Source organism: Shewanella psychrotolerans, assembly GCF_019457595.1.
Classification (GTDB): domain Bacteria; phylum Pseudomonadota; class Gammaproteobacteria; order Enterobacterales; family Shewanellaceae; genus Shewanella; species Shewanella psychrotolerans.
Genome location: NZ_CP080419.1, coordinates 1 through 57,671, shown reverse-complemented (window position 1 = coordinate 57,671; position 57,671 = coordinate 1). Strand labels below are relative to the sequence as shown.

Annotated in this window: 48 protein-coding genes and 1 riboswitch (1 of these 49 running past the window's edge); of the genes, 27 read left to right on the top strand and 21 right to left on the bottom strand. The window is 44.7% G+C overall.

The window, feature by feature from the left end:
• Both K0I62_RS00240 and K0I62_RS00235 read left to right on the top strand, forming a co-directional pair.
• On the top strand, nucleotides 1-1,192 hold the 3' portion of the coding sequence (locus tag K0I62_RS00240; protein ID WP_220069623.1) for a DUF294 nucleotidyltransferase-like domain-containing protein. Its footprint begins 698 nt before the window's first position; 1,192 of the gene's 1,890 nt are visible here — the last part of the coding sequence; its start codon lies off the left edge, out of view; its stop codon occupies nucleotides 1,190-1,192.
• A gap of 7 nt (nucleotides 1,193-1,199) precedes the next feature.
• Nucleotides 1,200-1,919, top strand: a complete 720-nt coding sequence (locus K0I62_RS00235; RefSeq protein WP_220069622.1) for a 3'-5' exonuclease — start codon at nucleotides 1,200-1,202, stop codon at nucleotides 1,917-1,919.
• 41 nt (nucleotides 1,920-1,960) lie between these two features.
• Here the strand turns inward: K0I62_RS00235 and K0I62_RS00230 are convergent, their stop codons facing one another.
• Nucleotides 1,961-3,532, bottom strand: a complete 1,572-nt coding sequence (locus tag K0I62_RS00230) for a BCCT family transporter (RefSeq protein WP_220069621.1) — start codon at nucleotides 3,530-3,532, stop codon at nucleotides 1,961-1,963.
• 364 nt (nucleotides 3,533-3,896) lie between these two features.
• On the opposite strand from K0I62_RS00230, the gene folX reads away from it, so the two are divergent.
• The 3 genes from folX to folM are packed head-to-tail and all read left to right on the top strand — an operon-like array spanning nucleotide 3,897 to nucleotide 5,673.
• A complete protein-coding gene (gene folX, locus K0I62_RS00225) occupies nucleotides 3,897-4,265 on the top strand; it encodes a dihydroneopterin triphosphate 2'-epimerase (protein WP_220071227.1) in 369 nt (122 codons plus the stop codon).
• A gap of 26 nt (nucleotides 4,266-4,291) precedes the next feature.
• Nucleotides 4,292-4,930, top strand: a complete 639-nt coding sequence (gene folE / locus K0I62_RS00220; protein WP_258405053.1) for a GTP cyclohydrolase I FolE — start codon at nucleotides 4,292-4,294, stop codon at nucleotides 4,928-4,930.
• A 35-nt stretch (nucleotides 4,931-4,965) separates the two neighbouring features.
• Nucleotides 4,966-5,673: a dihydromonapterin reductase gene (gene folM / locus K0I62_RS00215; protein ID WP_220069620.1), complete on the top strand. Its 708-nt coding sequence runs from the start codon at nucleotides 4,966-4,968 to the stop codon at nucleotides 5,671-5,673.
• A 78-nt stretch (nucleotides 5,674-5,751) separates the two neighbouring features.
• On the opposite strand, the gene moeB is transcribed toward folM, so the two are convergent.
• Nucleotides 5,752-6,522 (bottom strand): molybdopterin-synthase adenylyltransferase MoeB, encoded by a 771-nt coding sequence (gene moeB / locus K0I62_RS00210; protein WP_220069619.1) that lies wholly within the window; start codon nucleotides 6,520-6,522, stop codon nucleotides 5,752-5,754.
• 13 nt (nucleotides 6,523-6,535) lie between these two features.
• Nucleotides 6,536-7,780 (bottom strand): molybdopterin molybdotransferase MoeA, encoded by a 1,245-nt coding sequence (moeA, locus tag K0I62_RS00205; protein WP_220069618.1) that lies wholly within the window; start codon nucleotides 7,778-7,780, stop codon nucleotides 6,536-6,538.
• On the opposite strand from moeA, the gene K0I62_RS00200 reads away from it, so the two are divergent.
• Nucleotides 7,759-7,923, top strand: a complete 165-nt coding sequence (locus K0I62_RS00200) for a hypothetical protein (protein WP_220071469.1) — start codon at nucleotides 7,759-7,761, stop codon at nucleotides 7,921-7,923. The two genes, moeA and K0I62_RS00200, sit on opposite strands and share 22 nt — an antisense overlap.
• A 175-nt stretch (nucleotides 7,924-8,098) precedes the next feature.
• The gene (ftnA, locus tag K0I62_RS00195; protein ID WP_220069617.1) at nucleotides 8,099-8,623 is read left to right on the top strand and encodes a non-heme ferritin; all 525 of its coding nucleotides are present in this window, start codon (nucleotides 8,099-8,101) and stop codon (nucleotides 8,621-8,623) included.
• A 39-nt stretch (nucleotides 8,624-8,662) separates the two neighbouring features.
• On the opposite strand, the gene K0I62_RS00190 is transcribed toward ftnA, so the two are convergent.
• The gene (locus K0I62_RS00190; RefSeq protein WP_220069616.1) at nucleotides 8,663-11,893 is read right to left on the bottom strand and encodes an EAL domain-containing protein; all 3,231 of its coding nucleotides are present in this window, start codon (nucleotides 11,891-11,893) and stop codon (nucleotides 8,663-8,665) included.
• A 328-nt stretch (nucleotides 11,894-12,221) separates the two neighbouring features.
• Nucleotides 12,222-12,875, bottom strand: coding sequence for a 3,4-dihydroxy-2-butanone-4-phosphate synthase (ribB, locus tag K0I62_RS00185; protein ID WP_220069615.1), 654 nt, complete (start codon nucleotides 12,873-12,875; stop codon nucleotides 12,222-12,224).
• 163 nt (nucleotides 12,876-13,038) lie between these two features.
• Nucleotides 13,039-13,231, bottom strand: a riboswitch (FMN riboswitch).
• Between the two features lie 143 nt (nucleotides 13,232-13,374).
• On the opposite strand from ribB, the gene K0I62_RS00180 reads away from it, so the two are divergent.
• From K0I62_RS00180 to K0I62_RS00170, 3 genes are all read left to right on the top strand, one after another.
• Nucleotides 13,375-15,450 carry a S9 family peptidase gene (locus K0I62_RS00180; RefSeq protein WP_220069614.1) on the top strand — a complete coding sequence of 692 codons (2,076 nt, stop codon included), beginning with the start codon at nucleotides 13,375-13,377 and terminating at the stop codon, nucleotides 15,448-15,450.
• On the top strand, nucleotides 15,450-15,746 hold the full coding sequence (locus K0I62_RS00175) for a GIY-YIG nuclease family protein (RefSeq protein WP_220069613.1): 297 nt from the start codon (nucleotides 15,450-15,452) through the stop codon (nucleotides 15,744-15,746). Before K0I62_RS00180 ends, K0I62_RS00175 begins: the two co-directional genes overlap by 1 nt.
• Nucleotides 15,747-15,891: 145 nt before the next feature.
• The gene (locus tag K0I62_RS00170; protein ID WP_220069612.1) at nucleotides 15,892-16,728 is read left to right on the top strand and encodes a phosphatase PAP2 family protein; all 837 of its coding nucleotides are present in this window, start codon (nucleotides 15,892-15,894) and stop codon (nucleotides 16,726-16,728) included.
• Nucleotides 16,729-17,444: 716 nt separating this feature from the next.
• On the opposite strand, the gene K0I62_RS00165 is transcribed toward K0I62_RS00170, so the two are convergent.
• Nucleotides 17,445-18,215, bottom strand: a complete 771-nt coding sequence (locus K0I62_RS00165; RefSeq protein WP_220069611.1) for a DUF4097 family beta strand repeat-containing protein — start codon at nucleotides 18,213-18,215, stop codon at nucleotides 17,445-17,447.
• 208 nt (nucleotides 18,216-18,423) lie between these two features.
• On the opposite strand from K0I62_RS00165, the gene K0I62_RS00160 reads away from it, so the two are divergent.
• Nucleotides 18,424-19,218 carry a class I SAM-dependent methyltransferase gene (locus K0I62_RS00160; RefSeq protein WP_220069610.1) on the top strand — a complete coding sequence of 265 codons (795 nt, stop codon included), beginning with the start codon at nucleotides 18,424-18,426 and terminating at the stop codon, nucleotides 19,216-19,218.
• Nucleotides 19,219-19,257: 39 nt separating this feature from the next.
• Here the strand turns inward: K0I62_RS00160 and K0I62_RS00155 are convergent, their stop codons facing one another.
• From K0I62_RS00155 to K0I62_RS00140, 4 genes are all read right to left on the bottom strand, one after another.
• Nucleotides 19,258-21,096: a M14 family metallopeptidase gene (locus tag K0I62_RS00155; RefSeq protein ID WP_220069609.1), complete on the bottom strand. Its 1,839-nt coding sequence runs from the start codon at nucleotides 21,094-21,096 to the stop codon at nucleotides 19,258-19,260.
• Nucleotides 21,097-21,221: 125 nt separating this feature from the next.
• A complete protein-coding gene (locus K0I62_RS00150) occupies nucleotides 21,222-24,374 on the bottom strand; it encodes an efflux RND transporter permease subunit (protein ID WP_220069608.1) in 3,153 nt (1,050 codons plus the stop codon).
• Between the two features lie 9 nt (nucleotides 24,375-24,383).
• On the bottom strand, nucleotides 24,384-25,544 hold the full coding sequence (locus tag K0I62_RS00145) for an efflux RND transporter periplasmic adaptor subunit (RefSeq protein ID WP_220069607.1): 1,161 nt from the start codon (nucleotides 25,542-25,544) through the stop codon (nucleotides 24,384-24,386).
• Nucleotides 25,545-25,977: 433 nt separating this feature from the next.
• Nucleotides 25,978-26,658 (bottom strand): DNA-3-methyladenine glycosylase I, encoded by a 681-nt coding sequence (locus tag K0I62_RS00140; protein ID WP_258405052.1) that lies wholly within the window; start codon nucleotides 26,656-26,658, stop codon nucleotides 25,978-25,980.
• 228 nt (nucleotides 26,659-26,886) lie between these two features.
• Here K0I62_RS00140 and K0I62_RS00135 point away from each other — a divergent pair, with 228 nt between their 5' ends.
• Entirely contained in the window at nucleotides 26,887-27,780 is an 894-nt protein-coding gene (locus K0I62_RS00135; protein ID WP_220069606.1) for a LysR family transcriptional regulator, read from the top strand.
• Between the two features lie 121 nt (nucleotides 27,781-27,901).
• Entirely contained in the window at nucleotides 27,902-28,549 is a 648-nt protein-coding gene (locus tag K0I62_RS00130) for a glutathione S-transferase family protein (protein ID WP_220069605.1), read from the top strand.
• Between the two features lie 26 nt (nucleotides 28,550-28,575).
• Here the strand turns inward: K0I62_RS00130 and K0I62_RS00125 are convergent, their stop codons facing one another.
• The gene (locus K0I62_RS00125) at nucleotides 28,576-29,106 is read right to left on the bottom strand and encodes a thioesterase family protein (protein ID WP_220069604.1); all 531 of its coding nucleotides are present in this window, start codon (nucleotides 29,104-29,106) and stop codon (nucleotides 28,576-28,578) included.
• A gap of 156 nt (nucleotides 29,107-29,262) precedes the next feature.
• A complete protein-coding gene (gene hemG, locus K0I62_RS00120) occupies nucleotides 29,263-29,796 on the bottom strand; it encodes a menaquinone-dependent protoporphyrinogen IX dehydrogenase (RefSeq protein WP_220069603.1) in 534 nt (177 codons plus the stop codon).
• Between the two features lie 272 nt (nucleotides 29,797-30,068).
• Between hemG (K0I62_RS00120) and K0I62_RS00115 the strand changes: the two genes are divergently transcribed.
• The gene (locus K0I62_RS00115; protein ID WP_028763438.1) at nucleotides 30,069-30,374 is read left to right on the top strand and encodes an ArsR/SmtB family transcription factor; all 306 of its coding nucleotides are present in this window, start codon (nucleotides 30,069-30,071) and stop codon (nucleotides 30,372-30,374) included.
• Between the two features lie 23 nt (nucleotides 30,375-30,397).
• Here K0I62_RS00115 and hemG (K0I62_RS00110) read toward each other — a convergent pair whose 3' ends face one another.
• The 4 genes from hemG (K0I62_RS00110) to pepQ all read right to left on the bottom strand — a co-directional run bounded on the left by hemG (K0I62_RS00110) (nucleotide 30,398) and on the right by pepQ (nucleotide 34,471).
• The gene (hemG, locus tag K0I62_RS00110) at nucleotides 30,398-30,925 is read right to left on the bottom strand and encodes a menaquinone-dependent protoporphyrinogen IX dehydrogenase (RefSeq protein ID WP_220069602.1); all 528 of its coding nucleotides are present in this window, start codon (nucleotides 30,923-30,925) and stop codon (nucleotides 30,398-30,400) included.
• On the bottom strand, nucleotides 30,925-32,382 hold the full coding sequence (locus K0I62_RS00105) for a TrkH family potassium uptake protein (RefSeq protein WP_220069601.1): 1,458 nt from the start codon (nucleotides 32,380-32,382) through the stop codon (nucleotides 30,925-30,927). Before K0I62_RS00105 ends, hemG (K0I62_RS00110) begins: the two co-directional genes overlap by 1 nt.
• A 138-nt stretch (nucleotides 32,383-32,520) precedes the next feature.
• Complete coding sequence (locus K0I62_RS00100) at nucleotides 32,521-33,141, bottom strand: YigZ family protein (RefSeq protein ID WP_220069600.1); 621 nt, start codon at nucleotides 33,139-33,141, stop codon at nucleotides 32,521-32,523.
• 10 nt (nucleotides 33,142-33,151) lie between these two features.
• Entirely contained in the window at nucleotides 33,152-34,471 is a 1,320-nt protein-coding gene (gene pepQ / locus K0I62_RS00095) for a Xaa-Pro dipeptidase (RefSeq protein WP_220069599.1), read from the bottom strand.
• A 270-nt stretch (nucleotides 34,472-34,741) separates the two neighbouring features.
• Here pepQ and fadB point away from each other — a divergent pair, with 270 nt between their 5' ends.
• The 8 genes from fadB to K0I62_RS00055 all read left to right on the top strand — a co-directional run bounded on the left by fadB (nucleotide 34,742) and on the right by K0I62_RS00055 (nucleotide 44,716).
• Nucleotides 34,742-36,892 (top strand): fatty acid oxidation complex subunit alpha FadB, encoded by a 2,151-nt coding sequence (gene fadB / locus K0I62_RS00090; protein ID WP_220069598.1) that lies wholly within the window; start codon nucleotides 34,742-34,744, stop codon nucleotides 36,890-36,892.
• A 21-nt stretch (nucleotides 36,893-36,913) separates the two neighbouring features.
• Complete coding sequence (gene fadA, locus K0I62_RS00085; protein ID WP_220069597.1) at nucleotides 36,914-38,077, top strand: acetyl-CoA C-acyltransferase FadA; 1,164 nt, start codon at nucleotides 36,914-36,916, stop codon at nucleotides 38,075-38,077.
• Nucleotides 38,078-38,248: 171 nt separating this feature from the next.
• Complete coding sequence (locus K0I62_RS00080; protein WP_220069596.1) at nucleotides 38,249-38,710, top strand: GNAT family N-acetyltransferase; 462 nt, start codon at nucleotides 38,249-38,251, stop codon at nucleotides 38,708-38,710.
• Between the two features lie 19 nt (nucleotides 38,711-38,729).
• On the top strand, nucleotides 38,730-39,194 hold the full coding sequence (gene ybaK, locus K0I62_RS00075) for a Cys-tRNA(Pro) deacylase (RefSeq protein ID WP_220069595.1): 465 nt from the start codon (nucleotides 38,730-38,732) through the stop codon (nucleotides 39,192-39,194).
• A gap of 100 nt (nucleotides 39,195-39,294) precedes the next feature.
• Nucleotides 39,295-40,413 carry a GGDEF domain-containing protein gene (locus tag K0I62_RS00070; protein WP_220069594.1) on the top strand — a complete coding sequence of 373 codons (1,119 nt, stop codon included), beginning with the start codon at nucleotides 39,295-39,297 and terminating at the stop codon, nucleotides 40,411-40,413.
• 151 nt (nucleotides 40,414-40,564) lie between these two features.
• Nucleotides 40,565-40,810, top strand: coding sequence for a sulfurtransferase TusA (tusA, locus tag K0I62_RS00065; protein WP_220069593.1), 246 nt, complete (start codon nucleotides 40,565-40,567; stop codon nucleotides 40,808-40,810).
• A 68-nt stretch (nucleotides 40,811-40,878) separates the two neighbouring features.
• On the top strand, nucleotides 40,879-41,334 hold the full coding sequence (locus tag K0I62_RS00060; protein ID WP_220071224.1) for an MOSC domain-containing protein: 456 nt from the start codon (nucleotides 40,879-40,881) through the stop codon (nucleotides 41,332-41,334).
• 187 nt (nucleotides 41,335-41,521) lie between these two features.
• On the top strand, nucleotides 41,522-44,716 hold the full coding sequence (locus K0I62_RS00055; protein WP_220069592.1) for an amidohydrolase family protein: 3,195 nt from the start codon (nucleotides 41,522-41,524) through the stop codon (nucleotides 44,714-44,716).
• 227 nt (nucleotides 44,717-44,943) lie between these two features.
• Here the strand turns inward: K0I62_RS00055 and K0I62_RS00050 are convergent, their stop codons facing one another.
• On the bottom strand, nucleotides 44,944-45,513 hold the full coding sequence (locus K0I62_RS00050; protein WP_220069591.1) for a DNA-3-methyladenine glycosylase I: 570 nt from the start codon (nucleotides 45,511-45,513) through the stop codon (nucleotides 44,944-44,946).
• 109 nt (nucleotides 45,514-45,622) lie between these two features.
• On the opposite strand from K0I62_RS00050, the gene glyQ reads away from it, so the two are divergent.
• The 5 genes from glyQ to pxpA all read left to right on the top strand — a co-directional run bounded on the left by glyQ (nucleotide 45,623) and on the right by pxpA (nucleotide 51,137).
• Nucleotides 45,623-46,528, top strand: coding sequence for a glycine--tRNA ligase subunit alpha (gene glyQ, locus K0I62_RS00045; RefSeq protein WP_110458781.1), 906 nt, complete (start codon nucleotides 45,623-45,625; stop codon nucleotides 46,526-46,528).
• Between the two features lie 13 nt (nucleotides 46,529-46,541).
• Nucleotides 46,542-48,611: a glycine--tRNA ligase subunit beta gene (glyS, locus tag K0I62_RS00040; protein ID WP_220069590.1), complete on the top strand. Its 2,070-nt coding sequence runs from the start codon at nucleotides 46,542-46,544 to the stop codon at nucleotides 48,609-48,611.
• A gap of 192 nt (nucleotides 48,612-48,803) precedes the next feature.
• Nucleotides 48,804-49,466 carry a 5-oxoprolinase subunit PxpB gene (gene pxpB, locus K0I62_RS00035; RefSeq protein ID WP_220069589.1) on the top strand — a complete coding sequence of 221 codons (663 nt, stop codon included), beginning with the start codon at nucleotides 48,804-48,806 and terminating at the stop codon, nucleotides 49,464-49,466.
• A complete protein-coding gene (locus K0I62_RS00030) occupies nucleotides 49,463-50,395 on the top strand; it encodes a 5-oxoprolinase subunit C family protein (protein ID WP_220069588.1) in 933 nt (310 codons plus the stop codon). The genes pxpB and K0I62_RS00030 overlap by 4 nt, the downstream gene beginning before the upstream one ends.
• On the top strand, nucleotides 50,385-51,137 hold the full coding sequence (gene pxpA, locus K0I62_RS00025; protein WP_220069587.1) for a 5-oxoprolinase subunit PxpA: 753 nt from the start codon (nucleotides 50,385-50,387) through the stop codon (nucleotides 51,135-51,137). The genes K0I62_RS00030 and pxpA overlap by 11 nt, the downstream gene beginning before the upstream one ends.
• A 444-nt stretch (nucleotides 51,138-51,581) precedes the next feature.
• On the opposite strand, the gene gyrB is transcribed toward pxpA, so the two are convergent.
• From gyrB to dnaA, 4 genes are all read right to left on the bottom strand, one after another.
• The gene (gene gyrB / locus K0I62_RS00020) at nucleotides 51,582-53,999 is read right to left on the bottom strand and encodes a DNA topoisomerase (ATP-hydrolyzing) subunit B (protein ID WP_220069586.1); all 2,418 of its coding nucleotides are present in this window, start codon (nucleotides 53,997-53,999) and stop codon (nucleotides 51,582-51,584) included.
• A 16-nt stretch (nucleotides 54,000-54,015) separates the two neighbouring features.
• A complete protein-coding gene (gene recF / locus K0I62_RS00015; RefSeq protein ID WP_220069585.1) occupies nucleotides 54,016-55,098 on the bottom strand; it encodes a DNA replication/repair protein RecF in 1,083 nt (360 codons plus the stop codon).
• A gap of 69 nt (nucleotides 55,099-55,167) precedes the next feature.
• Entirely contained in the window at nucleotides 55,168-56,268 is a 1,101-nt protein-coding gene (dnaN, locus tag K0I62_RS00010; RefSeq protein WP_220069584.1) for a DNA polymerase III subunit beta, read from the bottom strand.
• Nucleotides 56,269-56,288: 20 nt separating this feature from the next.
• Nucleotides 56,289-57,671, bottom strand: coding sequence for a chromosomal replication initiator protein DnaA (gene dnaA / locus K0I62_RS00005; protein WP_220069583.1), 1,383 nt, complete (start codon nucleotides 57,669-57,671; stop codon nucleotides 56,289-56,291).

Sequence of the window (57,671 nt, the reverse complement as noted above, 5' to 3'; positions counted from 1 at the left end):
TGTGGTCAGCTTAGATCATAACGCCTATGTCCATGAAGTGATGTTAACCATGCTTAGGTACAACGTTCATCATCTGCCGATATTGAAAGGACGCACACCCATTGGGATTATCGAGGCTACGGATATCGTCCGCTACGAATCTCAAAATTCACTGCTCTTAGTGAGTAGCATTTTCCAGCAACTATCTATCGACGATCTCGTGGTATTGTCAGAACAAGTTAAAGACAGTTTTGAGCGTATGGTTAATGAAGATGCTAACTCTCATATGGTGGGCAGTGCTATGTCGGTAATTGGCCGTAGCTTCAAACAGCGTCTACTAGAATTAGCCGAAGAGACATTTGGCCCGCCACCGATCCCATACTGCTTCTTGGCATTAGGCTCAATGGGACGCGATGAACAGCTTATCGTTACCGATCAAGATAATGCCATTATTTTAGGGGATGAATTTGATAAAGAAAAACATGATGAATACTTCGCTAATCTAGCTAAATTTGTTTGTGATGGACTCGACCGATGTGGCTACAGTTATTGTACTGGCGACATTATGGCCACTAACCCTATGTGGCGTATGACTCGCAAAGAGTGGGAGGAATGTTTCGCTGATTGGATAGATGATCCCAACCCTAAAGCCTTACTAAACGCCTCGATTTTCTTCGATCTTGATGGGGTATATGGCAGGTTAAAATGGGCTGAGCAACTCAACGGGTTTATTGTCCGCCGCGCGAGAAAAAACAACCGCTTTTTGGCTTGCTTAGCCAGAAATGCGCTAAATCGAACCCCGCCGCTAGGGTTTTTCAAAGATTTTGTGATGGAAAAAGATGGTCGCCACAACAACTCTATCAACCTTAAGCGTCGCGGTACCGCGCCACTTGCAGATCTCATTCGAGTACACGCATTGTCCGTAGGCTCCCGAGCAAGGAACTCTTTCGAACGACTCGATGATATTATAGATGCCAGCATACTCCCTAAAGGGAGAGCTCAAGATCTGCGAGATGCGATGGAGTTCATCTCCATGGTGCGTATTCGCCATCAGGCCTTCGATGTCAAACTTGGAATCGATCCCGACAACAATATCGAACCGGAAAACCTATCTGACTTCGAGCGACGCAATCTAAAAGATGCGTTTCAAATACTCAGTAACGGCCAGAACTTCCTGAAATTCCGTTATCAAGCCAATAGTCAATTCAAGTGAGTGCATCATGCTAAAAAAACTGCTTTCGCCCCCAACCATTGACTGGCCAGGCAAGTTTAAGCAAAAGCTCAATGTGATTAACAACGATACATTGATCGCATATTATTCAACCCCGTTACCTGAAGGCAATAAGCCTATTGGTGAGATTGAATTTCTATCGATGGACTTTGAGACAACGGGGTTAAACCCAGAAAAAGACGATATTATCAGCGTCGGCACGGTCCCTTTCAATCTACAACGTATCTTTGTTAATCGAGCTAAATATTGGACTGTTAGACCAAGAGAAAAATTGGAAGAAGAGTCAGTGATCATTCATGGTATCACCCATAGTGATATCTTAGATGCCCCAGACCTATCCGTAGTATTCGAACAGATATTGAATGAGATGGCAGGCAAAATCATTGTGGTGCATTGCCAACAGATAGAGCGTCAGTTTTTTGAGCGCGCCTTAATGACCAGAATTAATAAGGGCATAGAATTCCCCGTAGTCGACACTATGGTGCTTGAATCGAAAATTCAACAGAAATTACGCGGGGGAATTTGGCACCGGCTTAAAGGGAAAAAACCGCAGTCGATAAGATTAGGCGCCTGCCGCCAACGTTATGGCTTACCAGCTTATCCACCTCACCATGCTTTAACAGATGCCATAGCGACAGCAGAATTGCTGCAAGCACAGATAGCACATCACTATGATTTACAGCAGGCTATCGAAAAATTCTGGCAATAAAAAAGGAGGTTAAATAACCTCCTCTTTACTAGACCTAACCTTTAAAACCGTTCGGTACGCATCCCTTTGATCAAGCTGACACACATCAATAGTAAGATCAAAGTAAATGGCAAGGCGGTGGATATGGCAGCAGCTTGCAAGGCCTCAATAGCCTGAGTCCCGCCAATCCACAATAATGCTATCGCAATTGCCCCCTCTAATACTGCCCAGAAAATGCGCTGAGGAACAGGTGCATCAATCTTACCACCCGCGGTAATACTGTCGATCACTAATGAACCAGAGTCTGATGAAGTAATAAAGAACACCAGAACTAAAATAACGGCAATGATAGACAATAGATTACCCAATGGCAGTACATCGAACATCTGGAACATGGCCAAAGAGACATCGGTAAGTCCATTTGCACCGAGCTCGCCAACCTTATTTACCACCTGATCAATAGCCAAACCACCAAATACAGACATCCAAATAAGTGTGACAAAAGTCGGCACCAACAATACAGCAGTAATAAACTCACGTACCGTGCGCCCTTTAGATACACGGGCAATAAACATACCGACAAAAGGCGACCAAGAGATCCACCACGCCCAGTAGAATACCGTCCAACCTTGGAACCAAGCTTCATCGGTTCGTCCATGTGGATTACTCAAAGGGATAATATTCTCGATATAGGCCATCAATGTGGTTGGAATTGTACCAAGAGTAACCGCGTAACCTATCATCGCCACCAAAAGGAGTAGCAAAAATGCCACGATCATATTGATGTTACTGATAACTTTTACACCGCCGTCGATGCCACGTATCACAGAAACCACGGCTAATAAGGTCACAGAAACAATCACGATGATCTGCAAGCCAATGCCAGCATCGACACCAAATACATGGTGAATACCACTAGCGGCCTGCTGCGCACCTAAACCTAGCGATGTTGCTAATCCAAACAGGGTTGCCAACACTGCTAAAATATCAACAATATGGCCAGCCCAGCCCCAGGCTCTATCACCTAAAATGGGATAAAAAACAGAGCGGATCGATAAAGGCATACCTTTGTTATAGGCAAAGAATGCCAACGACAAGGCCACAACACCGTAAATAGCCCAAGGATGTAATCCCCAATGGAACATCGTTGCCCCAAGCGCTAACTTGGCGGCTTCGGGAGTATAGGCTTCAACGCCTAACGGCGTTTCATACCAGCCGGTGTAGTAAGCAGTAGGTTCTGCCACGCTCCAGAACATCAAACCGATACCCATACCTGCAGCAAATAGCATCGACAGCCAAGACATAAAGGAGTAATCGGCGGTCGCTTCCTTCCCTCCCAAACGGATTTTGCCGTAAGGTGAAACAATTAAAAACAAGCAAAACAGTACAAAGATATTACCAGCCCATATAAACAACCAATCAAATGAACCGATAATTTTCCACTTAACGCCATCTAATACCGACTTAGCCACTTCAGGATCGGTCAATAACGTCGCAAGTAAAAAGACAGCGATAAGCCCAGCGCTGACACCGAACACGGGGTTGTGAACATCGAAACCCCACTTCTGTACATTGTCCTGACCAATTGTATAGTCGGTACTATCGATACTGTATTTATCAATACCTTTCGTCATCGATTCTCTCCGCTAAAAAAACAAAATAATCATCAGTAGGAAACCATTCCATCTCGCCAAAAATGATTTCAACTCATAATAATATAACAACTAACATAATCATCCATTGTAACCTTATGTATATCTACGTCCAACAAAAAGCCTGATTTTAAGAACTTAAATGGTGATATAGCGCATCAACTGGCTCTGATACGGATTTCACCATGATATTTAGAACGACACTCATTGTTACAGCACTAACTAAAGCGCTATTTTTATGCGTTAATTTATTAACAGCCATCAAGGTTACAAACTAAGCATAGCAATGATCTCGACCGTTACTTACTGCGTATTGCTGTCAAATTGAAAAGGAACAAACATGAACATCAGTCACGCCAAAATTAAAATAACCAACCTGAGATTAAGAACCTATATCGGCTTTAATCCCGAAGAACGCGAAAAGCAGCAAGATGTAGTGATCAATATCGAGATCCATTATCCAGCGTCATTGTCAGCGCAAACCGACAATGTAAGTGATGCACTCAATTACAAGGTGATCACTAAAAAGGTCATCCAGCATGTTGAAGAGGGCAGATTTTTACTGTTAGAAAAATTGGTTGCAGACATTCTTACAATAAGCGGTGAGCACCCATGGGTAAGCTACTGTCAAGTCACTGTTGATAAGCCTCATGCACTGCGCTTTGCCGATTCTGTATCGCTTTCTCTAGAAAGCTATCTTAGCGACAAGCGCTAATTAACAGCGTAATCACCGGAGAAATCATGATGCATATTGCAGCAGAGCAAGTTAAAAACGCGCTAATTGAACAGGGACTAGAGACTCCCTTACAAGACTCACAGCTAAATAGCCAACAGAAATATGAACGCATCAAAGGCTTGATGACCGAGGTCGTCGCCACATTAGGTTTAGACTTAACCGATGATAGTCTGTGTGAGACACCACATCGCATCGCCAAGATGTATGTCAACGAGGTGTTTGCCGGGCTTGATTACGACAACTTTCCAGCAATCACTCAAATTGAAAATAAGATGGGTGTCGATGAGATGGTCAAAGTCAGTGATATCAGCCTGACTAGTACCTGTGAGCACCACTTTATTACTATTGATGGCATAGCAAAGGTGGCCTATATTCCTAAATCCACCATCATAGGCTTATCAAAGATAAACCGTATTGTGCGTTTCTTCTCTCAGCGACCACAAGTCCAAGAGCGCTTGACACAACAAATTCTGGTGGCTATGCAAACATTACTCAACACCCAAGATGTTGCGGTGTCGATATCCGCTACCCACTACTGCGTTAAGTCTCGCGGCATTATGGATAGCCAATCTACAACCCAAACCACAGCATTGGGCGGATGTTTTAAGTTAAACCCACATACAAGAGCTGAGTTTCTTGGTTAAATAGCATCAAGACACTCATGACTCATAGGTCAATTATGCAACCAACCATTTTAATCACAGGTGTAGGTAAACGGATCGGGCTCTATCTCGCTAATGCCTTTATCGCAAAGGGCTACCACGTGATAGGTACTTTTCGTAGCCACTATCCAAGCTTAGATACCTTAAGCGAAGCTGGTGCGGATCTCTATTGCTGCGACTTTACCAGCAATGCAGAAGTGAACTCTTTTATTGAAGCCATAGCACACAAATACTCGCAGCTAGATGCCATCATTCATAACGCCTCACAGTGGCTACCAGACAAGAGCCCTATGCCGGCAGGAGACATCATGACCACCATGATGCAAGTTCATGTCAGCGCGCCCTATCAGATAAATCTTGGGTTAGCGTCTTTGCTAACCCAGGGTGATCGCCTTACCGACATTATTCATCTAACCGATTACGTGGCACAAAAAGGTAGCAAGAAACATATTGCTTATGCTGCCAGTAAAGCGGCATTAGAAAACATGACCTTGTCGTTTGCGACCAAGTTAGCCCCTAAGGTAAAGGTCAATAGTATTGCACCGGCTTTGATCTGTTTTAACGAACATGATGATGATGACTATAAAAAACAGGCATTAGCCAAGTCGCTACTCGAGCGAGAAGCGGGCGAGATAGAGGTTTTAAATGCCGTCAATTACCTAATGGGAAGTCACTATATTACTGGACGCTCATTGGCATTAGATGGCGGACGCCATCTTAAATAACACCAAAGCCGTCTATATGTGGTTATGGGAATGTTGAGTTAAGGGGCTGAGCCCCTAACTTGTTCAAAAAGCGAGCCTTTACTTACTGCAAACGCTACAAGATTTCTGCTTTGTAAGTTTCATCTCGCGAAACTCCATCGTCATTGCATCAATCATCAAAATTCTACCGACTAATGGCTTACCCATATGGGTAATCACCTTTATCGCTTCTACCGCTTGCAAACAACCTATCATGCCAACCACTGGGGCCAAGATCCCAGATTCGACACAGGTAAGTTGTTGATCACCAAATAACTTGCTGTAGCAGTGATAACATGGACTATCACTATGATAATCGAATACGCTTACCGTGCCTTCCATACGGATGGCTGCTGCTGAGACAAAGGGCACTTTATGACCAAAGCAGCTTAGGTTTAATTGCTCACGCACACTAATGTTATCGGTACAATCGAGTACCAAATCATGTTGGCCGACTAACACATCTAACTCAGGATCATCGAGCACCGCATTAATGGTCGTAATCTCAACATAAGGGTTAAGCTGAGTGAGGGTCTCCTTGGCCGACTCGACCTTTGGCTGACCGACATTATGATCTTGATGTAACACCTGACGCTGCAAGTTAGAAGTTTCGACCGTATCGAAATCCACTAAGGTCATTTTCCCTATGCCGGCAACCGCTAAATATTGCGTTGCCGCACAACCTAGCCCACCAGCACCAATCACCAGCACCTTGGCAAGTTTTAGCTTTTCCTGCCCTTCAAAATCCATTGCCTTAATGGAGATCTGCCGACTGTATCTCAATATCTCACCATCAGAGAGAATATCGTCACCTTCAACGCTCGATGTCATCTCGCCCACCTAGTTAGCACAGCACTGAATTAAAAGGTTCGACGGTAACGAGCGAGCCAGCAGCTGTATCACCCTGCTCCTGAGGCAAAATAACAAAGCAGTTAGCCAGGCTCATCGAGGTCAACATGCCAGAACCTTGCCCCCCAGTAATGGTCACTTCAGCTTGCCCCTCTGCATCGTGACTCAAGATCCCGCGCTGATATTCGACACGACCAGGGAATTTACGTAAGTCACTGGTAAGCTTTGCTTGTATCAATAACGGCTTTGCCTGAGGTAAGCCCTGCATCTTATTAATTAACGGCCACACCAACTTATAGAAGGTCACCATAGAGGACACTGGGTTGCCAGGAAGACCACAGAAAACCGCCTTGCCTAGACGCCCAAACGCAAAGGGTTTACCTGGCTTAATAGCCAATTTCCAGAAGGTGATTTCACCCTCCTCATCTAAAATCTGCTTAGTGTAATCGGCATCGCCAACAGATACACCGCCAGAAGTGAGCACCATATCCGCTTGCGCTGCCGCAGAACGAAACGCGGCGCGAATGGCCTCAGGATCATCCTCAATTACGCCTAAATCAATCCACTCAACATTAGCGCGGCTTAGCAAACCTTGGATGCTATAGCGATTAGAATCATAAATCTGTCCCGGAGCCAAATCACTCCCCACTGGGCGCAGTTCATCACCGGTGGAGAAGAAAGCCACCTTAACCTTACGACTCACTCGAACCTGACTCGCACCAATAGTCGCCAGCACGCCCATTTCGGCAGCACCGATTTGAGTACCTGATTGCAATACTTTACCGCCTGTTTTCACCTCTTCACCACGATAACGAATGTTCGCACCAATGGCTTTTGGCGCTTCGATAGTGATCTCATCATCTTTAACAGTGACTTTCTCTTGCATCTGTACCGTATCGTAACCTGGTGGCACTGGCGCCCCAGTCATAATACGCACACAAGTATTGGCTTTGGCCTCACCTTCAAAAGGGTGACCAGCAAATGAGTGTCCAATCAGAGTAAAAGGCGTATCGTTAGCTAAATCTTCATACCGAAAGGCATAACCATCCATTGCAGAGTTATTAAATGGAGGGAGATCGATACTCGATGCCAAATCTTCCACCAATACTCGCCCCAACGCATGAGGTAATAGCACCATTTCAGACTCATCGAGCGGGCACACTTGATCGAGTAGTTTGACGATAGCGTCATCGGGATGCATAAGGCTTGGTTGAGAACATGGATCGACTTTCATTGGCATCGGTTACCTTAGATATCAATAGCAGCAAAAATGACATTCATTATGCCATGCTGATATCAGAAGACTATGATCTTAACGCCAGTTTTTCTTCACGATTATTGATAAACTTTATAAGCAGTATCATTCCAGCACCATTTTCTTAATACGATACCTATGATCTTACGCTAATAACGATAGTATCAAACCCACCAAACTGACCTTACCACCTAAATAATAACCATTTGTATTTAAACAATAAAACTACGTAAATTTGGTTGCATTTACTAGTAGGCTTTTACACAATAGCTCAGCAAAAAAATGAACTTAAAAGGATCTACTATGCTGGCACAGACGATGATTGATCAGTTGAACGCACAAATTAATGTGGAGTTCTTCTCCTCAAACCTCTACCTACAGATGAGCGCTTGGTGTGAAGATAAGGGTTTCGAGGGTGCCGCAAAATTTATGCGTGCCCATGCCGATGAAGAGATGCAACATATGCATCGCCTGTTTACTTATGTGAGTGAAACAGGCGGTATGCCACTACTGGGCGCAATTGAAGCGCCACAATCGGAATTTGACTCCTTACTGGCCTTATTCGAACATACTTACGAACATGAACAAATGATCACCAGTAAAATTAATGCATTAGCTCATGCTGCCTTTACCAATCAAGACTACTCAACATTTAACTTTTTACAATGGTATGTCTCTGAACAGCATGAAGAAGAAAAACTGTTTAAATCGATCGTGGATAAAATTCGTTTAGTCGGTGAAGATGGTAAGGCACTCTTCTTTGTCGATAAAGACTTAGCTCAGATGGCAATTGAAGAGTCTGCCAGCGTGATGACAGCCAGCGTATAGAATTATCTCTGATTCAGTAATAAGGGCGGCCTCCTGCCCTTATATTGGTTCACAACTCAGCTCACACTCCTCAAGCTGCCGCGCGCCATTCTCAGCCAAAAACACCTGCAAATCATCACTTTCAAGGGGTCTAGAGACGAGGTAACCTTGAGTGTAATCACAGCCTAACTTTTGTAAAAACTGCAATTGAGATTCATCCTCAACCCCTTCTGCCACGAGCTTCATATCTAAACTTTGTCCCATGGTGATAATGGCTTTAATTAAATTAGCATCGGCGGGTTCATCTAACATGTTGTCGACAAAACTTTTGTCAATTTTAATCACAGATATAGGAAAGCGCTTGAGGTAACTCAGTGAAGAATATCCGGTGCCAAAATCATCTAAATAGATTTCTATACCAAGAGAACGAATACTATTTAGCGCATTGAGTGATTTTTCGGTGTCATCCATGAGCATCGATTCGGTGATTTCAATATGCAATGACTGAGAAGGTACACCAAACTTCTGCAGTAACCCATTTAGAAGGCATGCGAAATGATTGTCTTTGCTTTTAACCAACTGGCGACCAGAGACATTAATGGCCATATTGATCATATAGCCTTTGTCGTGCCACTCTCTTAAATCGCTCAACGCCTGATTAAGTACCCATTCGCCTATCGGTTCAATTAATCCGGTCTCCTCAGCGATAGGGATAAACCGATCTGGCGAAACAAGCCCATTTTTAGGATCTTGCCAACGAATAAGCGCCTCTACCGCAACCACTTGACCTGTCAGCGTATTAATAATCGGCTGATAGTGGAGACAGAATTCATTTTGCAATACAGCGCGACGTAGAGCCTGCTCTAATGATACTCGTGCAAGCATACTGGTATTCATATCGGCAGAGAAAAAACTAAAACCGTTTCTTCCCTCCTGCTTTGCTTGATACATGGCAGTCTCTGCATTACGAGTCAAAGACTCGACGTCACTACCATTATCAGGATAACAACTGATACCGATACTCGCTGAAATCAACAGGTCATTACGGTTAATCCCAAAGGGAGCTGAAAGATGCTGTAAAATTTCATTAGTTCGGGATTCAATACGCCCTTGATGTTCGGTGTGACCGATCACGACAACAAATTCATCCCCGCTTAATCTCGCCACAAAATCATGTTGCTCAAGCAGAGATTCAAGCCTTGCCGCAACGATCCGCAATAACTCATCGCCAGTCGCATGACCATAAATGTCATTGATATATTTAAACCGGTCTAAATCAATAAACAGCACGGCAATAGCGCAACACGCTTGCTCCGCCAACTGTAACATCTGCGATAAGCGGACATGGTATAGTTCACGGCCAGGCAAATTAGTCAAAGCATCGTAATTGGTTTTGTACCAGAGATCCTTTTCATATTTTTTACGATTACTGATATCAAGGAATAAGCCAATATGTTGTATCACCCGACCTTCATCATTTTTAACGACGGTGATGGCAAGATACTCAGGATAAATTTGACCATTTTTACGTTTGTTCCAAATCTCTCCCTGCCACTTTCCCTGTTTGGATAGTGATTCCCACATATGCTGATAAAAATGCGCGGGTTGATGGTTGGAGCTTAATACCGATGGTGAACGCCCTTTAACCTCATCAAAACTGTAACCGGTAATGTCAGAAAAAGCAGGATTAACCGCTTCAATCAAATTATCTTTATCTGTGACCACAATTCCTTCGGCACAATGTTCAAATACCGCAGAGGCAAGATTTAACTGACAATGAGCCTTCAAACGTTCGGTCAACATACGATTTAGCGCCATCGACATTTTTGCCACCTCATCGTTACCATCAACCGGTACGGTGAGCTGCAAGTTAGTGTCACAGCTCATACGATGCATAAGGTTAGAAATCGTCGAGATGCGATCGCTCAAGTTATTGACGACATAGCGCCCCATAAAGATTAAAAGTAGAAAGTTCACTAACCCAACAACAATACCTAATAGCAAATAAGTTAGCGCCTCTCTCTTCTGTTTTTCACCAATCTGCGCAATGTCATCTGTGAGTTGAGAATTGAGCCGAGAAAGCTGATCCATAGCTTCACTGGAGACTTGCCACCATAGCTCGGCACTGACACTCGGAGCCTGTTGCTGCAACTTTGATAATGCCGTAATAATCAGCGAATCATCAATCCGCACCAGGCTGTCTTGCCGAGCTAACGATACTCCTTGCTCTTTGAGCAAAAATAATTTGTCCAAGTTTTGCTGATACTGCTGGATGCCAGCCAACAACTGACCGATAGAATTCGATTGCCCAACAGATAATGGCACTAGGGAACTTCGACTGTCTAAAATCGTCCCAATTTGCTGCATTGCGGCATTAAAGCGATCTAAATATTGCTCTTCTCCACGTAATAGGTAATTTTCAAAACTATGGATTAACCCGCCATAACCTAAAACAGCACTCAGCTGGTTCGCCATCGAAACTAACTGTACCTGTCCTCGTATATCATCTCGCATAGTTTGCAATCGATGAGTAAACTGATTATCTAAACTCTTTTGAATTAACGAGCGATATTGCGGCGATGCATTTAGCAGCACGTCATCAAGGGCCACATTAAGATTTTTTTCTATCTCGCTAACCCCCATATAGGCCTTCACATCAATATAATCGGCAGAGATAAACTGATTCATCAAGCCACGCTCTTTAGCCATGAGCTCCTGAAATTTGAGTATTGAAAGAAGGTTGCCATAGGCTTGTTGCTGCTCAATATCTTGTGACAATATTTGTAACTGAGCAATCAAGGCAAAAAGATGCTGATTAAACTTATTATAAAATGAGAAAAACAACTGTTCGCTCTGCGAATCGACCCATTGCCGCGCATTGACCAACCGCCCCCTCATCAACTTAAGTTGTTGAATATTATGTTGCAAATTGGCTTTCGCAGATGTTTGTGAATTAGCTAATTGTGGTAAATCCGCTAAAAAAGGGGAATCTAATAGCGCTTGTAAGTCACTGTCGGTCGCTTCTCTTTGGCTAACCAGTTGTTGGTACCTGTCGTCGCCATTACCACTCATATAACCCGCAGAAAGCGTACGCTCAACCTGAATATCAAAAATAACAGCCTCTACGAGCCTAGAAACCGAGACGCCGATGGCATGACGCTGCGCAATCTGATACTGCATCACCAGATCGAACATTCTTAAGCTGCCAAATATCAAAAATAGCAACATAGGAATAGCCGCGAGCAGGATCAGTTTTTGGTTAAGGCTAATCCGATTAAGGACTGGAGACATTTTCTAAGCGCTCCTTGCTTAATAATCAAGAGCAGACGCAAATTCTAGGTCTGAGATAAGTACCATAGCTGATACCTAAGGTCACGCCTAGTTCACTAAAGTCTAATCTTGGTCACGAAAATGAAGTTAAAACAACTTAGATAGCATAAGTCATTATTTTTTATTCTTATTTTGAGAAAACGAAAAACAAGTGACCTCAAAACTGCCACTAAAACTAGCGATAGCCACAGTAAGAAACACTTTAAAAAATAATATGAGATAGAATTATATTTATGCATATAAGTTAACAAAGAGCCAATTTAAGACCCTTTGTTAACTAGTTAGACTATTAGCAAGCTTCGGCCATGAGGGATTTACGATAAACAACAATATCCTCAATGGTTAATACTGGCATTTTATGTTGATGACCAAATTCGATAATCTCTGGCAGTCTTGCCATAGTTCCATCGACATTGGTGACTTCACACAATACGCCAGCAGGCTTTAAACCCGCCAATTGCATTAAATCGATAGTACCTTCGGTATGACCACGACGGGTAAGCACCCCACCTGGTTGAGCCCGTAATGGGTAAACATGACCAGGACGGGCGAGATCATTTGCAGTGGCACCATCTGCAATCGCGGCCTTAATAGTTGTCACACGGTCAGCCGCCGAAACGCCTGTGGTTACACCCACTTTCGCCTCAATACTTACCGTGAAAGCTGTACCATATTGGCTAGAGTTATCCTCAACCATAGGCGGTAATTCAAGCTGTTCGACCTTTTCTGCCGGTAAACAGAGACACACAATACCGCTACATTCACGGATAAGTAGTGCCATCTGTTCGTTGGTTAAATGTTCTGCAGAATAGATAAGATCGCCCTCATTCTCACGATCTTCATCGTCAACAACGAGAACCCCATTACCAGCTCGTAAGGCTTCAAGCGCAGTTTCGACGCGTGAAATTGCGTCACCAAAGGGAGAAAGTAAAGACTGATTCATGGTTAAATCCTTAGTAATACTAATAAAATGGTTTTTTTCCAGAATCAGGGCATACAGAAAATAACACAGCACAAGCTATCGCTTCTTGTTGCGTTGAATAAGAATGGTAATAGACCTAGTCAGCTTTAGCTCCAATGAGGTAATGCTGCACAATCACGACATCTTATATTCTCTTTCATCCGGACTTAGCGCACCTATAGTGCTCATTACCGTCGGCTCTGGAATGACTTTACATGGCGTAAAGCGCACCAGATCTGCTGACCCTATATCTTTGATGATTTAGGCGCTCGCGGGCTTAAGTTCTATAACAAACTATCACCGCCGGTGGGGAGTCACACCCCGCCCTGAGAATTGCTGTCTTATAATAGACAAGCACGATAATGGTGCGCCAAATTGTATTAAATGACAAGCTAGAGGGTGACAAGTCTTAGCTAGATCACCTAATCTCAACGGTGAGTCCAAAACCCAATAGTTAAATTTCGACAAAAGGTTAAATTTGATGTCATCAATATCCCCGCCCATTGCAGCAAAAATGCCTCATTCAATCACCCTGCATGGTAAAACTCGAATAGATAACTACTATTGGATGCGCGATGATGAACGCCAGTCGCCCGATGTAATAGCTCATCTCAACCATGAAAATGAGTATTATCAAGCGCAGTTTGCGCCATTTAAGCGCTTGCAAGACGAGCTATTTCAAGAACTAATTGGCCGACTCGACAAAGATGAGTCAAGCGCGCCCTACTACTGGCACCAGCATTGGTATTTTAGCCGCTACCAGCTAGGGGGCGAATATCCCATTTTTGCGCGCAAAAAAACCATAGATGCTGATGAAGAGGTGTTACTCAATGTCAATCAGCGCGCTGAGGGATATGAGTTTTACGGCTTGGGGGGCTTTAGTATTAGTCCAAACGAGCAATTACTCGCCTTTAGCGAGGATAGATTAAGTCGCCGCATTTATACCATCCAAATAAAAGATCTTAACAATCGCAGCCTGTTATCAGACACCCTTAACGATACCGATGGAAGCATGGTGTGGGCTAATGATAACCAACATCTTTTTTATATCAGAAAGGATCCGCAAACCTTACTTGGGTTTCAGGTCTTTCGTCACCGACTAGGGCAAGCTCAAGCTGATGACCAGTTAGTTTACGAAGAACAAGATGACAGCTTCTATCTCTCTTTAACCAAAAGCTTAGATGAAACTCGCATCCTGTTAATTCATGAAAGCACGGAAACCAGCGAAGTGTCGGTTATCGATGCCAATCAGCCATTAGCCGAGTTCAAACCATTGCTGACAAGAGAAGTTGGTCATGAATACTCGGTCGCTAAACATGGAAACGACTATTACATTCTCACCAATTGGCAAGCCGTTAACTTTCGCTTGATGAAAGTCTGTGAAACGAAATTTGCCAACAAACAACACTGGCAGGAGCTGATACCCGCAGATGATCAAAGGCGCATAGAAGATCTCTTAGTACTTAAAAATCATCTCATTGTTCAACATCGTCATCTAGGATTAAGCCATATCACCGTTTATCCATTTAGTGACCAACCTAGCTATCAACTTTCCTTTGATGATGAGGCTTATGTGGTCGGCTTTGATGTTAACCCGAATCAAGAGAGCGATCAGCTTAGGGTCTACTATTCTAGTCCATCCACGCCAGAGTCTATCTATCAATACGATTTAAATAACCCATCGAATAAAAAGCTGTTAAAACAAGAGAATGTCCTCGGAGATTTTGACAGCAATAATTACCAGACTGAGCGCCTATTCGTTGATGCCAGAGATGGAGCCAAAATCCCTGTCACCTTAGTTTATCGTAAGGACCACTTTAACAAAGATGGCACTAACGCCTTATACCAATATGGCTACGGCGCCTATGGTTACACGATAGATGCAGACTTCGACAACTCAATATTAAGTTTGCTCGATAGAGGCGTGGTTTATGCGATTGCCCACGTTCGAGGTGGCGAGATGCTTGGTCGCCCTTGGTACGATGCTGGTCGGTTAATGAACAAGAAAAATAGCTTTAATGATTTTATCGATGTCACCAACGCCCTCATCGACCAACAATATGCTGACCCAAACAAAATTGTTGCAGCTGGAGGAAGCGCCGGAGGTTTATTGATGGGGGCAGTGATAAATCAAGCGCCGCAACACTATCTTGCTGTCGCGGCTCATGTTCCCTTTGTGGATATTGTTACCACCATGCTCGATGAGTCGATTCCACTAACAACCAATGAGTATGATGAGTGGGGTAATCCTAATCAAAAAGCCGCTTTTGACTATATGTTGAGTTATTCTCCTTATGATCAGGTAACCAGCCAAAGCTATCCTCATCTACTCGTTACCACAGGCCTTCATGATTCGCAGGTTCAATATTTCGAGCCAGCTAAATGGGTGGCTAAACTTAGAGAATACAAAACTGACGATCACTTATTGTTATTCCATATCGATATGGAGGCTGGCCATGGTGGCAAAAGTGGCCGCTATCGCCGCTACCAAGATACCGCAGAAGAGTACGCCTTTTTTCTTGGCCTAATAAACCAACAGCAAACGGGTAGTCGTTAATGCCAATAACAGAAAAGCCTTGGTTCTTGTATATCATTGAATGCTGCCAAGGTCAGCTCTACACCGGCATAACCACTGATATAGAGCGTCGTTTCAAAGAGCACCAACTTAGCGGCCCAAAAGCTGCTAAATTTCTGCGTGGCAAAGCTCCACTACGATTAGTTTATAGGGAGTCTGTCGGAAACCACTCACAAGCATTGAAAAGAGAAGTTGCAGTGAAAAAGCTTAAGAAACAGCAAAAATTAGCTTTAATACAAAATGATGCAAATAGTCACACTCTCAAAAGGGTCGACTAAACCTCAGTTTTATTAGGGACGAACAGCTAAATAATACGAGACATAACGCTAAAAAACTGTAAAAAGCCTGTTTATCTAAAGTTGTTGACTTTACTTCCCTGCAACAAGCATCTATTGTGGGCTACCCCGCTTATTTGAGAACAATATGAGCATATTTTTACAAGCTAAGGCAGAGGGATGCTCTAGGCAAAATAAACACCAAGGACGGGGATTTTTAGGTTTACTCTTTATATTTTCGATCGGTTATCTATTCACTTTAGAGTCTTCGATCAACCTATACCTTTTTAGGCAATTTAATGGTATTGCACCATATTTCCCCGACTGGTCGCTGACACTACTTACCGATTTGGGTAATGGCGTTACATTGGGGCTCATCACCCTTTGCTTCGTCATTAAACGCCCGGAGCTAATAATAAGGGTGTTAATTGCCAGCGTATTGTCACTAATAATTGTCCCCACCTTAAAACAGTATTTTGATGCTCCCCGACCAGCAGCACTGTTAGAAGTAATTAATATTGTTGGTGAAACTCGTTTAAATAACAGTTTCCCATCAGGCCATACCGCGACTGCCTTTCTGTTTGCTGGGACCCTATTTTTTGCCTATCAATGTAGAAATATCAAAACATTAGCCATTGGCTTCGCCGCTATTGTGGGGCTATCACGTATCATAGTCGGAGCACATTGGCCTCTGGATATTATAATGGGTGCATTTGTCGGATTATTTTGTGCGTACTTCGCCGCTTATTTCCCATATACCAAGTTATCTAAATTCCATAATGCCATCATGGTCAGTTTTCTTTGGCTAGTGCTACTCGTCTGTGAGTTAGAGAAGAGCTTTGATAAACAGCTCATCTGGCAAGTAATGGCGCTTAGATGGGGGCTTCTTGCCACTGCTGCAAGTCTCATTTGGTATCAATATGACATCAAAGATTTGGTAAGCCAAAGAGTTAAAAATAAATTCATGGCAGTCAATAAAACTTAATCGTAAATTCTGCGCCATGAGTCAAACCTAGACTCGTGGCAATCAGCCTTTATTCACGCTTTCTTCACATCAATCTAGATAAACTGGCGACTCATTTATAAAAGAGATGCTTTACGTCCCCTCAAACTAACCAAATTCACTAATACCCATTCTGCGACAATAAGGGCATTTGGAGCTTGTGTTTTTTTCGCCCCCCCCCTCTATTTTGTTCATCGGCAATCCAGAGACCCATTTAGCCATCTTCCCGAGCATAAATGGGGCGTCACCCTAAATAGCCGACTGACAGCAATGCTGCTAACCAATCGAGGCAATGAGCAGGCTTTAGGCATATTGATGCTTTGTTGCCTTATTAAGCGACCAGAACTCATTATCCGCCTATTTATCGCCTCTATATCGTCTCTAATTTTGGTGCCGTTGTTGAAGCGATGCCCACGTCTCGTAACTGTACTTGAGATACTTACTGGCATCGGTGACAAACGTCTAACACACCGTTTTCCATCGGGACCACTAGTGCATTCTTATTTGTTAGCACTCTATTCTTAACTTGCCAAGTCTCACAGCGCGCAAGGCTAATTCAACTCAAACGCCAAACGAATAAATCACCTTGTTCTTAGGGTGGGCATTGGCTAACACTATCAAATTTATAATTAATAAACCTGATAGTGATTAGCCGCTGCGCCGGGAAGAGTATTTAGTTAGCGACCCTATTAACCCAACTAGTCCATACGAACAGGGCCATTAATGTTATCAAAGCTTAGGTCTCCCGAGCCTGATTCAACAATGTGTAATCCTTTGCTGTTTTCAACGCGAATACCACCAGAACCATCATCGACAGTGACCTTACCGACAATGTTTTGGATAGTCATTGAGCCAGAGCCATCCTTTACGCTCACATCACCATTAACCTGATTAATCTCAATCGATCCCGAACCATCTTCTAGGTTAATGTTACCGTCAACATTAGCCAATACAATGCTGCCAGAGCCATCGTCGATAGTGAGCTTTTTGCCACCGTCGATATCTATCGCTCCAGAACCATCTTCAATCTGCATATCCGCCAGCACGCCGCGAATAGCTATGGCACCTGAGCCATCATTAATATCCAGCTGCATGTGGGCTGGCACCTTGACCACGAGATCGATGTAAGGAGAACGGCTGCTCGAAAAAGAGAGTCGGCTGAAGGCGTCGAAATTAGCAACCAGCTTAGCCTTGTTACCAGAGCGAACTAAGGTTAATTCTGGCTCGGCGCCATCATAACCATAAATGTCTGCATCCAAAGTAATACTCTCTACCGACGCATCTCCGATCACCTTCAGGGCGCCTGCCCCGGTGTGCGCCATCAGGGTATCTAATTCACTCGCTGCCAATGTCAGTTGCACCTGCTTGTGATAGTCGAAGTTATCCCTTCCCGCGCCATTCACATTCACAATACATCCTGTGAGTCCGAAAATCAGAGCCGTAATCATAGCCAGTGAGCGAGCCAACATAAAAACCTTCCTTAATATCTGCTAAAAATCCCAAACGCCGCAGCGCTTTGCTAGCTCATCTAAAGCAGATAACATGCCAAAAGTTATCTGGTTGTTTTTTATATGTTATTATCCACAGAGTGGCATTGCGCTAAGGATATATCACCATCTCAATCGTGGGATTAGTTACTATTTAGTGAAATACATCATCAACTTATAAGGCAAAGGCATGGACTATTTAACCCTCAACCGAACAGCCTGGAACCACAGAACCCTAGAGCATCTGGACTCAAGCTTCTACGATGTGGATGGCTTTCTCGTCGGCAGCAGCTCGCTGCAGGAGATAGAGCTAGCAGACCTAGAAGTGAAGGAAAAAAGCCTACTGCACCTGCAATGTCACTTCGGCTTGGATACCCTCTCCTTTGCGCGCATGGGTGCCAAGGTAACAGGGGTGGATCTCTCCGATACCGCCATCCATCACGCAAGACGACTGGCCGATGCCTGCCAGCTAACCGCAGACTTTACCTGTTGCGATCTTTACGAGGCCGCCGATCGACTGCAACAACAATTTGATATCGTCTATACCTCCTATGGCGCCCTCTGTTGGCTACCGGATCTCAGCCGCTGGGCCAAGCTGATTCATCAGTCGCTAAAGCCCGGTGGCCAATTTTATATGGTGGAGTTTCACCCGGTGCAGGCGCTGATGGAAGGCTACAGCTACTTTGCCCAGCAAGAGCCAGATGTGGAGGAGGAAGGCACCTATACGGAAAATGCCAGCGACAACAAACACACCATGGTGACCTGGCCACACTCTCTGGCCGATGTGATAAACGCTTTAGTTGGCGCAGGGCTGAGAATCGACGCTATACAGGAATATCCCTTCAGCCCCTATGACACCTTTGACAATCTGGTGACGGGTGAAAGTCTAGGGCTGACTAGCGACAGACCCAGATATTATCAATTGCATCAAGGCAAGCCCATTCCTCTGGTATTCAGCGTGTCGGCGACCAAGCCAACTATCTAAGCTAAAACATAAAAAAGCAGGCTAAGCCTGCTTTTTTGTTTAGTCTCTCAGCACGGGATAAACCCTGTACTGCTTGTCATAGTAAGGGCTACGCTCATAGAACCAACGCAGTCTCGCCTCGGCGTCCTTGGCGAATTCAGGATCTTTTAACGCGGCCTCAAACTCGGCCGCTAGGGCTGGATCTTCTTTCAGCATCTTAACCGCCAAAGGCTCTACCGCATAATGCTCGATATATTCGGTACGGGTAAAGATGGGATTAAAGAAACCCCACTGCAGCAGCGAATCCGGTGATTGCGGCTCCAACAAGAGAATGGCCAGGTCACCGAGTGGCTGCTGTGTGCTGATCTTTACAGTGCCAGCAGGCAGCTCAAGCTTCGTCTTATGACTCAATACGGGCGCAGAGACTCGCTGGCGTCCCTCGTAATCCTTAGCGGCAAACGTCGGCTCTCCAAATTGATATTGGGTCAGGGTCAACTCGGTAGGCTGCTCCAAACGCGTCATGCGTATGCCATGAATGTTCAGGCGCTCGATCACCTCTTGCCACTGAGGTGGAATATAGTAAGCCGAAGGGCGATTCACCTTAATCTCTGCCTGGGTATTACCGATAACGGGTAAATTCTCATATAGCTTGGGCTCGCCAGTCCAACGCACCACCGTCTCACCACTAATGGGACTCTGCTCCAGGCGATAGTCGATCCCCTTGAAGTCCCATCCTTTAGGCTGCTTCTCCGACTGCCAGGTCAGAGTGATACGATCGCTATAGCGGTAGCTATCCTGCTTGATGGCACTGCGCAGGGCCGTGCCCTGCTCAGCTAAGATATCCAGAGTCGATGCCAGCATCACATAGGTGCCGAGTACCCGCTGCTTAAAGGGCTTAAGGCTGTGATTTTCGATCAGTATGGTGGGCAGATGGCGTGCGTCACCATAACCGTTTGAGTAACGTGGGCTCGCATTCCACAAGGACATGCCCTGACTCATGTCGCGATTGTCGATGGCAAATACCAAGGGGCCGGGCACATGCCCTTGAGCTGTCAGCGCCTGTTCGACCAAAGGTCGATACTTATCATTGAGCCAGCGATAACTGGCGGGGCTAAGTCCCTGAGCCAGGTTGTAGCCAAAGGTGACGTCATATTGATAGTCGATACCGTCAGTAACATGCACATCAATATAGAGATCTGGTTGCCAGCGATTAATCGCCGCCAACATATGCTGCATCTCTAAGCTATCGGCCTTGGCATAGTCACGATTGAGGTTGAGGTTGTTGGCCGTGGTGCGCCAGCCCATCTCCACCGGGCCTCTTTGATTCACGCGATTAAATTGCCCGCTACGCTCATGGGCATCGACGCTGAAGATAGGTACAAACAGAAGATTCGCCCCATCTAGCAGGGCCTGCTTATCTCCCATAACCATGTCGCGCAGCAACATCATGCCCGCATCCTTGCCATCAATCTCACCCGAGTGAATACCTGCCTGCACCAGCAAGCTGGGCTTGCCGTTAGCCTGCAGCTCCTCAGGAGTATTAACGCCCTCTTGCGATGCCACAATCATCCAGATATCCCGCCCCTGAGGGCTCTTGCCCAGCGAAACCTTGTGCAGCTTGTCACTGGTGGCAATCAGCTTGTCGAGCCAAGCAAAGGTTTCATCATAACTCGGACTGCTCTTCAGCCCTTGTTGCTCAAATGGGGTAGCCCATGGATCATCGGCGGCCATCAACAGAGACTCACTTTCACCATGCCACACAATGCTTGGTGGCAGAATCGTATCATTGACGTAAGTATCGACAACTTGAGGAGTCGATGCTGGCACATCAGAGTTGGCCGCAGAGACACTAAAGCATATAAAAAAAACAGCGGAGATATAGGAAAATTTAGGGCGCATCTGTTATTACCTAATGGCTTATTATTAGGCAAACATCTTTAATGAAAATTCTTTTAAGTGCAACACCTTATACATAATAAAAAACCCAGCTTGCGCTGGGTTTTCGATTTCAGATCGCTGACCGATTAGTCTTTTATTGGTGAGTCCACTTTGGCTGCATCGCTACCGCCATTACGCTCTCGTTTACTAAAAATTCGTTCAACGATAACAAAGAAGATCGGAATAAAGAAGATCCCTAGGAATGTCGAGCTCATCATGCCGCCCAATACGCCTGTACCGATAGCATTCTGACTGCCAGAACCTACACCAGAACTAATCGCTAGCGGAACAACCCCGAGACCAAAAGCAAGTGAGGTCATCAAAATGGGGCGCAAACGCACACGAACCGCATGTAAGGTTGCTTCAACTAAACCAGCACCTTGATCGTAGAAGTCTTTGGCAAATTCAACAATCAAAATAGCGTTCTTAGTCGCTAGACCCACAGTCGTTAATAGACCCACTTGGAAGAATACATCGTTGGGTAAACCACGGCCATTCATCGCCAGAAGTGCACCAATAATTCCCAAAGGAACCACTAACACGACCGCAAATGGAACCGACCAACTCTCATAGAGCGCAGCAAGTACCAAGAACACGACCATAATAGACAATGCATATAACGCTGGCGCTTGGTTGCCCGATAAACGCTCTTCATATGATAGGCCATTCCATTCAACACCAAATCCAGGTGGTAACTTATCCACCATAGCTTCGATATCTGCCATAGCAGTACCAGTACTGTAACCAGGTGCTGTTCCGCCTTGGATATTCATAGCAGGAAGACCATTAAAACGCTCTAGGCGTGGAGAGCCAAACTCCCAGCTACCGGTTGCGAATGCCGAAAACGGAACCATCTCACCTTGAGCATTTCTCACGTACCACGAGTCAAGATCTTCAGGTTGCATACGATATTGTGCATCACCTTGAACGTATACTTTCTTAACACGACCACGATCAATGAAGTCATTCACATAACTACCACCCCAAGCAGTTCCGAGGACACTGTTTACCGAATCAATATCGACCCCCAATGCTCTAAGCTTGGCATGATCAACATGGATTTGGTACATGGGCGCATCTTCTTGGCCATTAGGGCGAACACCAACTAAATTAGGATTCTGTGCAGCCATACCTAACAGCATATTACGTGCTTCGAGTAGCTTTTCGTGACCTTGACCATTTCTATCTTGCAGATAAAAATCAAAACCATTGGCTGTCCCCAGCTCGATTACCGCTGGCGGTACAAACGCAAATACAAAGGCTTCTTTCATCTGAGAGAAGGCCCCCATGGCGCGTCTGGAAATAGACTGTATATCTTGACCTGGATTTTTTCGTTCAGACCAATCCTTTAATCCGACAAACGCAAGACCCATGTTTTGACCGCTACCAGCGAAACTAAAGCCTGAAACGCTGAAGACCGACTTAACATTGTCTCCCTCTTGATCGAGATAAAAGTCTGTGACTTTCTCCATCACTTTCTTCGTGCTTTCTTGGGTTGAGTTTGTTGGCAAAATCGCCTGAGTAAACAAAATACCTTGGTCTTCATCAGGCAAGAAAGCTGTCGGCATGCGCATGAAGATCCAGCCCACAGCAACGGTCAGGGCCAGATAGATCAACATGACGCGTCCAGCGCGCTTGATCATCGCCGCGACACTCGCCTCATAACGCGAAGTCATCTTATCGAAGCTACGGTTAAACCAACCAAAGAAACCGGTTTCGATTCCATGGTGCCCTTTAGCAATAGGTTTCAACATGGTGGCACACAGGGCCGGCGTCAGAATAATCGCTACCATCACGGAGAGCGCCATCGCCGATACGATAGTCACTGAGAACTGACGATAGATAACGCCGGTAGAACCCGACATAAACGCCATAGGCACAAATACCGCCGACAGTGTCAGACCGATACCAACAAGTGCTCCAGTGATCTGATCCATCGATTTACGTGTGGCTTCTAACGGGCTTAACCCCTCTTCTTGCATCACACGCTCAACGTTTTCGACCACCACAATGGCATCATCCACCAGCAAGCCAATAGCTAGCACCATCGCGAACATTGTGAGTGTATTGATAGAGAAACCGGCCGCAGACAAAACTGCGAAGGTACCAAGTAACACAACGGGGACAGCAATGGTTGGAATTAGGGTTGCGCGGAAGTTCTGCAAGAATAGGTACATGATAACAAATACCAACACCACAGCTTCTATTAACGTGTGAACAACACCCTCAATCGACTTATCGACAAATGGCGTCGTATCATAGGGATAAACCACATCTAACCCTTGAGGGAAGAAGGGCTTCATCTCATCAATTTTTTCGCGCACAAGCTCTGCGGTAGCCAATGCATTAGCACCAGTGGCGAGCTTAATCGCCAAACCAGCCGCAGGCTTACCGTTATAATAAGATTCTACCGCATAACTTTCGGCACCGAGTTCAACACGAGCAACATCTTCAAGAAAAACCTTAGCGCCAGAAGTATCAGACTTAATGATGATCTTCTTAAACTCTTCGGCCGTTTGCAGACGACTCTGTGCAGAAACGGTCGCATTTAATACCTGCCCCTTAATTGCTGGCGCGCCACCCAATTGACCGGCAGAAACTTGAGCATTTTGCTCACGAATCGATGCTAGAATATCTTGGCTGGTGAGGTTATATTGAGTTAATTTCAGCGGATCTAGCCAAATACGCATTGCATATTGCGCGCCAAATAGCTGGATCTCACCCACCCCTGCAACACGGCTCATAGGATCTTGAATATTTGATCCCACATAATCCGAAATATCATTCTTGTCCAGAGAACCATCTTGAGATACGAACCCGAGTACCATCAAGAAACCCGAGCTGGATTTGTTAACCTTAACCCCTTGCGCCTGCACTTCTTGAGGTAACAGAGGCATAGCAAGTTGTAACTTGTTCTGCACCTGAACCTGAGCGATATCAGGATCTGCCTCGGCATTAAAGGTCAAGGTGATCTGAGCATTACCAAAACTGTCACTGGTTGACGAGATATAACGTAGATGGTCAATACCCGTCATACGCTGCTCAATCACCTGAGTAACGGTATCTTCCATGGTCTTAGCTGATGCGCCTGGATAAACAGCACTAATCGTCACTGTTGGCGGTGCGATACTCGGGTATTGAGACACGGGGAGGTTCATAATAGAAAGCACCCCGGCCAACATAACAATAATTGCAATCACCCAGGCAAAGATAGGGCGATCGATAAAAAAACGAGCCATAATTTTACCCTACTTTTGTTGTTGCTTATCTGATGTCATATCGCTTATAGGCTTACCGATAACAGCTGCTCCTGGACGAATTTTTTGTAGTCCCTCAACAATCAGTTGATCACCTACAGCCAACCCATCGGTTATACGCCACTGATGATCAATAACCTCGGCAGTAGTGACAACGCGTGGTTCAACTTTGTTGTCAGCACCAATGACCATAGCAACGGCTTGGCCTTTGGTATTGCGGGTTATCGCCTTTTGAGGAACGAGTATCGCTTTCGGATCTGTACCCGCATTGAGCACGGCACGTACATACATACCAGGTAGCAATACGCCATCAGGGTTAGGGAATTCAGCACGTAAAGTGACCGACCCTGTATTTTCATCAACACTCACCTCAGAAAACTGTAGCGTACCAGAATGAGGGTATTGGCTGCCATCTTCCAGAACCAAGGTCACGTCAGCATTTTCTGTAGCCTGCAATGAGCCCTGTTTTAGCTTGGCTTTTAAACGGAGCAGTTGCGCACTCGATTGCGCAATATCGACGTTAATAGGATCAAGCTGTTGAATCGTCGCTAAGGTTTGGCTTTGATTCGCCGTAACCAATGCACCAGCGGTGACACTAGATTTACCAATACGGCCAGAGATCGGCGCTTGAACTTGAGTATACTCAAGATTAATTGTTGCAGTATTTATCGCAGCTTTAGCAACGGTGACACCCGCTAATGCTTCTTTATAAGCCGCATCCGCTTCATCAAAGTCTTGTTCACTAATTGCATTCGTTGTTAGCAGCGCCTTATAACGGGCAGCTTTCGCTTTAGCCGAAGCTAAGCTTGCATTTGCACGAGCGAGATCCGCTTCAGCACTCACTAAAGCAGCTCGATAAGTTGACGAGTCAATTTGGTACAGCGACTGTCCTTTTTTAACCTCAGCGCCCTCAACGAAGCCGCGCTCGGTAATGATACCGGAAACCTGAGGTCTAACCTCAGCCTCTAAGAATGCCTTGCTTCTCCCTGGCAATTCGACTTGAATTGCTTGTGGTTGAGCAACAACCTTGATCACACCGACTTCGGTACTTCGTGGAGCCGCAGCTGACTGACTTTGTGCCTCTTGCTGACCACAACCCGTTATCCATAACGCCACACCAATAACTGAGGCAATTTTAACTATTTGCCGCATGAGAACTCCTAATCAAGGCCACAACAAAAAACGCCCATTGATAGCAAATGCTATAGGGCTGTCTTTTGGAGGCATAATTTATTTTAAAAATTGAGATAGTATTTATCTCACACCTAGCCAATGCCGACAAGAACAATACACGGCCAATTTTGTAAGTTAATGCAAATTATTATGTTAAACCACTTACCAATATTACTCTTGGGTTAAAAAAGCAACGAAAGACCACCAAAAGAATAGCTAATGTTTTAAAAATGTGATCACCACGATCAACCATATACATCATCACATCAAGTAAAAATCAGTTAAAAGTACGATATAAAAAGCCCAAGAAGAGTGAATTTCAAGTCACACTGGGCGATAACTGATCTTAAATGCTATATATCAACAGCGTAATAATGCCAAATAAACAATATCAATCGACAGCTAATCAAGACTAAATACGGTTATCCCCGACGCTGCACGCGACGATCCTGCTGATCTCGGCAAATGATAACCCAGACTCTTGCTGCCAAGCATTAAACACAGCTTGAACCTGCTTTAGCCCACTCTTCGAGGTAAATCCATAATCAATGAGATTATGGGCCTTCAAGTAACCTTTTATGTCATCAGTCAGTAAAAAGGTGTCTTTTCCTATCGCTCTTAAAAAATAGGGGCCTGTATTGCCGCCAAGACGATTGCCAAGACGTTTAAGCTCACTCCATAAGCCTATGATGTCATCACTTGGCCAATCGGCAATAAACTTGGCAAAGCTACCATGTTTCAATTTCACCTCATGTATCATCAAGGCGTTATCATATATCGCCATCGTTTTCTTGAGATGACGAATCAAATTCTCATCACTAGCACGCTGCTGTAATTGCTCAGGCGATAGCATTAACACTTTATGGGGTTCAAAATTAAAAAAGGCTTGCTCATATGCAGGCCACTTGTTGTCTACAATTCGCCAAACAAAACCACACTGAAACACTTTCTTGCTGATCTCAGATAACAATTGTGCGTCGCTATACTGTTCAATCGCTTTGTTATCGACTAGCCGTGGCATTAGAGCCTGCAACGAAGCTTCGCCCCCTTTGCGTTCGCATGCGCGATGGTAAATTTGTTCAAAAGATTCCAAACGTAATTCTCTGCATTAATTATTAAATAACATCCATAAAAATGATGTTCCAAATCTACAAGTACAATACCACTCAAAACGAAAAAACGATCAAAAAGCCCTGCAATAAATCCCACACAATCGATAGACCACTTTGACACATTGCATAAAATGAATAATAAATAATCATAAGATTGTTTGTTTGATAACCTCAACTAAACAATTGGGGCGCAATGAAGGAAAAGAAATATGGATCCATCACAACTTTACCGAATGTTGGTTTTTGCCAGTGTTGTGGAGAAAGGTTCACTCACCGCAGCCGGAGAGGCGCTTAACATTAGTCGCTCTATGGTGAGTCAGCATCTAAAACGATTAGAGGCTCACTGCCAACTCAAGCTACTTTATCGCACCACACGTAAGCTCTCTTTGACTCAAGAGGGAAAGCAATTCTATTACTATTGTGCAGAGCTACTAAAACTGGCAAAACAGGCGGAAGCATCAATAATACCAAGCGATGATCAATTGCATGGCACAATAAAGATATCCGCACCTGTAGCCATAGGTGAACTCGCTTTGGTGCCGCTATTTAGGGAGTTTACGAAGCACTATCCTCATATACATCTCTGTTTGTTATTTGAAGACCGTAAACTCGACTTACTCGAACATAATATCGATATTGCTATTCAGGTAGGTCAGGCCGATAACGAACAACTGGTCGCTGTTGAATTAGCTGAATATGATGAATATTTAGTTGCAGGTCCCGAATACCTTGCAACCCATGGCTCACCATCACACCCCGATAGCCTGCCCCATCACCAATGGATAATGCATAGCACTCATCAGCTACCGCGCAATTGTCAGTTTGAGAATAGTGAAGGCGACAAGTTTAACCTGCAACTAACGCCCTTTATCAACTGCAATACCCTTGTTGGCACCTTAACTTTAGCCAAAGAAGGGTTAGGCATAGCCATGTTGCCAGAGCATCTGGTTAAGCAACCAATACAAGAAGGTTTGCTGCGCAGAATAATGCCTGATTACCACTTAGGAAAAGGCGGAATTTTTGCGTTGCATGATTTTGAAGATGTTATCCCAGCAAGAGTGCATGCGATGCTCACTTTTTTACAGCGACGTCTTTATCAATAAGGCCCACTAAGCAGTAAAACTAACTTCACCAAGTCACCATTTTTGATGAAAGTTTCTGCTAAAGCACTAAAGTCACGCTACAGTTAAGGTATCAAATTGAGACATACGGAGACTGATAACGATGGAATTGTTCTACCATCCCCTGTCTCGGTACTCTCAAAAAGTACTCATTGCGCTTTATGAGAAACAAGCTAACTTTTATCCAAGAGTAATAGATCTAAGCGACCCATTCTCGCGGCAGCAATTTAAGCATCAATACCCACCCGGAAAACTCCCATTGCTCAAAAATAGCGTGGGCGAACTACTGCCAGAATCAACGATTATTATCGAATATATAGATCACCAATTTTCAACCGGAACACGATTGATTCCACAACAATTTGAACGCGCTCTCGATGTCCGGCTATTTGATCGACTGATTGATAACGATTTAAACAACAAACTCTATTTAGTTGAACAAATACAAGCCAGAGCGGAGCAAAATCCGATCAAGCTAAAGCAGCTTGAAAAAGAAGTGTTGGCAACGATTAACATGCTAAATGATAAACTGGCTGTTAATCACTGGATATGTGGAGATAGTTTCACACTAGCAGATTGTGCTCTGATACCGTGTCTCATTGATGCAAAAATTGAATTTAAACTGTATGAATTTGACGAGATCGATAGATACCTATATCAAGCAGAAACCCGTGGTGCTTGGATACAAGTTCGAGAAGAAGTCGAACTACAAAAAGCGGCTGTACTCGCAGGTTTCCGCCCTATTCCGTAAAATTCAACCCGAAAAATCAACGAGCCCTAGATATTGCGCTCTTTTTTAAGCTGAAGAAATTCCTTCCATTTTGCAACTTCTGGTGGCAAAACTGGAGTCTCACCTTCAAATCCCGCTTCTTTAATCATCTCTGTTATCGGAACTTGCTTACGATTAGAGACAAACACCCCGCGGACATGAACGATGCAGCGTAAAGTACCATCGCTAACAAAGCGCTGCTCAACATAAAAATATTTCTCATCCCAGCCAACAACCTTACTCTCTATTTGAAACTTATGTAGTGGCTTAATATCACGAATATAAGTAAATTCAGCAGCGTTAACGATAGGCATCCACTTGAGTTTTAAAAATCGTTTTAAAAGCCCCATTTCTGCCAGCATATAAGTACGAGCCAAATCCATAAACGCAGGATAACGAGAATTAGTCAGATGAAAGTTGATATCGCAATCTAATGGCAGCGCCCGATAATCAATTCTACTTGTACCAAGAAAATCGATCTTACGGCAATGGCGCACGCGCCAAAACATCAGCCAAAACAAGCGAAAGTAGAGATTCATAACATTAACATCCGTATAAATGGGGGCAGAAAAGGCTAACAGAGGTCTTACCAGATGACAAGCATCAGTAACAGCTCAAAAAGGCTAGCACTCTGGCAAAAATGCGTTCTCCTAGAAAAGAAAAAGAGCCATATAGGCTCTTTAGGAAATCAATCGTTATTTGGGTAAGTCTATCAAATGCTCCGCATACACATTAACATCCTGCCAGTCAGTGTAGTCGATTACCGCCTTAGGATCGGTAGGTCCATCGGTCATCTTCATGATTAACTGGATCATCCAACGGTCATACCAACGCCATGAAGGATAGTCCACCTTACCCGCAATCACTTTAACATCTTTAGGTTTCCAAGCAGAAAGTTCGATAAATTTCTGAAGATACTTATTATTTTCAGGGATACGTTTCTCAGGATTACGCGCGACGACATTAACGCTAAAGAAGCTGTTAGGTTTGGCTTCAAGTTGCTGCTGATATTGGTCTACAAATGCAAAAACCGACTTGTCGTAAGTGCCGTAGAGTACGCATGCACCCAGAGCAACACTATCGTACTTATCCCAATTTATGTCACCTGACTCACCAATCCTAAAAAGATCACACTCATGCCCTTGTTGGCGTAGGTGTTCGGCCATAGCTTGAGTGATTTTAGCGGTATGTCCGCCACGCGAGTAATAAACAATAAGTACCGAAGCCATAAAGCGTCCACAATAAAAGAAGTCTAATAACATTGTTACAATAAAGTGCATCTAAAACAGGCCTGTGGATCACAAATTAGTTAAGGGTTTTGTGAAATACACCACCAAATGCGACAAAAAATAACGGTAGAATAGAAACATAATTGAAGTAATGTCGTTGTTGAGTTGCCCATTTTCAAGTTTGAGCACTTTCTACTATCTGAGTATCATTGCTTTCACCACACCACTCAATTAGAATTAGCTAATCAAGTAGAATACAAGAGAGTCATCATATGCAAAAAGATATTGATGTAGATACAATGGTCACTAACGCTCAGAGCGCAGCCAAATGGCTAAAAGCGATTGCGAATCCATACAGATTGATGATCTTGTGCCAGCTATTAGACAATGAATTAAGCGTCACTCAGCTCAATGAGACAGTGCCGTTAAGCCAATCAGCATTGTCACAACACTTAGCCGTTTTACGCGCAGAAGATTTAGTAGCGACCCGAAAGAGTTCTCAGATCGTCTACTACACCTTAAAAAATGAGCAGGTTACCGAAGTGATCTCTATTCTTTATAAGCGCTACTGCGCATAACTCTGTACCATAAAATAAAGCCTTTAGCGCTCACTAAAGGCTTTCGCAAACTCTTCAACTTTATCCCAATCTGTAAATTCATAAGTTCCTGAGGTATCAGTTGGTCCTTTGGTGATCCACATAATAAAACGGATCATAAACTTATCGAAGAAACGATACTTTGGATAATCAATTTTGCCAGCAAATACACCTAACTGCTGCGGTTGCCATAATGAAAGTTGAATAAACTTTTTCATATAGGGATTCGTCTCAGGGGTGTTTTTCTCAGGCTTTCGCGCCACAACATTAACCGTGAAGAAAGCGTTCTTCTTACTGGTAAGCGCTGCGCGGTGACGATTCACATACTGAAACAGTTCGGGCCTATGTTTGCCATAACGAATACTGGCACCGATAATCACTTTATCGAAATAAGATAAATTGACCGACTGAGCTTCTTCTAGCGAAACCATAGTCACCATCTGTGTTTCTGTTTTACAAATCTGCTGGATCCGATCACAAATCGCTTTTGTTTGACCATCAACAGTTGAATAAATAATTAATGTACGGCTCATCAATTCTTCCAAAAAGTCGGTGTAAACAGCACCAGTAAGGTAAACACTTCTAATCGACCGAATAACATCGCTACGACCAAAACCCATTTTTCACCATCACCGATACTTGCATAGTTACTCGCCACTTCGCCAAGTCCCGGGCCAAGGTTGTTTAAACACGCCGCAGTAGCGCTAAAAGCGGTAATATTATCCATACCCAGCGCCATCAAGATCAACATGCAAACCACAAAAACTAACGCATAAGCAGAAAAGAATCCCCACACAGCGTCGATAACACGATCCGGTAATGCCTTACCATTAATACGGATAGAGAACATGCCTCGAGGATGTATTAAACGTTTGAGTTCTCTAGAACCTTGCAGCAGCAATAAGATCATCCGCATCACCTTAATGCCACCAGCTGTAGAACCACCACAACCACCAATGAAACTGGAAAAAATCAACAACATAGGCAAGAATAGCGGCCACATATGAAAGCTTTCTGTACCGAAACCGGCGGTGGTAGATATTGATACAGCTTGGAATAACGCAAAATCAAAGGTTTCTTCAGCACTATCATAGATGCCAGAATGATATAACGTCGCAAAACAGATAAGAGTCAACGCCAATTGAATCACGATCAACGCTTTAAATTCAGCATCTCTAAAATACACTTTCAGATTAATACCACGCCGAGTAAAGGCGGCAAAATGAAGGCTAAAATTGAGGGCTGCTATCAATAAGAACACCACACAAACCATATTGATGGCCGTACTGTCAAAATACCCCATACTGGCATCGTGAGTCGAAAAACCGCCAATAGCAATAGTCGAAAAAGAGTGACAGATGGCGTCAAACACATCCATTCCAGCGATCCAATAAGCAAACGCACAGGCAATGGTCAGCGCTAGGTAGATATACCATAACGCCTTAGCGGTTTCGGCTATTCTGGGGGTCATCTTACTGTCTTTAACTGGCCCAGGTATTTCTGCTCGATAAAGCTGCATCCCCCCAACGCCCAATACAGGTAAAATAGCGACGGCAAGCACAATGATCCCCATCCCTCCTAACCACTGTAATAGATGACGATAGAATAAAATTGCTTTAGGCAGAGTGTCTAGGCCAACTAATACCGTGGCCCCAGTCGTAGTCAGCGCCGAAAAGGATTCAAAAACACTGTCTGTAATAGATAAATCTGGCTGACTCGAAAAAATGAAAGGAACGGCACCAATAGAGCCTAGAACGCCCCAAAACAATACCACCAGCAAGAAGCCCTCTCGAGTTCGTAGATCTTTCTTATGGTGACGGTTCGGATACCAAAACAAAAATCCAAAAACTAAACTCAGAAAGAATGCCTGAATAAATGCCGTACCTCCACCATCTTTATAGATCACGGCAACAAGTGCTGGTGGGAGTAATGACAAAGAAAACAGGCCCATCAACAAACCCGTTATTCTTATTATTGTTCTATATTGCATCTAAGCTTTCTATTCATCCATATAACGGCATCATGCAGACTTCGGCATTTTCGCACATATTCATCACGCAGTTGTATAAAATTTATTGTTACATTGTGAAACCATGCAGATTTAACAATCACAATAACAGATCGTGCTCTAAAATTTAGTTTCAAATTGTGGCTTAAGCGAGCCTTGGCTCATAGTTGCTAGCTCTTGTGAAAGCTGCAATTGTTGGTTTTTAGGGATAATAAAGTGAAGTAACACTTTATCTGTAAACTCCTTGTCGACGACAATAGCCTCGCAACGAGTCAAGAAATGCTCGACATCTTTGAGTTGGTGATAGTCGCACATCAATTTAGCGGGGTAACGAAGTAACTTTGTCTCGGTTTCAAGCTGGGTAAGGCCCTGCTTAATACCCGAACTGTAAGCCCTAACTAAACCACCCACGCCAAGTTTAGTCCCACCAAAATAACGTACAACAATCGCCCCTAATTCGCCGATATTAGCCCCTTGCAGCATCGCTAACATTGGACGTCCTGCACTCCCCGCGGGTTCGCCATCATCACTCGACCCCATAGCAACAGTATTACTAGGATCACCAGCAACAAAGGCATAACAATAATGGTTTGCCCCCGGGTATTCACTCTTAATGTTAGTGAGCGCACACTTAAGCTCTTTTTCTGATGAACAGTGAAATAAGAAAGAGATAAAGCGACTATGCTTTATCTCTTCTTCAACCATCAACGATGCCGATGGAATCAAATAGCTTTCACTCAAGAGTCATCTCCTAACTATTCAAACCAAAATTCCGTGTCATGTTTTCATTGTGATCACTATGAACAATCACGTTATCTTCGATGCGAATACCGCCAAATGGACGTAAAAGGTCAACCGTATCCCAGTTAATCTGCTGACGAGCATCTTGTTTCAATTCATTAAGTAGGGTGTCAATAATATAAAGCCCTGGTTCAATGGTTAGCACTTGATTGGCAGCCAAAGTGCGAGTACAACGCAAGAAAGGATGGGCCTCAGGCGGCGATATATGAGTACCACGTTCGTCATGGAGGAAGCCTCCCATATCATGTACCTGCAAACCCAACATATGGCCTAGTCCATGGGGGAAAAAGGCGCTGGTGATCCCTTGATCAATTAATCCTTGCTTGTCACCTGTGACAAGGTTGAAATCCAATAATATTTGCGCCAACTTCTGGTGAGTCGCGATATGAAGATCTGGGTATTTAACCCCAGGTCGCATCATATCGATAATCTCCAGTTGCAGTGTATCCATAGCCGTGATCAACTCACCAAAGAGATTCTTCTCAAATGCATAAGTTCGCGTAATATCCGCAGCGTAACCGTGAAAACTAGCACCCGCGTCAATTAAAAAAGACAATCGCTGAGCAGGCGTGTCATGCTCAAGTGCGGTGTAATGCAATATCGACGCATTTTGATTAAGGGCGATAATATTGCCATAAGGCATCTCATTTTCCCCCTGATCCGTTGCTGCTAAGTAAGCCTGCTGGATCTGAAACTCACTGGCGCCGCTATAAAATGCACTTTTTGCGGCATCATGCCCTTTAACCGCAATGTCGTTTGCTCTGCGCATACATGCCAATTCGTACTCAGTTTTAGTGGCTCTGTGATAATGCAGATAGCTCATGATCGCCTCAGGGTTACGAGACTTAAAGCCTAACACTTCAGCGACCTCTAAATGCTCACCGATATACGCCCAATTTCCTATATCTTTTGGCAATAGCTCGGCAACCTTATCGGCCTTGGTCAATAATTTAATATCAAACTCTTGAGTCCAAAATGCATCAGGAAGATCAGCGACTTTGTGCCAAAAATCAACAGGACGATAAAAAATTAGCTGTGGCTTATCTTTACCATTCACCAACAACCAACAGTGGGGATTATCAAGCACTGGTAACCAAGCTTTAAACTGCGGATTGACCTTAAAAGGATAATCCAAATCATCGAGAAACTGGCGATGGGGTTGTCCCGAATGAATAACCAAACCGCTTACCTGCTCACGAGCCATGATCTCAGCAACACGACGATTTAATTCAAAGATATGGTTTGGATAAAGAGGCGCTAAGTTTTCCATCTCTCGGTTCCTATTATTGTTCTAATAAAGATGACTAACCCTAACAATATCGGGTTAGGTAGTGATCCTGTGAGTCTAACATAAAGGACAAAATTCAGCCTAACTGAAGAAAATTAAACAACCGTTTAAATTGGGTGTTGAAATTTTCTTAATTTAGACGCACACTGAGCAACAACTGGTCAAATGATGGCCTGCTGTAAAATAGGGATTTACCTACGCCATACAAAATCAATAGTAGGTAATGCTCTTTAAGCAATAAGGAAGCAAGCAATGATCTATCAAAGTCCTACAATTCAGGTTGAACTACTTGAAGACAATATCGCTCGGCTCTGTTTCAATGCCGCGGGCTCAGTCAATAAGTTTGACAGAGAAACCCTCGACTCGCTCAACACCGCATTAGACAGCCTAACGCAAGCAGATAATATTAAAGGTCTAGTGCTTACTTCAGGCAAAGACGCTTTTATTGTTGGTGCCGACATCACCGAATTTTTAGGCTTATTCGCCCAAGATGATGCCGTACTCCTTAAATGGTTAGAAGAAGCCAATAGCGTATTTAATAAATTGGAAGATCTTCCCTTCCCAACCATCTCAGCTATTAAAGGTTTTGCGTTAGGCGGTGGTTGCGAAACGATTTTAGCAACCGATATGCGCGTTGCGGATACGACCGCACGCATCGGCCTACCCGAAACCAAACTAGGGATAATTCCAGGCTTTGGTGGCACAGTACGACTACCTCGCGTCATTGGCGCAGATAACGCACTTGAGTGGATCACCACAGGTAAAGACCAACGCCCAGAAGCGGCATTAAAAGTCGGCGCTATCGATGCTATTGTTGCACCTGAAGCACTAGAAACCGCTGCAATTCAAATGCTAAAAGATGCAATTGCCGAAAAGATTGATTGGCAAGCGCGCCGTCAACGTAAACTATCGCCATTAACACTGCCAAAACTTGAAGCCATGATGTCATTTGCCACTGCTAAAGGCATGGTGTTCCAAGTTGCCGGTAAACACTATCCAGCCCCAATGGCTGCAGTAGATGTGATTGAAAAAGCTGCAGGCGCTGAGCGAACAGAGGCCTTACACGTTGAACATCAAGCTTTCTTAAAGCTAGCGAAGACCGAAGTTGCTCAGGCACTTATCGGTATCTTCCTTAACGATCAACTAGTAAAAGGCAAAGCGAAAAAAGCCTCAAAACAAGCTCAGCCGGTGAAGTCTGCCGCTGTATTAGGTGCCGGGATTATGGGTGGCGGTATTGCATATCAAAGTGCGAGTAAAGGCACACCTATCGTAATGAAAGATATCGCCCAGCCAGCACTTGAGCTTGGTTTAGGTGAAGCTTCGAAATTGCTTACCGCGCAAATCAAGCGTGGCCGTTCAACGCCAGAAAAAATGGCGGCGGTACTGAATAACATCACTGCCACCTTAGATTACAGTGCGCTCAAGCAAGCCGACGTTGTTGTCGAAGCTGTTGTCGAACACCCAAAAGTGAAAGCGACTGTTTTGGCTGAAGTAGAGCAACATGTTAGCGAAGATGCCATCATAGCCTCTAACACCTCAACCATCTCAATCAACTTGCTAGCCAAGAGCCTGAAGAAACCTGAGCGTTTCTGCGGTATGCACTTCTTTAACCCAGTACACAAGATGCCGCTAGTTGAAGTTATCCGTGGTGAGAGTAGCTCAGAAGAAACTATCGCATCGGTTGTCGCCTATGCCGCTAAGATGGGTAAGACGCCTATTGTAGTTAACGACTGCCCTGGGTTCTTCGTCAACCGCGTGTTATTCCCTTACTTTGCAGGCTTTAGTGGCCTACTCGCCGATGGCGCCGACTTTGCCGCTATCGATAAAGTAATGGAAAAGCAGTTTGGCTGGCCAATGGGTCCTGCTTACCTACTTGATGTAGTCGGTCTAGATACTGGTCATCACGCACAAGCGGTGATGGCTGAAGGTTTCCCAGACAGAATGGGCAAAACCGGTAAAGACGCAATTGATGTGATGTTCGAAGCCCAGCGTTTCGGACAAAAAAATGCCAAGGGTTTCTATCAATACTCAGTCGATCGTCGTGGTAAACCGAAGAAAGAGATCGATGCCGTTAGTTACGAGTTACTGGGCGCCGCCTTTGGCGAGCTAAAAGAGTTCAGTAAAGACGACATTATTGCTCGCACCATGATCCCAATGATCATCGAGACTGTACGTTGTCTTGAAGAAGGGATTATCGCTACGCCAGCTGAAGCCGATATGGGACTTGTTTATGGTCTTGGATTCCCTCCATTTAGAGGGGGTGTGTTCCGTTACATCGACACTATGGGCGTTGCCAACTTTGTCGCATTAGCCGACAAATATGCTCACCTTGGCGGACTGTACCAAGTAACAGACAAGATGCGTGAACTTGCAGCCAACAACGGTAGCTACTACCAAGCCTAATCATCGGGAAGGAATAGAATAATGAAACAAGCAGTTATTGTAGATTGCATCCGTACTCCCATGGGCCGTTCTAAGGCTGGGGTATTTAGAAATGTACGCGCAGAGACTCTCTCTGCAGAATTAATGAAAGCACTTTTGGTGCGCAATCCACAACTCGATCCAAACACCATCGAAGATGTTATTTGGGGTTGTGTTCAGCAAACCTTAGAGCAAGGCTTCAATATTGCGCGTAATGCTGCCCTACTGGCTGGCATTCCTAAGCAAGCTGGCGCCGTCACCATTAACCGTCTTTGTGGTTCATCAATGGAAGCCATGCACCAAGCCGCACGCGCCATTATGACAGGCATGGGTGACACCTTTATTGTGGGTGGCGTTGAACATATGGGCCATGTACCTATGAGTCACGGTGTCGATTTCCACCCAGGCCTTGCGAACAATGTGGCTAAAGCCTCTGGCATGATGGGGCTTACCGCCGAGATGCTAGGTAAAATGCATGGCATTACTCGCCAGCAGCAGGATGAGTTTGCTGTACGCTCTCATCAACGTGCTCATGCGGCGACCATTGAAGGTCGTTTTGCCAATGAGATCCATGCTATCGAAGGGCATGATGCCAGTGGTGCGCTTATTAAGGTTTACCATGATGAAGTTATTCGTCCAGAAACCTCTCTAGAATCACTAGCAAGCCTGCGCCCCGTATTTGATCCCGCTAATGGTACAGTTACTGCGGGTACCTCTTCTGCGCTATCTGATGGTGCTTCTGCCATGCTAGTGATGGAAGAAGAGAAAGCTAAAGCACTTGGTCTGCCGATCCGTGCGCGTATTCGCTCTATGGCAGTTGCTGGATGCGATGCTGCAATCATGGGTTATGGTCCAGTTCCTGCGACCCAAAAAGCATTAGCCCGAGCAGGCTTAACCGTTAACGATCTCGATGTGATCGAGCTTAACGAAGCTTTCGCAGCACAATCACTCCCTTGTGTTAAAGATCTTGGTTTGATGGATGTTGTCGACGAAAAGATCAACCTCAATGGTGGCGCAATCGCATTAGGTCATCCACTAGGCTGTTCAGGTACTCGTATCTCTACCACCCTAATCAACCTTATGGAAAGTAAAGATGCATCATTAGGTCTCGCGACCATGTGTATCGGTCTAGGCCAAGGCATCGCAACGGTATTTGAACGAGTGTAACGCCTCCCTCCCATGAGCGTTTATAGAAATCGAGTAACGAAGAGTTACTCGATTTTTTTTCGCCAACTTTTACGACTTACGCCCATCGAGTAAAACCTCGCCCAAACACAGCTTGTACTCAGTCCAGTTTTATGAAAATAATCAACAAAGCGATTCAAACGAGATCAGCCAATGCACTGTCAGATACTTGCCGACAACCCTAATGCGACCAGCACGATTGCAAGTTGGTATTATCACCAGTGGGGACACTTAAGCGCTGATCGCACCTTAGAAACCGTGCAATCATCACTCTCTGACTATTTAAATCGCGATACACTACCGTTGATTTTAATGCTGTGCCGAGACGATGAACCAGTCGCTGTTGCTCAGTTAAGATTTCAGGAAAATCCTGACTATCCTAAAGACTCTCACTGGCTTGGTGGTGTTTTTGTCAAACAGAGTGAGCGAGGCAAAAGGCTGGGCAATAAGATTATTCAGTTAGCGATAGAGAAAGCTCGCACGATGAATATCACCACGCTCTACCTTCAAACTGAGAGTCATAATATCAAGCTATATCGTCAACAAGGCTGGCAGCAAATAGATACTCAGGACAACCACGGCATTACAATATCCATCATGGTAAACCAACTGTAAATATCGGAAACAACAAGTTATGACTCCCGCAACCAAAGCACTAGATAAAGCAAAAATCAATTACACGGTTCACGAGTACCAACACCAGGCAGGCAGCGGTGCATATGGGCTAGAAGCCGCAGAAAAACTTAATTTAGATGTGGCCTGCGTATTTAAAACTCTCGTTGCCGAAGTCGATAACCATAAGTTAGTGGTCGCAATTATTCCAGTAGATAAAAAGCTTAATATGAAATGCCTCGCCAAAGCTGTAGGCTCAAAAAAAGCGGCCATGGCATCACCGGAAAAAGTTCAACGTTCAACAGGTTATGTCTTAGGTGGTGTTAGTCCTTTAGGTCAAAAGAAAACCTTAGAGACCTTTATTGATACCAGTGCTCAACAGCTAGCACAAATGTATATCAGCGGTGGCCGCCGCGGCTTAGATATCCAACTCTCGCCCCAAGATCTACAAGCTTTAACTCATGCAACAATGGTAGATTTGACATAGACAAGGAAACAGCTTCATCCAACGTTAAGTTAGCTATACTATAAAAACTGAAGTGTAATTTTAAATTATTGATGGCAAATTCAGAGCAAATGGAATTGAAATGAATCAAACTAATCAAACGCTTTTTGAGCAGATGCGAATTACCGACCTAGAGATAGAGTTCCGTAAATCACTGTTTCTGCTTACCACACAAGATACCGAACTATTAGCGTCTTGCCAGCCGACGATTCAATTATATATCGATGATATTGTCGAAGAGTTTTACTCGATGCAAACCGATGTGTCTGAGATAGCATTATTAATTGGTGACTCAGACACTTTAGACCGTCTGCGGGCTGCGCAAAAACGTTATGTACAAGATTTATTTCTAGGGGAATACGATCTCGAATATGTTAATAATCGATTGAGAATAGGCCTAGTACATAAGCGTATAGGCGTTGAACCAAAGCTCTATCTCTCCGCAGTACATACCCTTAAAAACTTAATTAATAAGAATATAAATAAGGCATTTAAAAAGGATCAGGCTAAAGCTGAAGCCGTTATACTTGCTCTGGACAAATTAATCCTCTTCGACGTTAGCCTGGTTTTCGATACTTACATCAGAAGCCTAGTATCAGAAATAGAAACGGCAAAACAAAAAGCAGAGAAATATGCCAACAACATGGAGGCTAAAGTAAAAGAGCGAACCCAACAACTTGAAGAATTATCACGTACAGACCCGCTTACAGGATTACTAAACGTACGCCATCTAAACGAGATAGTAACCAGAATGCTTAGAGCTGCACAACGTCGATTAGAGGCCGTTAGTATCTGTTATATTGATATCAATGATTTCAAAAAGATAAACGACACTCAAGGACATCAGGCTGGCGATAATATTTTGCAAAATATTGCCAAAGTTATTGCAAGCTCGGTACGAGGAGAAGATTGTTGCTTTCGTTACGGTGGAGATGAGTTTTGTATTGTATTACCAAATTGTAATGCAACAGACGTTCAAAATGAATTTATAAACAGGTTAGAAAAAAAACTTAAACAAGAGTTAGTTCCTGTGACGCTCAGTTATGGAATCGTAGATACTGGCCCACAACACTATATGGAAGCCAGCGAAATAATTAACCTTGCAGACAGCAAAATGTATCAACATAAGCGAAACTTGAAATCTGTACCGGCAAGTACAGACAAAAAGAACCTCGTGAAATTAGATTCAATAAAACGTTAATCCAATGTTCCACGTGAAACACTCCGTAATGATTTACACCTATCAGTATTAGCTCACAAAATCCTTAGCGCAACTTGGCACAACCCCGTGGCTAGCGTAATATTAGCCCTCACTGTTTAAAGTGGTCTTTTCATCATCCAAGGTTATTTTTATGAGCAACACTTTTTCTGACGCACAACACCAACTCGATGCCCTAGGTTTAAGATGCCCCGAACCTGTGATGATGGTTCGAAAATCTGTGCGCAAGATGCAAGATGGTGAAACCTTACTTATCATCGCAGATGATCCTGCCACAACCAGAGATATTCCAAGTTTTTGTGAGTTTATGGATCACACCTTGATTGCTAGCGAAACTAGCGCACCCCCCTATCGATACCTGATAAAAAAAGGCTTATAACCATATCTTGCATCCCCGCCAAGGAGCGGTTTACACTGTAAACAGGCATTCAAATGGACGGGAACAAAATGGCGAGTTTACAAGGTATTAGTTACAAGGTGGTCAGGGGTGGTCCGATGCTTGAAACATCAAACGCACTCGTCACCACAACCACTGGTGTCGCACAGGATGTATTTGGTAAGCCCAGCAAACGCCAAGTCACGGTGCTCTCCGCACAGCAATGGCAACAAACCTGTCACGAGCTAAACATTGAACTGCCATGGACAACTCGCAGGGCAAACTTACTTGTTGAGGGGCTGGAGTTCGGCCCACAGTATATCGGCAAAGTACTTCATATCGGTGATCTACAACTACATATCACAGGCGAAACGGATCCTTGTAAAAAGATGGAGATGGCCCAGCCAGGACTCGAAGCGGCATTAACCCCGAACTGGCGTGGCGGTGTCACCTGCCGTGTGCTAAACGATGCTAATATCAATATTGGCGATTCAGTTCGTATTACCGAACAGCTTGAACTGATTTAACTCCTACTCTACAGCCTGCATCTGCAGGCTGTTCCTCTCCAAACACACCAACTATTCACTAAATGTCACAGAATTATGGTTTTACTGTTACGCAATTTATGCGATAAATAACCGTTAAAATGTGACCACTATCACCAGCGAACGCTTAACTCAACCCCTCAAAACAAAACGAAAAAACGGGAAAATAATGTTTAAACAAAGACTCACCCCACTCTGTGCCGCTATAGCCTTAAGCCTTAGCCTTCCTGCATGGGCAGAAGATAAAGCCGAAGCAGGGACTTGGCAGGTCAATGCGCCTGCAAACGCACCACTTCAACAAGTTAAGATTGATGTATCCGAAGGGACTTGGATGAACGTCAGTGTCAGCCCAGATGGTAAAACGGTAGTATTTGATCTGCTAGGTGATATTTATCAAATGCCCATCGAAGGCGGTGAAGCTAAGGCAATCGCCAAGGGTATCGCATGGCAGATGCAGCCGGTTTATAGCCCAGATGGAAAGTCTATCGCTTTTACCTCTGATGAAGATGGCGGTGACAACATCTGGATTATGGATGCCGACGGCAACAACCCTCGCCCAGTCACAAAGGAAACGTTCCGTCTGCTTAATAGCCCTGCGTGGAGCCCAGATTCACAGTACCTGATCGCCCGTAAACACTTTACTGGTAGCCGCAGTTTAGGTGCTGGTGAAGTCTGGTTATATCATGTTGCTGGTGGCGATGGGGTTAAGCTCACTGAGCGACCTAACGAACAGAAAGATTTGGGTGAGCCAGCCTACTCTCCGGATGGGCGCTATGTTTACTTTAGTCAAGACGCCACACCAGGAAAAACCTTCCACTACTCTAAAGATTCGGTGAAAGGCATCTATAAGATTAAGCGCTACGATACTCAAACGGGTGATATTGAAGTTCTCATCGAGGGCACTGGTGGTGCGATTCGTCCAACACCTAGCCCAGATGGAACTAAGTTGGCCTATATAAAACGTGATGGTTTCCAGTCGACACTTTATCTACTCGATCTAAAATCGGGAAAAAAAACCAAGCTATACGATAACCTCGACCGCGACATGCAGGAGACTTGGGCTATTCACGGCGTATATCCAACAATGAGCTGGACCGCCGATAACCAAGAGATCATATTCTGGGCCGGTGGCAAAATAAACCGTCTAAAAGTAGATGACAAACAAGTCAACCAGATCCCTTTCTCGGTTAAAACAGAACTAGCTGTACAACCATCCGTGCGCTTTAAGCAGAATATCGACAAGGATATCTTCGATGTCAAAATGCTACGAATGGCACAGGTGTCTCCAGATGGTAAAAAGGTCGTCTATGAAGCCTTAGGTAAGCTATGGGTTAAAACCTTACCTGATGGCAAGGTCACTCGACTCACTAAGCTAGATGCGGATCTACGTGAGCTATTCCCTCAATGGTCTCGCGATGGTAAACAGATAGTCTTCACTACTTGGGATGATGACAAACAAGGAAGCGTGCGTGTTATCAATGCTCGCGGTGGTAAAGCAAAAGTTCTCACCCAAGAGCCAGGTAAATACGTTGAACCAACCTTTTCGCCAGATGGGGAATTAGTCGTTTACCGTAAAATCAAAGGCGGTAATATCACGCCAAGAACCTGGTCTCAGGAACCCGGTCTGTATGTGGTCGACATCAAAGGCAAAGCTAACACAAAGATCACACCTGATGGCTATCAACCTCAGTTCGGCGCAGAGTCGGACCGAGTATTCTTTTTAGACCATGATGAGACACCACAGCTGTCCTCAATTAATCTCCATGGATTTCAAAAGCGAGTCCATTACACCAGTAAGCATGCAACTGAATTTAGAGTCTCGCCGGATGGCAAGCAACTGGCCTTCGCAGAACGCTTTAAGGTCTGGGTCACCCCATTTGCTAAACATGGCGAAACCATAGATATCGGTCCGAAAGCCAGCAACCTGCCTGTTACCCAATTAAGTGTGCGCGCAGGAGAAAGTATCAGCTGGAATAACAACAGCGATCAACTTTACTGGACCCTAGGCCCAGAGCTGTATCAAGTTAACGTGGATAACAGCTACACCACAGCAGAGAAAGGCGCTAAATCAAAGATTAGCGAACCTAAGATCACTGATATCGGCTTTAGCAAGAAAGCGGATGTTCCACGTGGAACTATCGCCTTTGTTGGTGGCCAAGTGATCACCATGGAAGATGATAAGGTTATCGATAACGGCATAGTGATAGTCAAAGACAACAAGATTGTCACTGTAGGTGATGCAACAACGGAGATTCCGGCTGGCGCAGAGGTTATCGACATTAAAGGCAAGACGTTAATGCCGGGGCTATTTGATGCCCACGCTCACGGCTCACAAGGTGAAAGTGAGATTATTCCACAACAGAACTGGGAGCTCTATTCTAACCTGTCCCTAGGTGTCACCACGATTCACGATCCTTCTAACGATACCACTGAAATTTTTGCCGCCTCAGAGCAGCAAAAGGCGGGCAATATCGCCGGACCGCGTATCTTCTCTACTGGCACAATCTTGTATGGTGCCAATGCACCGGGATATACCTCGCATATCGACTCACTCGATGATGCAAAGTTCCACTTAGAGCGACTCAAAAAAGTCGGTGCATTTAGTGTTAAGAGCTACAACCAACCTCGCCGTAACCAGCGTCAGCAAGTTATTGCCGCAGCGCGTGAGTTGGAGATGATGGTCGTGCCAGAGGGCGGCAGCTTATTACAGCATAACCTCACCATGATCGCAGATGGCCACACGACCATTGAGCATTCACTACCAGCGGCAGCTATCTATAACGACATTAAGCAATTCTGGAGCCAAACTGAGGTGCACTATACTCCAACCTTAGTGGTTGCCTATGGTGGTATTTCAGGGGAAAACTATTGGTATGATAAAACAGACGTATGGTCGCACCCTCGCCTGTCTAAATATGTGCCCGGTGACTTATTGCAAGCTCGCTCAATGCGTCGCCCAACAGCACCCGATGAACACTACAACCACTTTAACGTTGCACGGGTTGCTAATGAGTTAAACCAACTCGGTGTTAAACCTAATATTGGCGCACACGGACAACGCGAAGGTTTAGCTGCTCATTGGGAAATGTGGATGTTCGCCCAAGGTGGCATGAGTAATATGGAAGTCTTAAAAACCGCAACCATCAACCCTGCCATAACCTTCGCGATGGATCATCAACTCGGTTCAATTAAGTCTGGTAAGCTTGCCGACTTGATCGTAATAGATGGCAATCCACTCGAAGACATTCGTGTTACCGACCGAGTGACTTATACCATGGTCAACGGCAAACTTTACAATGCCGAGACCATGGACCAACTGAATGGTGATAAAACCAAGCGTAAGCCATTTTTCTTCGAACTTTAATCAAAATTAAATTTTAAAATCTGCCAGACTTTAGCCGAAAATTTTAATTTCATGAAAATTACAAATTAGGCCAAAAATAGGCTTTATCAAAAAAACAAAAAGGGTGTTCCACGTGGAACCCCCTTTTTGTTAATACCACAAAGATATTTGGTGAACTCAACTTTAGAAATGACGAATATAATTAGTACAGGTCTATATAGCTAAACGATATCTGGCTAAACCTGGCATCACTTATCACCCTGTTGATAGCAAAAGCAATCGACCAAGTGATCGTTAACCATACCGACCGCTTGCATGAAGGCATAACAAATTGTTGGACCAACAAAATTAAATCCAAGCTTTTTGAGGGCCTTTGACATCGCTTCTGACTCTGGTGTTTGCGCAGGCAATTGTTCTAATGAATGAAAGTGGTTAATGATGGGCTCGCCACCGACAAAACCCCATAAAAATGTAGCAAAATCATTCCCCTGCTCTACATATGCTAGATAGCCTTTGGCATTTTTAATAATCGAATTTACTTTTAGTCGATTACGCACAATACCTGGATTTTGCAATAATTCTTCTATCTTTTCCTCATCAAAAGTAGCGATAATCTTAGGGTCAAAATTAGCAAACGCCGCCTCATAATTTTGCTGCTTCTTTAAAATAGTGATCCAAGATAAGCCCGCTTGCTGACCGTCTAAACAGAGTTTAGCGAACAGCTCCTGGCTGTCATAGACAGGCCGTCCCCACACATCGTCATGATAAGCTTGGTATAAGGGATCATTACTCACCCAGCCGCAACGTTTAACTTCCATGGTATTTTTTCTCAATTTTCCACCGTTAAGATAAAAAATAACCTACATAAGCCGTTTTCAACAAGGTATAATCGAAACCATTTTCTATCACCAGCTGACAGTAGTAGACATGACGACGAAACACGACGTAAAAACATTTCAGGGATTTATCTTAACCCTGCAAGAATACTGGGCGCAGCAAGGTTGCGCTATCGTTCAACCGCTGGACATGGAAGTGGGTGCAGGTACATTCCATCCAATGACATTCTTGCGTTCATTAGGCCCAGAACCAATGAGCAGCGCCTATGTCCAGCCGTGTCGCCGTCCAACCGATGGCCGTTACGGAGAAAACCCTAACCGCCTACAACACTACTACCAGTTCCAAGTGGTATTAAAGCCTTCACCAAGCAATATTCAAGAGCTTTACTTAGGGTCACTTGAAGCACTTGGTGTCGATATGGGCATCCACGATGTGCGTTTCGTTGAAGATAACTGGGAATCACCAACCCTTGGCGCTTGGGGCCTTGGTTGGGAAGTTTGGCTAAATGGTATGGAAGTGTCTCAGTTCACTTACTTCCAACAAGTAGGCGGCCTAGAGTGTAGCCCTGTCACAGGCGAGATCACCTATGGTTTAGAACGACTAGCCATGTACATTCAAGAGGTTGACAGCGTTTATGATCTTGTTTGGACCGATGGTCCAATGGGCAAGATTATGTATGGTGATGTTTTCCACCAGAATGAAGTTGAACAGTCTACCTACAACTTTGAACACGCCAATGTAGAAGTGCTTTTCAAGCAGTTCGATGACTGTGAAAAAGCCTGTAACCACCTACTCGCACTTGAAACACCGCTACCACTGCCCGCTTATGAGCAAGTAATGAAAGCCTCTCACGCTTTTAACTTACTCGATGCCCGCCATGCGATTTCGGTAACCGAACGTCAGCGTTATATTTTACGCGTTCGCACCATGGCAAAAGCCGTTGCAGAATCCTATTACCAAGCCCGTGAAGCGCTTGGTTTCCCAATGTGTAAGTAGAGGATTATTAAAGATGAAATTTGAAAACTTACTCATTGAAGTAGGCACCGAAGAGTTACCACCCAAAGCACTACGTAACTTAGCTGAATCGTTTTTAGCTAACTTCGAAGAAGAGCTAAACAAAGCAGAACTCAGTTTTGAATCGGCAACTTGGTACGCCGCTCCACGTCGCTTAGCCATCAATGTTAAGCAACTGGTATTGGCACAGGCCGACAAGGTTGTAGAGAAGCGCGGTCCAGCCATCGCTCAAGCATTCGATGCCGATGGCAATCCAACTAAAGCCGCAATGGGCTGGGCTCGCGGCAACGGCATTACCGTTGAGCAAGCTGAGCGCCTAAAAACCGATAAAGGCGAGTGGCTATTACATCAAGCTAAAGTAGTTGGTGTTGAAACAAAGTCACTGATCACCGACATGGCGCAGCGCGCACTAGACAAGCTCCCCATTCCAAAGCCTATGCGTTGGGGCAGCAGCAAGACTCAATTTATCCGTCCTGTGCACACCGTGACCATGCTTATGGGTAGCGAGCTAATTGAAGGCGAACTACTTGGCATAAAGTCTGCCCGTACCATACGCGGTCATCGCTTTATGGGCGTTGATACCTTAGAACTAGATCATGCCGACAACTACCTCAGTGCGCTTAAAGAGCAAGGTAAAGTGTTAGCCGATTACGCTGAGCGTAAAGCGATCATTAAAGCGGGCGCCGAAGCTGCTGCCGCTAAAATTGGTGGTGTGGCCGATCTTGAAGATGATCTACTAGAGGAAGTGACCTCACTGGTTGAGTGGCCAGTGGTATTGACCGCCAACTTCGAAGAGAAATTCCTCGACGTGCCAGCAGAAGCCTTGGTTTACACCATGAAAGGCGATCAAAAATACTTCCCAGTATTCGATAAAGCTGGCGCACTGCTACCAAACTTTATTTTTGTCACTAACATCGAATCTAAAGATCCAGCGCAGATTATTGCTGGTAACGAAAAAGTGGTTCGCCCACGTCTTGCCGATGCTGAGTTCTTCTTCGAAACCGACAAAAAGCAGTCGCTTGAGTCTCGTCTTGCTAGCCTTGATACCGTGGTATTCCAAAAGCAGTTAGGTACCATCAAACAGCGCGTCGAACGCATTTCAGCTTTGGCAGCCTTCATTGCCAACAGCATTGGTGCAAACAAAGAAGAAGCCGCTCGTGCCGGTCTTCTATCTAAATCAGACTTGATGACCAATATGGTGATGGAGTTCACCGATCTGCAGGGCACCATGGGCATGCACTATGCGCGTCTAGATAGTGAAACCGATGCCGTAGCGGTTGCACTCGCTGAGCAGTACAAACCTAAATTCTCTGGTGATACAGTGCCAACCGCACCGATCTCTATCTGTGTTGCGTTAGCAGAGAAGCTCGATACTTTAGTGGGGATTTTTGGTATTGGCCAAGCACCAAAAGGCGCAGCCGATCCATTCGCCTTACGCCGCGCTGCCATTGGTGTGCTGCGTATCTGTTTAGAGAATAACTTACCGCTTGATCTTGTTGATCTGATAGCAAAAGCACAAGAGCTTCATGGTCAAAACCTCAGCAACGACAATGTCGCCGAGCAGGTACTTGAGTTCTTTATGGGTCGCTTCCGTGCTTGGTATCAAGATCAAGATGTGAGTGTCGATGTGATCTTAGCCGTGCTTGCACGTCGCCCAACTTCACCGGCCGATTTTGAAAGCCGTATCAAAGCGGTTGCTCACTTTAGAACTCTTGAGCAAGCTCAAGCACTCGCTGCAGCCAATAAGCGTGTATCTAACATCCTAGCTAAAGTTGAAGGTGAGCTTCCAGCCACTATCGACGATAACTTGTTAGTTGAAGGTGCCGAAAAAGCTCTAGCCGCTAAGATTAATGAGCTACAGCCTCTGCTTGCACCGCTGTTTGCTGCAGCTAACTATCAAGAAGCCCTTTCACTGCTGGCAAACCTACGTGAAAGCGTGGATACCTTCTTTGAAGATGTGATGGTGATGGCTGATGATGAAGCACTGAAGAACAACCGCCTAGCCTTGTTATCGAGCCTACGTGAGCAGTTCTTACACGCGGCTGACATCTCGCTACTGCAATAAGCATAAAGTTTGCTAATAAAAACGCACCCTTAGTGGTGCGTTTTTTTATGACCGAGGATAGTAATCCCAATGAATATAATACATCCTCAGCACACAATTTCGAATTCACTCATTTCAGTGCAATGCTTGAGCGATGATACAAAGCCAAGTTAGACTTAACCTTATCGTTCCCGCAACTAGGTCTAAATTGCCATGGTATCTGAAAATATCATCTATCCTCTAGGTGAAAACTCCTTGGTGCTGGACCCTGCACCACGAGCTGCTATCGATTTTGCCCTGCAAAACAAGCTTTGCTGGATAGCTGACAGCTGCCGAAATCTAGCAGATGTGCTCAATGCGGTTCCCGGGATGAATAACCTAACTCTCTATTTTGATAACGCCGAACGGCTTAAATCTGGTGAAGCGATACTACAAAAATTATGGGATGAGGCGTCGCAACATTCATTACCCCAACGAAATATCGATATCCCCGTGATATATGGTGGTGAGTATGGCCCAGATATCGACAATGTCGCCAAAACCCACCAGCTTAGCGTCGAAGAGGTTATTAGCCAACACAGTAGCGCCAAATACCAAGTGTTTTTCATTGGGTTTCAACCCGGTTTTGCCTATCTCGATGGCTTACCAACCTCATTACACTCCCCAAGATTATCAACACCTCGACAGCAAGTGCCCGCTGGTTCAGTTGGGATAGGTGGTGAGCAAACGGGTATCTATCCAAGCCAAAGCCCAGGAGGATGGCAACTTATCGGCCAAACCAATCTTAAGTTATTTAACCCGCTGCAGCACTCTCCCAACCTATTACAGCCTGGTGATATCGTTACTTTCGTTCCAGTCAGGTCATTTACATCATGATCCACATTGAGCAAGCCAACAGCCATATTACGATCCAAGATCTAGGCCGCACTGGTGTCGCCCATTTAGGTGTTCCTATCGGCGGTGCAATAGACAGACAGGCATTGATCCTCGCGAATAGCTTAGTGGCAAACCCCGATAACTGCGCCGCATTGGAGTTTAGTGCTGGAGAATTTACTATCCGCTTTGAAACCGACACTTGGGTCGCCCTATGTGGCGGACACTTTGATGCCACCATCAGCAACAGACCCCTATGGAATGGCTGGCGCAGTAAAGTTAATAAAGGTGAGATACTGCGCGTGCGCGGCCCGAAATACGGGATGTACGGCTACCTCTCCATCATGGGAGGCGTTGAGTGTCCGGCGGTTTTAAATGGCAAAGGCACCGACATCACCAACCAGTTCGGTGGACATCATGGGCGCTATCTTGAAATTGGCGATAGATTGAACATAGGCGCAGCGGAATTTGGTAAATTTAGTCGTCCTATTGGCGCGGTACAACGCGCTAACGACGGCATCTTAAGAGCTCTTCCTGGTCCAGAATTGCCGCTCTTTAGTCCATCGAGTAAAAAAACGTTTTGGCATACCTCTTGGAAAGTGTCAAATCAGAGCAATCGAATGGGAACTCGGCTTACAGGCCAAACCCTATCAACCGATACAGAGATGAGCTTACGCTCGCATGGCGTGATGCCTGGGGTGGTACAAGTGCCACCTAATGGCCAACCCATTGTATTGATGGCAGATGCGCAAACCACAGGCGGCTATCCTAGAATAGCCTGCGTGATCGAAGCCGACTTATGGAAGGTGGCGCAGATGAGACCGGGGCAAGATCTTATGTTCCAGCATATCAGTCCGAATCAGGCACAGAGTGCTAACTATGAGTGGCAGCAGTATCATTATCGTTTAGCGAGGGCAATGGATGGCTGCTAACACAAAGCAAATTGGGCGGCGTTATCCAATCGATCTCAATGCCGATTTGGGTGAGGGAGGTGTAAATGACGCAGCCTTACTGCACATCATCACCAGCGCCAATATCGCCTGTGGTGGCCATGCGGGCGATCAAGCCTCCATGTGCCAAACAGTTACACTCGCCAAGCAATGTAATGTACTGATAGGCGCTCACCCAAGTTACCCTGATAGGGCTAATTTTGGCCGTCAAACCATGGAGTTAAGCCCGAATGAGTTATTGGACTCGATAGTCGATCAAATTAGTGCTTTAAAACAAATCTGCAATACCTTAGAGGTGAAACTACACCATGTTAAGCCTCATGGTGCGTTATATAACCAAGCGGCTGAAAATAGCGATTTGGGACAAATCATTATCGACGCGATAAAGTTAGTCGATCCAGACCTAAAACTCATGATGCTAGCCGGCAGCTCTCTCGTCCAGCAAGCACGTGCGCAAGGTATTGAAGTTATTGAAGAAGCCTTTGCCGACAGAGCCTATTTAGCCAACGGCGCACTGGCATCACGCCGCCTTGTTGGCGCCGTTATCGAAAACCCTCAAACCGCAATGAAACAAGTCGAAAACATTATCAATAGCCAACCTATTGCTACGCTAGATGGAAAATCGGTCATCATAAAGGCGACCAGCATTTGCCTGCATGGCGACAATGAGCACGCACTAGCCTTCGCTCAGCTTATCAGCCGACATCTATCCCAACCAACATAAGCTACGAGCTTTATAGCAAACGAATACTACTCGCGCTCTGATGAGTCCGAGGGCAATGGATGATGGCCAGCTTGTCCCACCTCCAACTCATTCTTTATCACGATCGTTATACCAATCAGTATAAGAAAGTGATCTACTCAGCGTGTTTTTTGGTAACTAATTCAAGGCGAATGGATGATGGAATGGTTGTTCCCTTGTGAGGCCATTCAACGCAGAAGTAGGAAGGTAAAAAACACGCCTAACAGGCGAGTTTTAGCACTTTTGATGCAGTGTTAACGAGTTTGATCGTAGAACAACTATGCTCTTCACTCGTTGCCTTGCCTCATAAGCGCTAAATTCTCACTGAGCGATCACATCTTTATACTAATTGGTATTATTCAAAAATGAGCAACAAAAAAGCCCCAGATCTCTCTGAGGCTTTTGCTGACTAACGGTCAATAAGACTTACACGTCTAAGTTAGCCACGTTAAGTGCGTTTGACTCGATAAAATCACGGCGCGGCTCTACCTGATCACCCATCAAGCAGGTAAACAGCTGATCGGCACCAATCGCATCTTCAATGGTTACTCGAAGCATACGACGCGATTCTGGATCCATGGTGGTTTCCCAAAGCTGCTCAGGGTTCATCTCACCCAATCCTTTGTATCGTTGGATATAAAGACCACGCTTTGAGTCACTCATCAACCAATCTAATGCTTCAACGAAGGAAGTGATCTCTTTAACACGTTCACCACGCTTAACATAGCCACCCTCTTCGATTAATCCATCAAGCGCTTCAGCAAGCTTTGACATACGCTGATAGTCGCTAGACACTAAGAAATCGTAAGAGAACAGGTAATGGGTATCGATACCGTGTTTACGAATAGTGATCTTAGGTAGATACACTTGACGCTCAGGGTCAAGGAACGCTTCGCCACTAAAGATGAATCCACCAGACTCAGCTTCTTTCAACGCAGCAACGTAAGCATCACACCACTGCTTTACTTTCGCTTCGTCAGCCATTAACTCACTAGTTAACGCTGGTTGATAAAGCATACGCTCAGTCAACATAAGTGGATAACGCTTCTCTAGACGATCAAAAATTTGCTCGACTTCGCGATATTGATAAACCAACTTCTCTAACGGTGCTCCCGACATCGCAGGCGCATCTTTAGAAGGATGAATTTCACCACCGTCTAACGCTAAGTTAGTTAAATATTCAACCAATGCTGGATCGTCTTTCAGATATTGCTCTTGCTTACCTTTTTTAACTTTGTACAGCGGTGGTTGAGCAATATAGATATAACCACGCTCAATCAGTTCAGGCATTTGACGGAAGAAAAAGGTCAACAGCAAGGTACGGATGTGCGAGCCGTCGACGTCAGCATCGGTCATGATAACGATGTTGTGATAACGAGTCTTATCTGGATCGTACTCGTCACGACCAATACCACAACCTAATGCGGTGATCAGTGTCGCAACCTCTTGTGAAGACAGCATCTTATCGAAGCGGGCCTTCTCAACGTTGAGGATCTTACCTTTAAGAGGCAGAATGGCTTGGTTCTTACGGTTACGTCCCTGCTTGGCGCTACCGCCAGCAGAGTCCCCTTCCACTATGTATATTTCAGAAAGCGCAGGGTCTTTCTCTTGGCAATCGGCAAGTTTACCTGGCAGACCACCTAAATCTAATGCGCCTTTACGACGAGTCATTTCACGCGCTTTACGGGCTGCTTCACGAGCACGAGCGGCATCGATGATCTTACCCACAATTAACTTAGCTTCATTTGGATGCTCCATTAGGTAATCACCTAACTTTTCACCCATGGTCTGTTCTACCGCTGTTTTCACTTCACTAGAAACCAGTTTATCTTTGGTTTGCGAGCTGAACTTAGGATCCGGTACTTTAACCGAGATAACTGCCGTTAAACCTTCTCGCGCATCATCACCCGTAGCACTGGTTTTACCTTTCTTATTGAAACCTTCACGGTCCATATAAGTATTTAGGTTACGCGTCAATGCGCTACGGAAACCCGCTAAGTGAGTACCACCATCGCGCTGAGGAATATTGTTGGTGAAACAGAAGATGTTTTCTTGGAAACCATCATTCCACTGCATCGCAACTTCAACGGTAATGCCGTCATCACGCTCTTGAACAAAGTGGAAAACCTCTTTGTTTACAGGCGTCTTGTTAACGTTTAAGTAGTCAACGAACGCACTAATACCACCTTCATACTTAAAAAACTCATCACGGTCATCACGCTCATCAACTAAACGAATTCCCACGCCTGAGTTTAGGAATGACAGTTCGCGAACTCGTTTAGCCAGAATATCGAAATGGAATTCGACATCGGTGAAGGTTTCGCTGCTAGGCCAAAAACGGATCTCTGTGCCAGTGGTTGTCGCGTCACCAATCGCCTGAATCGGTGCATCAGGTACACCGTGAGTATAAAACTGCTCGTAAAGCTTACCTTCACGACGAATGGTCATCTGTAGTTTTTCTGACAGTGCGTTTACAACCGAAACACCCACACCATGAAGACCACCAGATACTTTGTAAGAGTTATCATCGAACTTACCACCAGCATGCAGTACAGTCATAATAACTTCAGCAGCAGAAACCCCTTCTTCCTCATGGATAGAAACAGGAATACCACGGCCATCATCTTTAACTGATACCGAACCATCTGCATGGATTTTGATCGTAACGTCACTACAATAGCCAGCAAGTGCTTCATCGATAGAGTTATCGACCACTTCGAATACCATGTGATGTAGACCCGTACCATCATCGGTATCACCGATATACATTCCAGGTCTCTTACGTACCGCATCAAGGCCTTTTAGAACCTTAATACTCGAAGAATCGTAACTATTCTCTGACATATTATTCTCTCGTCGGTTATTCAATTACCGTTACACGCCCTTGTTCCACATGAAACACCTTTACAGGTGGCGTGTTTAACGAATCTATTATTGCCGCTGGCTCGATAGCAGTCACAAATACTTGCGCCCCTGTATCGCTTAGCTGCTGCAGCAACAGTTGTCTGTGTCTTGCATCCAATTCCGATGGCAAATCATCCACCAGATAAATACTGTTTTTATCTATTTGTTGTTTTAGCAACTTTCCCTGTGCAATGCGCAACGCACACACTAACAATTTCAATTGGCCTCGGGATAACGCATCCTGAACAGGCAGTGTGCCAACACGCAGTCTTAGGTCAGCCTTATGAGGCCCACTTGCTGTGTGTCCTGCCGCTAAATCTCTGGGATATTGTGCCTGCAACAACTCATCATAATGAGTTTTGCTATCCCAACCTCGAGTAAAGGAAACTTTAACATCAACCTGAGGTAAAAACTCTTCGATTATACCCTTAAGTCGTTCATTTAACGAGCCTACATATTGCTTTCGTATCTCGGTGACAATTTCGGCATAACGCACTAATTCCTTGTCCCAAAATTGAACTTGGTGATAAGGTGTTTCACTTTTAAGCATCTGATTTCTATGCTTTAAAATTCGTCTAACATTAGCCCATGCCGAATGGAAGTTTTTGTCGGTATGAAACGCGCCCCAATCGATAAACTGTCGCCGAGATTTTGGCCCTTCAAAAAGCAGAGAAAAACTCTCGGGAGTGATCACTTGTATGGGTAACGTTTCCGCTAATGTCGATAACCTTTTGACCTTATCGCCATTAATTTTCACTTCGGTATCCCCTGAGCGAAAACGGCGTAAACCAATTTTTTGCTCTTGATCGCCTTGGCTTAAGTTAGCAAATAGGGTGAGTTTATCTTCACTGTTTTGAATAACACGCTGAGACAGATGACTTCGAAACGAACGCCCCATTCCCAGAAAATAGATAGCCTCTAGTATACTGGTTTTACCGCTACCATTTTGGCCATAGATAAGATTCAATCCATCGCCTAACTGCAATTGCGCGCTAGTGATATTACGAAAAGAGTCGATATGAAGACGAGTTAAACTCATTAATTACTCAGTAGTTCAGCCTAAGCAAATAGACTAACGCCACAGGGCGTGGCGTTAATAAGGACCAAATTAGAGGCGCATTGGCATAACAACGTACATGGAATCTTCTTCGATATGGTTCTCAATCAAGGCGCTGGAGTTGCCATCGATTAAGGTGATACGCACATCATCGGAAGGTAAGTTGTTCAATACATCCAGCAGATAGCTCACGTTAAAGCCAATTTCTAACGGCGTATTGTCATATTCGATATCTAAGATCTCTTCCGCTTCTTCCTGTTCAGGGTTATTGGCGGTGATCTTAATTAAATTCTGCTCTAGCTGTACACGCACACCACGGAACTTCTCATTCGACAGAATAGAGGCGCGCAGCAATGCCTGTTTAAGGTGGTTACGACTTGCGATAACCACTTTATCGCCACCTTTAGGCAGTACGCGGCGATAATCAGGGAATCGACCATCGACAAGCTTACTGGTAAATACCGCACTCTGTGTCGTTGCACGAATCGCGTTATCACCAATCGCTATGGTCACATCAAGATCTTCACCTTCAAACAAGCGTTGCAGCTCTAACACGCCTTTGCGCGGTACAATGACCTGTTTTTCAGGTAAGGACTCTTCAATCATACGATGGCTTAATGCTAAGCGATGACCATCGGTGGCAATCGCGCGTAATACGTTGCCCTCGGTTTCTAACAACAAACCGTTCAAGTAATAACGTACGTCTTGGTTTGCCATTGAAAACTGAGTCGCATCGATAAGTGACTTAAGCGTACCTTGTTTGATGGTAAATTGAATGTCGGCCTGGAAGGCTTCTACGTTCGGGTATTCTTCGGCAGGTAGTGTCGCCAAAGTAAAACGACTGCGACCAGAACGCAGCAACAGGCGGTTTTCCTGCTGCTCAATTTTAAGTTCGACTTGATCGGGAAGTGATTTAACAATATCGAGAAATTTCTTAGCCGGAACGGTCGTTCGTCCTTCGATGACCTCTCCCTCAAGTTGCGCTTGGCCGACGAGTTCGACCTCTAAATCGGTACCGGTCAACTTAAGTGAGTGACCACTTACTTCAACTAAAAGGTTTGCCAGAATAGGCAAGTTATGTCGTCTCTCCACCGCTCCACTAACGAGTTGAAGCGGCTTTAATAGGGCATCCCTATCAATTGAAAATTTCATTAGTTTCAATTTCCCAGATTTTATGAAGATAACGTACGGATCAAGTTAGCATAATCTTCTTTAATGTCATGGCTTTCTTCACGAAGCTGCGCAATTTTACGACATGCGTGCAACACAGTGGTGTGGTCACGACCACCAAAGGCATCACCAATCTCAGGTAAGCTTTGGTTAGTTAACTCTTTCGACAGTGCCATTGCCATCTGTCTTGGGCGCGCCACACTGCGGGAACGACGCTTAGACAACATATCGGCCATCTTGATCTTGTAATATTCAGCTACAGTTTTCTGAATATTGTCTATAGTGACCAATTTTTCTTGCAGAGCCAAGAGATCTCTTAGTGCTTCGCGCACAAAATCGATAGTGATCGGACGACCTGTAAAGTTTGCGTTAGCAATAACACGGTTTAATGCGCCCTCTAACTCACGCACGTTTGATCTCAATCGCTTGGCAATAAAGAAAGCAACTTCATCCGGGAGGTTAATACCACTCTCTTGCGCTTTACGCATTAAAATAGCAACACGGGTTTCTAATTCCGGAGGCTCAATTGCAACGGTAAGACCCCAACCAAAACGCGACTTAAGGCGATCTTCAACGCCGTCAATCTCTTTTGGATAACGATCAGAGGTCAAGATGATCTGATGATTCCCTTCGAGCAAGGCATTAAAGGTATGGAAAAACTCTTCTTGTGATCGATCTTTATTAGCAAAAAACTGAATATCATCAATAAATAATGCATCGACACTACGGTAGTAACGCTTAAACTCTTCAATCGCATTATTTTGCAGGGCTTTAACCATATCCTGTACGAATCTTTCAGAATGCATATAAACCACTTTAGCATTCGGATTATTCTTGATAATGCCATTACCCACAGCATGTAATAAGTGGGTCTTACCTAAACCTGTACCACCATAAAGAAATAGCGGGTTATATGCGCCACCGGGATTTTCTGACACTTGCAGCGCTGCCGCTTTACCCAGTTGGTTAGATTTACCCTCAACGAAGTTATCAAACTGATACGTGGGATTGATATTACTTCTATGATTCGTGCTAACCGAAGGCTCATTGGTATTAAAAGACGGCTTACTCGGCGATTTATTTGCAGATGGCGCAGCAGGCATTCTCACCGACGCTGCTGGAGTGGCTGGTTTATTCGCTGGACGACTACCAATATCAAAACGCAACTTAGGCGCATTACTGCCCATTTGCTCAGTAAAAAATTGATTAATGGTATTAAGGTACTTATCTCTAACCCAATCGAGAACGAATCGATTCGGTGCATATAACACTAGAGTATCCCCGTCCATTTCGGCTTGTAACGGTCTGATCCACATACTGAATTGCTGAGCCGATAGCTCGTCTTGTAGTCGTCCGATACATTGCTGCCAAAGTGAAACCGCCAC

Bases quoted from the DNA above. Each gene is read 5' to 3' on its own strand.
- K0I62_RS00235 (WP_220069622.1), top strand. From the start codon at position 1,200: ATGCTAAAAAAACTGCTTTCGCCCCCAACCATTGACTGGCCAGGCAAG.
- K0I62_RS00230 (WP_220069621.1), bottom strand. From the start codon at position 3,532: ATGACGAAAGGTATTGATAAATACAGTATCGATAGTACCGACTATACA.
- folE (WP_258405053.1), top strand. From the start codon at position 4,292: ATGATGCATATTGCAGCAGAGCAAGTTAAAAACGCGCTAATTGAACAG.
- folM (WP_220069620.1), top strand. From the start codon at position 4,966: ATGCAACCAACCATTTTAATCACAGGTGTAGGTAAACGGATCGGGCTC.
- moeB (WP_220069619.1), bottom strand. From the start codon at position 6,522: ATGACATCGAGCGTTGAAGGTGACGATATTCTCTCTGATGGTGAGATA.
- K0I62_RS00200 (WP_220071469.1), top strand. From the start codon at position 7,759: ATGGATCGACTTTCATTGGCATCGGTTACCTTAGATATCAATAGCAGC.
- moeA (WP_220069618.1), bottom strand. From the start codon at position 7,780: ATGCCAATGAAAGTCGATCCATGTTCTCAACCAAGCCTTATGCATCCC.
- ftnA (WP_220069617.1), top strand. From the start codon at position 8,099: ATGCTGGCACAGACGATGATTGATCAGTTGAACGCACAAATTAATGTG.
- K0I62_RS00190 (WP_220069616.1), bottom strand. From the start codon at position 11,893: ATGTCTCCAGTCCTTAATCGGATTAGCCTTAACCAAAAACTGATCCTG.
- ribB (WP_220069615.1), bottom strand. From the start codon at position 12,875: ATGAATCAGTCTTTACTTTCTCCCTTTGGTGACGCAATTTCACGCGTC.
- K0I62_RS00180 (WP_220069614.1), top strand. From the start codon at position 13,375: ATGTCATCAATATCCCCGCCCATTGCAGCAAAAATGCCTCATTCAATC.
- K0I62_RS00175 (WP_220069613.1), top strand. From the start codon at position 15,450: ATGCCAATAACAGAAAAGCCTTGGTTCTTGTATATCATTGAATGCTGC.
- K0I62_RS00170 (WP_220069612.1), top strand. From the start codon at position 15,892: ATGAGCATATTTTTACAAGCTAAGGCAGAGGGATGCTCTAGGCAAAAT.
- K0I62_RS00165 (WP_220069611.1), bottom strand. From the start codon at position 18,215: ATGTTGGCTCGCTCACTGGCTATGATTACGGCTCTGATTTTCGGACTC.
- K0I62_RS00160 (WP_220069610.1), top strand. From the start codon at position 18,424: ATGGACTATTTAACCCTCAACCGAACAGCCTGGAACCACAGAACCCTA.
- K0I62_RS00155 (WP_220069609.1), bottom strand. From the start codon at position 21,096: ATGCGCCCTAAATTTTCCTATATCTCCGCTGTTTTTTTTATATGCTTT.
- K0I62_RS00150 (WP_220069608.1), bottom strand. From the start codon at position 24,374: ATGGCTCGTTTTTTTATCGATCGCCCTATCTTTGCCTGGGTGATTGCA.
- K0I62_RS00145 (WP_220069607.1), bottom strand. From the start codon at position 25,544: ATGCGGCAAATAGTTAAAATTGCCTCAGTTATTGGTGTGGCGTTATGG.
- K0I62_RS00135 (WP_220069606.1), top strand. From the start codon at position 26,887: ATGGATCCATCACAACTTTACCGAATGTTGGTTTTTGCCAGTGTTGTG.
- K0I62_RS00130 (WP_220069605.1), top strand. From the start codon at position 27,902: ATGGAATTGTTCTACCATCCCCTGTCTCGGTACTCTCAAAAAGTACTC.
- K0I62_RS00125 (WP_220069604.1), bottom strand. From the start codon at position 29,106: ATGAATCTCTACTTTCGCTTGTTTTGGCTGATGTTTTGGCGCGTGCGC.
- hemG (WP_220069603.1), bottom strand. From the start codon at position 29,796: ATGGCTTCGGTACTTATTGTTTATTACTCGCGTGGCGGACATACCGCT.
- K0I62_RS00115 (WP_028763438.1), top strand. From the start codon at position 30,069: ATGCAAAAAGATATTGATGTAGATACAATGGTCACTAACGCTCAGAGC.
- hemG (WP_220069602.1), bottom strand. From the start codon at position 30,925: ATGAGCCGTACATTAATTATTTATTCAACTGTTGATGGTCAAACAAAA.
- K0I62_RS00105 (WP_220069601.1), bottom strand. From the start codon at position 32,382: ATGCAATATAGAACAATAATAAGAATAACGGGTTTGTTGATGGGCCTG.
- pepQ (WP_220069599.1), bottom strand. From the start codon at position 34,471: ATGGAAAACTTAGCGCCTCTTTATCCAAACCATATCTTTGAATTAAAT.
- fadB (WP_220069598.1), top strand. From the start codon at position 34,742: ATGATCTATCAAAGTCCTACAATTCAGGTTGAACTACTTGAAGACAAT.
- fadA (WP_220069597.1), top strand. From the start codon at position 36,914: ATGAAACAAGCAGTTATTGTAGATTGCATCCGTACTCCCATGGGCCGT.
- K0I62_RS00080 (WP_220069596.1), top strand. From the start codon at position 38,249: ATGCACTGTCAGATACTTGCCGACAACCCTAATGCGACCAGCACGATT.
- ybaK (WP_220069595.1), top strand. From the start codon at position 38,730: ATGACTCCCGCAACCAAAGCACTAGATAAAGCAAAAATCAATTACACG.
- K0I62_RS00070 (WP_220069594.1), top strand. From the start codon at position 39,295: ATGAATCAAACTAATCAAACGCTTTTTGAGCAGATGCGAATTACCGAC.
- tusA (WP_220069593.1), top strand. From the start codon at position 40,565: ATGAGCAACACTTTTTCTGACGCACAACACCAACTCGATGCCCTAGGT.
- K0I62_RS00060 (WP_220071224.1), top strand. From the start codon at position 40,879: ATGGCGAGTTTACAAGGTATTAGTTACAAGGTGGTCAGGGGTGGTCCG.
- K0I62_RS00055 (WP_220069592.1), top strand. From the start codon at position 41,522: ATGTTTAAACAAAGACTCACCCCACTCTGTGCCGCTATAGCCTTAAGC.
- K0I62_RS00050 (WP_220069591.1), bottom strand. From the start codon at position 45,513: ATGGAAGTTAAACGTTGCGGCTGGGTGAGTAATGATCCCTTATACCAA.
- glyQ (WP_110458781.1), top strand. From the start codon at position 45,623: ATGACGACGAAACACGACGTAAAAACATTTCAGGGATTTATCTTAACC.
- glyS (WP_220069590.1), top strand. From the start codon at position 46,542: ATGAAATTTGAAAACTTACTCATTGAAGTAGGCACCGAAGAGTTACCA.
- pxpB (WP_220069589.1), top strand. From the start codon at position 48,804: ATGGTATCTGAAAATATCATCTATCCTCTAGGTGAAAACTCCTTGGTG.
- K0I62_RS00030 (WP_220069588.1), top strand. From the start codon at position 49,463: ATGATCCACATTGAGCAAGCCAACAGCCATATTACGATCCAAGATCTA.
- pxpA (WP_220069587.1), top strand. From the start codon at position 50,385: ATGGCTGCTAACACAAAGCAAATTGGGCGGCGTTATCCAATCGATCTC.
- gyrB (WP_220069586.1), bottom strand. From the start codon at position 53,999: ATGTCAGAGAATAGTTACGATTCTTCGAGTATTAAGGTTCTAAAAGGC.
- recF (WP_220069585.1), bottom strand. From the start codon at position 55,098: ATGAGTTTAACTCGTCTTCATATCGACTCTTTTCGTAATATCACTAGC.
- dnaN (WP_220069584.1), bottom strand. From the start codon at position 56,268: ATGAAATTTTCAATTGATAGGGATGCCCTATTAAAGCCGCTTCAACTC.